We start from the raw sequence: 55,887 nt of genomic DNA, 5'->3' as shown, positions 1-55,887 counted from the left end.
GATCACGGTAAGACGCCCGCCTTCCAGGAGGCCATGACGTTGCAGCCACGCGATCTCTTCGTCTCACCACCACGCTTGGGGGCCTCCGGAGAGGACGAGGAGCTCGTGACGGCCGTTATCGACATCTCCACGCCGATCTTCGATGAACGAGGGCAGCGCATCGGCGTACTGCTGTTCACCCTCGACTGGTCACGCATCACCGCGAACCTGCCGTATGCACAGGAGAATGGCCGTGGCGAGGCCCTGCTGGTAGATTCACAAGGCGGATGGATACTGCCCGGCAGTGACGGTCAGGGAGACCGCTTCGGGCAACCACTGATGAATCAGTGGCCAACTGCTTGGGAGGTCATGTCGACACGCAACCAGGGCATGGTCACATTGGAGGAGAATTTGCTCGGGTTCCGAAGTCATGACATCCGCACCCAGCACTACCGTAGCCAAGCCGGGATGATTCTCAGCCAGCCTGAGACCCAGCCCTGGCGTCTGGGCATCTTGATACCTCGGCCTCGTCTGGTGGGGATACTGAAGGAAAACCCCGTACAGCTGGTAGCCATCGCCCTGGTTTATCTGCTGTCGGTGGCTTTTGGCGTGTTCTGGGTGCTGAGTAACCATCGCCTTCGCGGGCTGCGACAGCGTGCATTGCAGTTCTCCCGTGAAGCCCGCCAGTACGCCGGTGAGGTGCAAGATCTCTACGAGCACGCACCCTGTGGCTACCACTCGCTCGACAGTAATGGCCGGGTAGTCAAGATTAATCGCACCGAGCTCGACTGGCTGGGCTATCGCGCCGCCGAGGTGATCGGCATGCGTCACTACCGTGATTTTGTCACCCCAGAGACCCGCGAGGCCTTCGATGGAGCTTTCCATCAGGTGCTGAATCAAGGACAGGAGGGGTCCGCCGAGTGCGAGTTGCTGTGTCGGGATGGCACACGCTTGCCGGTAGCCATTCAAGCCACCGCCCAGGTCACCGAGGAGGGCTTCCAGTACTCGCGTGCCATGGTTTTCGACCTAAGAGAGCGAAAGCAGTTGGAGGAGCAGCTGGTCAAGTTGGCGCTGACCGATCCGCTCACCGGCTTAGGCAACCGCCGCTACCTTGAGGGCCAGGCAGCCATGGAGATCGCCCGAAACCAGCGCAGCGGAGCACCGCTGACCCTGATTGCCATCGACCTCGATCACTTCAAACGCATCAACGACAACTACGGCCATGACGTCGGCGACTTGGTGCTGCAGGCTTTCGCCAACACGGCCCGCGAGCTGCTGCGCGACGGTGACGTGCTGTGCCGCATGGGAGGTGAGGAGTTTGCGGTGCTCCTGCCCGACACGACTCGTGAGCAGGCCATTCAAGTAGCGGAACGCCTGCGTGAGGCAGTAGCCACCACACCGACCAAGGTCGGGCACGCTGTGACAGCGGATGGAATGTTGGCCTATTCAGCATCCCTCGGTGTGACGTTAGTCAGTGCCGGGGAGGACTCGCTGAAACCGGCGATCAAACGCGCCGATCAGGGGCTCTATGCCGCCAAGGAAGCTGGGCGTAACCGCGTGCATTGGGAGAAGGCTTGAAGCAGCAAGCGCCTGAGGACAAGTCCATACAAAAGTTACCCCCTGGCGATGAGACGGTCACTAAGGGCAAATCGTGCATCATCTAGGAAGCGCTTCTTGGCCCTGGATTCATTTCGTTTGCTCAACATCATCCGAAAAGTCTCCAGATCTCGCGTAGAAGGCCCAAGAAAAAGGCCGGCAGCCGATGACTGGAAGCTTAAAAGATCATTTTACTAAGCGTATCCGCCAGGCCGAGCCTCGATACAACAACACCAAGGACGACACCCGCCGGCAAACTCAGTAGCAGGGATAGCGGCGCGCGCATTCTCTGCCGGCTTGTTTTCGGGCCGGACTCCGATTGAGAAAATCCAGTCAGACATCCTGTCGAACATCCACATCCCGGCTAACATGAGCGGGATGAGCACTGCGAACGGCCAAAGTGCAGTCGTAAAGATTTGCACTACGTAGTCGACGATTGACCCAACAACTGCCCCTAACAAAACATTCAGCGCGGCCATGAACCAGTCGCCAATCTGCATATTTCGTCGTTCGCTCATACTATGATTTTCCGTTCGTTAGTTGAGGTCAACGTTTTCTCACATCCGACCATCGAAGCCGCTGCCGGACCACTTCCATCATGTATCATGCGGTTCTCATTACGGCGAAGTATGCCGATGGCCCACCGAAGCTGACCCCTATGGCCGCTGACATTGCGAGCAAGGCCAACGACCGCCGCCTCCAATAACCAAAAATACAGCAGGCCAATCGAAAACAACGACATTGATTCGGTTACAGCAAAACCCTTACGCGATCAGAAGAAAAGCCGGGCGGACTTGCCGACCGGCCATGGTGGCATTGCCGCAGCCTCACGACACTTCGAGGGCAATCTTGAGCACGCCGTCGCGCTGGTGGGAGAAAAGATCGTAAGCGTCGACGATCTTCTCCAGCGGATAGCGGTGGGTGACCATCGGGCCTAGATCCAGACGGCCGCTGTCGATGATCTGCATTAGCCGTCGCATGCGCTCCTTGCCGCCGGGGCACAGCGAAGTCACGATGCGGTGGTCACCAAGCCCCGCACAGAAAGCGTCCAGGGGGATGGTGAGGTTCTCGGAGTAAACCCCCAGGCTCGACAGGGTACCGCCGGGCTTGAGCACCCGCAGCGCCTGCTCGAAGGTCTGCTGCAGTCCCAGCGCCTCGATGGAAGCATCCACGCCGCGCCCGCCGGTGATCTTGAGGATCTCGGCGACCACGTCTACCTCGCGGAAGTTGAGAGTCACATCGGCGCCCATCTTCTTTGCCATCTCGAGACGCTCGTTGACGCCGTCCACGGCGATGATCAGCCCCGCGCCCCGCAGCCGGGCACCGGCGGTGGCGCAAAGGCCGATGGGTCCCTGGGCAAACACCGTCACGCTGTCGCCGATTTTGATGTTGGCCGATTCGGCGCCGGCGAAGCCGGTGGACATGATGTCCGGGCACATCAGCACCTGGTCGTCGGTGAGCCCGTCAGGCACCGGCGAGAGGTTGGCCTGGGCGTCAGGCACGCACAGGTATTCGGCCTGGGCGCCGTCGATGGTGTTGCCGAAGCGCCAACCGCCCATGGGCTTGTAGCCATGAGCGTGGTGGCCGCCGTCCTGGGAACTGCAGCCGTCCTGGCAGGCGTAGGAGGTGAAGCTCGGGCAGATGGCGCCGGCGATAACCCGCTGGCCCTCCTGATAGCCCTTCACGTTGGCGCCGAGTTTCTCGATCACCCCCACCGGCTCGTGGCCCACGATCAGGCCCTTCTCCACCGGGTACTCGCCCTTGAGGATATGCACGTCGGTACCGCAGATGGTGGTGGTGGTCACCCGGATCAGGGCATCGTTGGGGCCGATATCGGGGATCGGGCGGTCATCAATCTCGATGCGACCGGGCTCGATGAAGATGGCGGCTTTCATCATGGTGGCCATGGCTGGCTCCTGGTGCGTGGACAAAGGGTGTTCTACAGCTATAGCAGGCGTTCGCCATAGCTGCCTTTGATACACGTCCTCTTAATGCTGCAATGCCGCGAAAATGGACGCCACGTTGTTACGCTTCCCATCGTCCCGCGGCCGCCGTAACCTGATCGTTTCCCCGCGAACGATCTCCCCATCCAAGGAACCGGAATGTCACTCGCCGATACCCTGCGCCTGATGCTGCTCTCTTCGATGTGGGGCCTGTCGTTCATTTTTATGCGCGTCGCGGTGCCCGAATTCGGCCCGGTGCCGCTGATCCTCGTGCGCATGGGCGTCGGCGCCCTGATGCTGGTCCCGCTGCTATTCACCCTGCGCTACCTGAAGCTGGTCTGGGCCAACAAGGGCAGCCTCTTCGTTCTGGGGGTGATCAACCACGTGGTCCCCTTTTCTCTGCTGGCGCTTGCCACCACCCGGCTGGAGGCCGGCTTCACCTCGCTGATCAATGCCACCACGCCGATCTTCACCGCCCTGCTCGGGGCGCTGTTCTTCGCCACGCCGGTCATGCGGCAGCAGTACCTGGGCCTGGCCCTGGCGTTCTTCGGCGTCTATGTGCTGTCGGCAGATCGGCTGGACTTCGCCCTGGGGGGCGACGGCTGGTTCATCCTCGCCGTGCTGGGCGCCACTTTTTTCTATGGGGTCTCCAGCAACTACACCCGAAGGCATCTCGCGCACCTGCCGGTGCGCGTGCTGGCGGCGGGCAGTTCGGCCATGTCGGCGCTGGTGCTGCTGGTGCCGGGGCTGCTGCTGTGGCCCGAGGCGCCGATCAGCGGCCTGGCCTGGGCTAACGGCCTGGCGCTGGCGGTGCTCAGCACCACCCTGGCCTTCCTGCTCTACTTCGGGCTGATCGCCAGCGCCGGTGCCACCGCCACCTCCACGGTGACCTTCCTGGTGCCGGTCAGCGCCCTGCTGTGGGGCTACCTGCTGCTCGGCGAACGCCTGAGCCTTCAGATACTGGCCGGCATGGCAATCACCCTGGCCGGCACCGCCGTTGCCACCGGCCTGCTGCGGCTGCGACGGCCCCGACGGGAACCCGCGGCCGACAACACTGTCAAGGTCACCATCGCGTCCAATGACCATGACACTCGATAACGCCGATTCGATTGCAGCGATTCGACAACAACTCACCGTGTCACAGGAGATTCCCCATGAGCCTTTCCCCCTTCCACCTGGCGATTCCCGTTCACGACCTGGCCGCGGCCCGCACCTTTTATAACAAGGTGTTCGGCCTGGCAGAGGGCCGTTCCAGCGAGCAGTGGGTGGACTTCAACTTCTTCGGCCATCAGCTGGTGATCCACGAGCACCCGAAGATGCCCTATCAGGAGCAGGCCAACACCAACGCAGTGGACGGCCACGATGTGCCGGTGCCCCACTTCGGGGTGGTGCTGGGCTGGGACGAATGGGAGACGCTGGCCGAACGCCTGAAGGCCCGCGGCACCGAGTTCGTGATCGAGCCCTACGTGCGCTTCAAGGGCCAGGTAGGCGAACAGGCCACCATGTTCCTGCTCGACCCATGCGGCAACGCCCTGGAGTTCAAGGCCTTCAAGGACATGAGCCAGCTATTCGCCAAGTGAGGGTTCTGACGACCCGCAGCGAACGGCTCACGCACAGAAACGCACGCACCGAAAAGCACGCACCGAAAAAGAGAGCTTCCCATGAGCCAGACCCGCGCCTTTGCCGCCCACGCCGCCGACCAGCCCCTGGCCGCTTTCACCTTCGAACGCCGCCAGCCGCGTCCGGACGACGTCGCCATCGAGATCCTCTACTGCGGCGTCTGCCACAGCGATCTGCACTTCGCCCGCGACGACTGGGGCATGTCCCGCTACCCCGTGGTGCCCGGCCACGAGATCGTCGGTCGCGTCACCGCCGTGGGTGACGAGGTGGGCAAGTTCCAGGTCGGCGATCTCGTGGGGGTGGGCTGCATGGTCGACTCCTGCCGCCACTGCCAGCCCTGCCGTGACGGCGTCGAGCAGTTCTGCCTCGAAGGCTTCACCATGACCTACGGTAGCGACGACCGCCACGACGGCAGCCTCACCCAGGGCGGCTACTCGGACAGCATCGTGGTCAGCGAACACTTCGTGCTGCGCATGCCCGAGGGCATCGACCTCGCCTCCGCCGCGCCCATCCTGTGCGCCGGCATCACCACCTACTCGCCTCTCAGGCACTACGGCGTGAAGGCCGGCCACAAGGTCGGGGTAATCGGCATGGGCGGGCTCGGCCATATGGGCGTCAAGCTCGCCAAGGCACTGGGTGCCGAGGTCACGGTGTTCACCCGCACCGAGGCCAAGGTCGAGGAAGCCAGGCACCACGGCGCCGACCATGTCGTCATCTCCGGCGACCCGGAACAGATGGCGGCGGTCGCCGAGACCTTCGACTTCATGCTGGACACCGTGCCGGTGCAGCACGACCTCAACCCCTACCTGGCCGCGCTAAAGTACGACGGCACCCACATCCTGGTCGGGCTGCTCGACCCCATCGAGCCCGCCATCGAAGGCTTCAACCTGGTGTTCAAGCGCCGTGTGCTGGCCGGCTCGTTGATCGGCGGCGTCCCCGAGACCCAGGAACTGCTCGACCTCTGTGCCGAACAGGGCATCACCTGCGACGTGGAGATGATCGACATCCAGGACATCAACACCGCCTTTGAGCGCATGCAAAAGGGAGACGTGCGCTATCGCTTCGTCATCGACATGCAGTCGCTGAAGAAGACAGACGCGGCCTGATCACCGGGCCTGCTCCCGCTCCATAGCGCAGAAACCAGCACGGCCGTGGCATCAGTGCCACGGCCGTGCTGTGTCAGGCGGGTCGATACGTGATCAGAAGTTCGGCTTGCGCTTCTCGACGAAGGCGCTCATGCCCTCGGTCTGCTCGTCGCCGGCGAAGCAGAAGGAGAACAGCGCGGTCTCGAGTGCCAGGGCGCTGTCAAGGTCCTGCTCCATGCCGTCGTGGATCGCCTGCTTGGTGGCGCGGACCGACTGGGGTCCGTTGCCGCCTAGCTGCTTGGTAAGCTCCTCGGCATAGGCCTCGAGCTCGGCCTGGGGCATCACGCGGTTGACCAGGCCGATGCGCAGGGCCTCGTTGGCGTCGATCTTACGGCCGGTGGTGCACAGGTCCAGCGCCATGGCCGGGCCGACCCGACGCGGCAGGCGCTGGGTGCCGCCGAAGCCGGGAATCACGCCCAGCAGCACCTCGGGCTGGCCGAAGATGGCGTTGTCGCTGGCCACGGCCCAGTCGCAGGCCAGCGCCAGCTCGCAGCCACCGCCAAGGCAGAAGCCGTTGACCAACGCCACGGTGGGCACTGGCAGGGTCTCCAAGCGCTTGAAGGTCGCCAGCGCCTGGCGAGCGAAGGCGCGCGCCTCCTCCGGGGTCTTGCCGCGCATCTCGGCGATGTCGGCGCCGGCGACAAAGGACTTCTCGCCGGCGCCGGTGATCAGCACGGCGCGCAGGTCGTTACGGGTCTCGAGCTCGGCCAGCACGCGCTCGAGCTCACTCAGCACATCGCTGTTCAGGGCATTCAGCGCCTTGGGGCGGCTGATGGTCAGGCGCACGATACCGGCGTTGTCGACCACCTCGATCGGGGTGTCGCTCATGGTGGGGCTCCTTGGCTTGTTGTAGGAAATAACCGTTGTTGAAAGGGGAACACAGCTTAACCCTAGCGAACGCTTGGTTGGGCGGCAATCCCCTCTTCGTCGGGCCAGTCTCAGGCCAGACTCACACCATGCTGACGACGACTCTTCCGCGCACGCGACCGGCAAGAAGCTCTTCTGCCTTGGCGATGGCATCCTCGAGGCCGATGGTCTGCGTGATGGCATCCAGCTGCTCTAGGTCGAGCAACTCACCCAAGCGACGCCACGCCTCGAGCCGTTCCGGCCGCGGCTTCATGACGCTGTCGATACCCGCCAGCGTCACGCCGCGCAGAATGAAGGGCGCGACACTGGAGGGCAGGTCCATGCCTTGGGCCAGACCACAAGCCGCCACGGTGCCGCCGTAGCGTGTTGCTGCCAGAACGTTGGCCAGCGTGTGGCTGCCTACCGAATCAATGGCGCCGACCCAGCGCTCCTTGGCCAGGGGGCGGCCGGGCTCCGACAGCTCACCGCGGTCGATGATTTCCTGGGCGCCCAGCTCTCGCAGGTAGGCCTCCTCCTCGGGGCGACCCGTGGCGGCGATGACGCGATACCCCAGGCGCGACAGCAGGGCAATGGCGTAGCTTCCCACGCCACCGTTGGCGCCGGTCACCAGTACATCGCCGTGCTCGGGTAGAACACCGTTGTTCTCCAGCGCCATGACGGCGAGCATCGCCGTATAGCCTGCGGTGCCGATGGCCATGGCCTGGCGAGCGGAGAAGGCAGTGGGGAGCGGGATCAGCCAGCGACTCTCCAGCCGCGCCTTTTCGGCCAGGCCGCCCCAGTGCCCTTCACCCACACCCCAGCCATTCAGCAGGACGCTGTCGCCCGGTTTGAATTCATCAGACGTCGAGGTTTCGACCGTCCCTGCCAGGTCGATCCCCGGCACCATGGGAAACTTCCTGACCACTGGGCCCTTGCCGGTAATGGCCAGGGCATCCTTGTAGTTGAGGGTGCTGCAGTCGACCTTCACGGTGACGTCACCTTCCGGAAGCTGCGCATCCTCCAAAGTCTGGATTGCGACCCGCTGAGCGTCATCCTGCTTCTCGATCAAGATTGCCTTGAACATCGCGTTTCTCCTCAATATTGAACGGTTCTTTTTTATAGACCGATCGTCTAATTAATGGCGTGCAAAAGAGTTCACCGAGGCAGCCCGTCCAGGTAGCAACGGATAAAGACTTCCATGGGATGGACGCTGCGCTCCAGCCTGGCACGCATGACGGCCCCTTCCCAACCGATCCAGAAGGCTTCGGCGAGCCGGCTACATTCGGCATCCCGAGAAAGCTCACCCGCCGCTTGCGCCTCTTCCAGGCAGCGCGTCAGGCGCTGCTGCCAATCATCCAGGGTGTCTATCAGCCACTGCCGATACCCTTCCGGCAGGCCGCCGACCTCCTGGCCCAGATTGCCCACCAGGCACCCGCGGCGGAAGTCATGACGCGCCATCCCTTCCTTGGCATCGGCAACGAAAGCGTCAATCCGATGCAGCGGTGAAAGCCGCGCATTCAACAAATGACGGTCCAGCTTGTTGGCGAAATAGGCCCCGTAGTGCTCCATGATGGCCCGACCAAAGACTTCCTTGCTGGAAAAATAGTAGTAGAAGGAACCCTTGGGGACACCGACACGCTTGAGAATGCTGTCGATACCCGATGCCGCGAACCCCTGCTCGGTCAGAACCTCGGTGCCGCTGCGAATCAGCTCGGCGCGCGTGTCCTGATCGGCACGCGACGATTTTGGAGGGCGGCCACGGCGTGGCTTGGCGGCAGGTTGATTCATGCCGCACAATATAGACCAATCGTCTATAAAAAGGCAAATACAAGCCGGGTGGCACTTCGCCACCCGGCTTGTATCACGGCATCACATTGCCACTTCAGCTCGCCACTTCAGCTCGCCATTTCAGCTCGGCGCTGTCGACGTGCTCGTGCTACTCGTAGACGTGGAAACCGCGGCCGCTCTTGCGCCCCAAATAGCCGGCGGCCACCATGCGCCGGAGCAGCGGGCAGGGACGGTATTTCGGGTCGCCGAAGCCTTCCTGCAGCACCTCCATGATGGAGAGACAGACGTCCAGGCCGATCAGGTCGGCCAGGGCCAGCGGCCCCAGGGGGTGGGCGGCGCCCAGCTTCATCGACTCGTCGATGTCCTCGGCGCTGGCCACGCCCTCCTGCAGCAGGAAGGCCGCCTCGTTGATCATCGGGACCAGCAGGCGGTTGACCGCGAACCCCGGGGAGTCGGCGATGGCCACGGCAGTCTTGCCCAGCGCCCGGGTCAACGTCTCGATGCGTGCCACGGTGGCATCAGAGGTCTGCTCGGCGCGGATCACCTCGACCAGCTTGAGCACCGGCACCGGATTGAAGAAGTGCATGCCCACGACCCGCTCGGGCTTCTCGCACACCGCGGCGAGCCGGGTCAGCGACAGCGACGAAGTGTTGGAAGCGAGGATCGCATCGTGGCTCAGCCGGCTCAGGTCGCGGAACAGCTTCTCCTTGAGCGCCGGCTGCTCCGGGGCGGCCTCGATAATCACTTCGCAGTCGCGCAGGGCATCCAGGGCGGTGGAGGTGGACAGACGCGCCATAGCGGCGTCCTTGTCGGCATCGGAGAGCTTCTCCTTGGCCACCAGCTTGCCAAGCCCCTTGTCGATGCTGCCGCGGGCCCGCTCGAGCTGCTCGTCGGCGACGTCATAGAGCTGGACATCGAAGCCGCTCTGCACCAGCACCTGGGCGATGCCCTGCCCCATGGTGCCCGCGCCTACTACGCCGATCGGTTGTTGGCTCATTGCACTCTCTCCTCGTGATGGTGGGTCTTGGTGCTATGACAATTACTGGTTGCGCGCTTCTTCGCGCAGCACGAATTTCTGGATCTTGCCGGTGGAGGTCTTGGGCAGATCGGTGAAGATCACCGTCTTCGGCGCCTTGAAACCCGCCAGGCGTTCGCGGCAGTGGGCGATGATATCGGCCTCGGTCACCTCGCCAAAGCCCACCTTGAGCTTGACGAAAGCACAGGGAGTCTCCCCCCACTTCTCGTCGGGCTTGGCCACCACCGCGGCCTCTTCCACCGCGGGGTGCGAGTAGATGGCGTCTTCCACCTCGATGGTGGAGATGTTCTCGCCCCCGGAGATGATGATGTCCTTGGAGCGATCCTTGATTTCGATGTAGCCGTCCGCGTGCCACACGGCCAAGTCGCCGGTATGGTACCAGCCGCCTTCCATGGCCTGCTCGGTAGCCGCGGGGTTCTTCAGATAGCCCTTCATCATGTTGTTGCCGCGCATCAGGATCTCGCCGATGGTCTCGCCGTCCTTGGGTGCCGGCTCCAGGGTGTTGGGGTCGGCCACGCAAAGCGCTTCCAGCATGGGGTAGCGCACGCCCTGGCGGGACTTGAGCTTGGCCCGCTCCTCCATGGGCAGCTCATCCCAGGCCTCACGCCAGGCGCAGGAGGTCACCGGGCCATAGACCTCGGTGAGGCCGTAGACGTGGGTCACGTCGATGCCCAGCGTCTCCACGCCGGCGATCACCGAGGCCGGCGGCGCGGCCCCAGCGGTGGTGACCTTCACCGGATGATCGAACTGGCGCTTCTCCTCGTCCGGCAGGTTGACCAGGCCGTTGAGCACGATGGGCGCGCCGCTGAAGTGGCTGACGCCCTCGTCGGCGATCAGGTCCATGACCTTCTTGGGCTCCACCTTGCGCAGGCAGACATTGGTGCCGGCGGTGGCGGCGATGGTCCAGGGGAAGCACCAGCCGTTGCAGTGGAACATCGGCAGGGTCCAGAGATAGACCGGGTGGTGGGGCATCGCCCACACCAGGATGTTGCTGACGGCGTTGAGATAGGCGCCGCGGTGATGGTAGACCACGCCCTTGGGCTTGCCGGTGGTGCCGGACGTGTAGTTGAGCGAGATTGCCTGCCATTCGTCCTCGGGCAGCCGATAGGGATAGGCCGGGTCGCCCTCGGCCAGCAGCGTCTCGTACTCGAGTTCGCCGATGGCGCGGCCGTCGGCCATGAACTGCTCGTCCGCCACGTCGATGATCAGCGGCTTGTTGTCGAGCTTGGCCACCGCCTCCTCGATGACATCCGCAAACTCCGGGTCGACCAGGATCGCCTTGGCCTCGCCGTGCTCGAGCATGTAGGCGATGGCGTCGGCATCCAGACGAATGTTCAGAGTGTTGAGCACGCAGCCCGCCAGTGGCACCCCGAAGTGGGCCTCGAACATCGCCGGCACGTTGGGCAACATCGCTGCCACCGCCTGGCCGGGCTGGACACCGCGCTTCTCAAGCGCCGAGGCGAGCCGCCGGCAGCGCTCCCAGGTGGTGCCCCAGTCGCGGCGGATCTCGCCGTAGACCATCGCCGGGTAATCCGGATAGACCGAGGCGGTGCGCTCGATGAAGGTCAGCGGCGAGAGCGCCACATGGTTGGCGGGGGTCTTGGGCAGGCCCTGTTCGAAGATGCTCTGGCTCATGGCTGGCTCCGTGGCGTGGCGTGGAATCGGGTTCGGAAAGATCACCGCCGGCACAGGGCCGGCGGCGAATCGATGCGGGGTCAGTGGGCGGCGGCGTCGAAGGCGGACAGGCTCTCCATGCCGGCCTCGATCACCGCACGCTGGGCGCGGCCTACCGGCAGCCACTGGCGAATAGCATAGTCGGCGCTCTGGCACTTGGCCCGATAGAACGGCTCATCGCGGCCCTCGGCGATGGCCGCGCTGGCCTTGAGCGCCGCCTCGCCCATCTGCCAGGCGCACAGAACATGCCCGGCCAGGTTGAGGAAGGGGGTGGCGTAGGCCTGGACGGCATCGGCGCCCTGCTCGGCATCGGCGCCCGCCGCCAGCACTACGGCCATGGCGGCTCGCAGGTCGGCGGCACCCCCGGCAAGGCTCTCGCCCAGCGCGGCGTGCTCAACGCTTTCCTTGAGCGCCGCGGCGGTGGCCTCGACGTCGTCGATCAGACTCTCGATGGCAGCCCCGCCGTCGCGCTGCAACTTGCGCCCGGCCAGGTCCAGGGCCTGGATGCCGTTGGTGCCCTCGTAGATCGGCGCAATGCGGGCATCGCGCAGCAGTTGGGCAGCGCCGGTTTCCTCGATGAAGCCCATGCCGCCGTGCACCTGCACGCCCAGCGAGGCGATCTCCACGGCCTGGTCGGTGGAAAAGCTCTTGACCACCGGAATGAGCACGTCGACCCGTGCCTGGGCGGCGGCGCGATCGCCGTCATCCGAGGCGTGGCGGGCTAGATCGAGTTGGGCAGCGCAGTAGAGGGCCAGCGCACGCAGCGCATCGGTGCGCGCGCGCATGGAAAGCAGCATGCGGCGCACGTCCAGGTGATCGCTAATGGTGCAGTCGCTGCGCCCGGAGCGCGGGCTGCGGCCCTGAACACGTTCAAGGGCGTAGGCGAACGCATGCTGACAGGCGCGCTCGGCCACGCCGATGCCCTGGATGCCCACCTTGTGGCGCGCCTCGTTCATCATGGTGAACATATGATTGAGGCCGCGGCCCTCTTCGCCCACCCGATAACCGATGGCGCCGTCTTTCTCGCCGAAACTCAGGGTGCAGGTAGGAGAGCCGTGGATGCCCAGTTTGTGTTCGATGGAGGCGCAGACCACATCGTTACGCTCACCCAGGGAACCATCGGCATTGACCAGAAACTTGGGGACTAGAAACAGCGAGATGCCCTTGTTGCCCTCGGGGGCATCGGGCTTGCGCGCCAGGACCAGGTGGACGATGTTCTCGGCGGCGTCGTGGTCACCCCAGGTGATATAGATCTTCTGGCCGAAGAGCCGATACTGGCCGGAACCATCCTCGCTAGGCACGGCACGGGTGCGCACCTTGGAGAGGTCTGAGCCCGCCTGGGACTCCGTGAGGTTCATGGTGCCGGTCCAGGTGCCTTCCACCAGCTTCGGCAGATAGATGGCCTGCTGTTCCTCGCTGCCGTGGTGGGCCAAGGCCTCGATGGCGCCGGCGGTGAGCATGGGACACAGGCCCAGCGCCATGTTGGCGCCATGCAGCATCTCTTGCACAGCGCTGGCCACTACCTCGGGCAGTCCCTGGCCGCCCAGCGCCTCTGAGACGCCGATGCCGTTCCAACCGCCCTCGGCGTAGGCCTGATAGGCCCCGATGAAGCCATCGGGCAGAGTGACGCTGCCATCGTCGTGGCGGGTGCAGCCCTGGCGGTCGCCGGTGTCGTTAAGGGGGCCCCATACCTCACCGGCCAACCGGGCGGCCTCCTCCAGCACGGCTTCCACCAGATCGGGGCTGGACTCCTCGAAGCCGGGCAGCGAGAGCGAGCCGAACGCCAGCAGCTCTTCCAGTACGAAGCGGATATCGCGAACGGGGGCAGCATAATAGTTCATGGGAGCACCTTAGGGGAAAATGATAGCGACGATAGTAGATTCACTACTTTTCGCCGGCCATTATCCTAAAGTCTTAGCTGCGTTCGCTAAACCGCTCGAATCCCGGCAGCTCCGCCTGAGCGGACTCCTCTTCCTGCTCCACCTCGTCGAAATAGGCGACGTGCGTTTCGTCGGCCGCCGGCGGGCCAACCATCGGCTCGGCCACCTCCACCTCGGGCACCGCCCCGGAAAGATCTTCCATATGCTCGTGATCGGTTGCCCCCTGCAGTTGCTCCTCCGTGACCGCCAGCTCGGCCCCCGCCGAGGACATGGGCGTGGAGGGCGAGAACGGTGCCACCGGCACCGGAGCAGGGCGTACGCTTCGCCGCCAGCCGAAGAAGGCCACCAGGAACAGGCCCAGGGCGCCGAAGCTCCAGAACAGACCGGCATCACCCAAAACACCCATCACCGGCGAAATCAGCGGCGGGCTGAGCGCCGAGCCGATGGCGTTGATCAGCAGCAGGCCCTGGCTCATGCGCACCAGGGCGCCAGCGGGCGCCCGGTCGGCGGCATGGCCCACGGCCACCGGATAGAGCGAGAAGACCCCACCCCCAAGAAGGAACAGCAAGGCGGCCAGGCTCCACAGATTCAGTGGCAGCCACAGCACCGCCGCGGAGATCAGCGTGCAGAAGGCGCCGATGATAATCAGCACCAGCTGGCGGTCGTGGCGATCCGACCAGCGCCCGACCGGGTACTGCAGCAACATGGCGCCAAGCACCACCATCGCCATCATCTGGCCGATCCGGTCCACCGGCAGGCCGATGCGCTGCAGATAGAGCGGCAGCAGGGAGTAGACACCTGCCACCGCGATGCCGGAGCCGAAGCTGCCCATCACCCCGGTGGGGGTCAGGGTGATCAGGCGCAGTGGCGAGAGTGGCTCGGCTTTTTCGATCAGCGGCGATACCCGCGGGATCATCGCCATGGGCAGCACGGAGAGCGAGGCCAGCATGCCGATCACCATAAAGGAGGCCGCTCCGCCCATGGCCTCGGTGACACCCAAAAGCAGCTGTCCGAGCACGCCGGCGGCGTAGAGCGAAATCATGTAGAGCGCCAGCAGGCGTCCGCGGACCTTCTGGTCGCCGGCAGAAAGCAGCCAGCTCTCGATGACCAGATAAACCCCCACCGTGGCCCAACCGCCGACCAAGCGCAGCGCGAACCAAGCCGATGGGTGATCCACCAGCCCCTGCAGCAGCACGGTGACCGCCACCAGCGATGCGAAACTGCCATAGGCACGGATATGGCCGATCCGCAGCAGCAGCCGATCGTTGAGCATGGCCCCTAGCGCCAGGCCGATGAAGTAGGCCGAGGAGACCCAGCCGATGACCACCGCCGACTCGCCGGCAGCGTCCAGGCGCAGGGTGATCACCGTGGCCAGAAAGCCATTGCCAATGCCGAGAATAAAGAGCCCGAGAAGCGGCGCCAGGGCCATGGTCAGCAGTTGCGGCGACATGGGATGCCTCACATCGAGAGGGAAAACAGAAAGGGTGGCAGAAAGAGGGAACTCTCGCCTGCCCGGCGAACCGGCAACAGTGCCTCGGCTGGCCAGAGAGAAACCGAAGCGCGCGAATCATACGCCCGATTGACGGCGAGTCAATCGCTTTCCCGCGGACACCTCACGAGCCGAGAATGGACTCCCCTATGGCCAGGCATCTCCTCCATATCGTCGGCACCCGAAACAACGGGTCAGTTTTTCTGAAACAGCACCACATCCGCGGCGGGAAACTCAACGGTCATTCCCCACTCGTCGGCCAGCCAGCAGAAGGTGGCCTCGCTAAAGAAGGCCACGTGGGTAGGGTCGAGGATATAGTGCCAGCGTGTGAACGCCTCTCGGTCGGTGACCCGCTTGGTCATCACCCCAAGCCAGCCAGCGGCACGCAGCAGGCCCGTCAGCCGCGCCAGCTCCCGGCCGGGCGCGAACAGATGTTCGACCACCTCGGTGGCGGTGATGAAGTCGTATTCGCCCACCAGCACAGTGTCATCCGGTGCATAGAAGGGATCGTAGATCGCCATGGGGTGCCCCGCCTCCTCGAACATCACAGACAGCGTCGGCCCCGGGCCGGCACCGAAGTCGAGCCCTCGGGCGCCGGGTGCCAGCTTCTCGCCCAACGGCTCGGCGAGCCGCGCCAGGAAGCGGCGATAGCCCTCATCGTCGGGCGAGTTCTCATGCAGATCGTAGACCGCCCGCTCCTCTTCCGGACCCAGCCGGAAGACCGGCGGCACGAACACCAGGGAACAGCAGTGACACTGATGGTACTCACGACGCCTATCGCGGTGATAGAAGTGCGTGTCGCCAGATGCGCATAGCGGGCAAGTCGGCATCGTCGTATCCTCTGTGCCAGAACATTTTTTCCAAGGAGTTGTGAATGCTGTCAGGTCTAGACCATCTGGTCATCACCGTGACCGACATTTCCCGGGCCGTGGACTTCTACTCACGGGTATTGGGGCTGGAAGTGCGCTACCGCGACCGCGAGCGCGTCGACCTGATCCTGGGCGACCTCGCCCTGCGCCTGCACTGGACCGACACCGATATCGAACCTCGTGCCGCCACGCCAACCCCCGGCAGCATCGACATCTGCCTGCGCAGCCTGCTGCCGCTGGAGGAAGTGGCCCGTCACCTGGCAGCGCTGGAGGTGGAGGTCGAACTCGGCCCGGTCCCACGCCAGGGCGCCACCGGCATGCTGGAGTCGCTCTACCTGCGCGACCCGGACGGCAACCTGATCGAGATCAGCCGTCCCCAGCGCCAGGAGAGCCCCACGGAAGACGCCGGCGACTGAGCCGTCCGCCCGGCCGCCGGTGGCAATGTTCCCGGCGGCCGGTATCATGGGTGCCTGACATCTGCCCATCTTCAGGGACGACCCATGAACGACGATTTCCGAAATGACGAGGTCAAGAACGACAACGTCATCATCGAACCCAACAAGACGCCCGATACCACCATGCCCATGGTGGTCTACGCCCTTTACCTGCTCAGCTTCGTGGTGGGTTTCTCCTCGGTGATCGGCGTAGTGATCGCCTACGTCTATCGCGGCAAGGGGCCGGCGTGGCTCGACGAGCACTACCGCTACCAGATTCGCACCTTCTGGATAGGCCTGCTCTACGCCACTATCGCCTCCCTGCTGGTACTGGTGGCCATCGGCGTCCCGCTGCTGATCGCCCTGGCGGTATGGCTGATTGTGCGCTGCGTAAAGGGCTTCCGGAGCCTGCAGGAGAAACGTGCACCAAACAACGTGGATACCTGGTTGTTCTAGGCAAGGACCCATGCGATATGGCCGAGACCCGCTCCCATTCCCATCCCCATCGAGCCCGCGCCATCGCCGCGCTGTGGAAGGCGCTGGCCGGTCGACGGCTGTCCAGCCTGTGGGGGCTATCGCGGATCATTGGCCCGCTGGTCCACCGTTTCAGCCGCCGCGAGCGCCAGGTCACCGAGATCAACCTGCGCGAGGCCTACCCCGAGCAAGATGAGGCCGGGCGCCGCCGGTTGGCGCGGGCGAGCCTGACTCACTCTGCCGCCACCATGCTGGAGCTGGGCTTCGCCTGGATGGGTGACCCGGCGCGGGTCGAGGCGTCAATCCTCGCCGTGCACGGCCGCGAGCTGCTTGACGTAGCTCGCGCCGAGGGCCGCGGAGTCATCGTGCTGGCCCCGCACTTCGGCAACTGGGAGGTGCTCAATTTCTGGCTTTCCGGCCACTTCCCCTTCACCGCCATGTACGAGCCGCCGAAGATCGCCGAGCTCGACGCCGTGACCCGCCAAGGGCGCGAGCGCATGGGTGCAAGCCTGGTTCCCACCAATCCCCGTGGCGTCGCCGCCCTGCTCAAGGCGCTCAAGCGCTGCGAGGCGATTGGCATTCTGCCCGACCAAGAGCCCGACTGGGGCAGCGGGGTCTTTGCGCCCTTCTACGGCCGCCCAGCCTACACCGCCACCCTGCTGCCAAAGCTGGTGGCACGCACCGAGGCCCGGGTGGTCACCGGCGTCGCGCGGCGCGTCTCCGGCCGCGGCTTCGAGCTCCACTTCCTCGCCGCCGACGAGCGCGTCTATGCCACCGACGAGCGCGAGTCCGCCACCGGCGTCAACGCCTGTGTGGAGGCCGCCATCGCACTGGACCCGGCCCAGTACCAGTGGGAGTACAAGCGCTACCGCAAGGTGGTAGAAGAGCAGCAGGGACATCCCCGGCATCCGGAGTTTCGGCTCTACTAGACACGCGACGTCAGACACGCGACGTCACCCGACCTATCGACCAAAGTCCTCATGCAGCCAGCCCCGCAGGGCATCCAGCCCAGCGGACGCCTCGCCCGTTCCGGGCAGCATCCCGGGTACGAAGCCCCGAGCCAGGAAGGGGTCGAGCAGCCTGGCGTCACCGCTGATCACATGCACCGGCACGCCGAAGCCGGCGTCGTCGCCGACAATCAGCGGCGCAGGGGGGTGGTCGCCCAACAGGATCAGCAGGGTGTCGTCATCCACGAACGCTTCGGCCCAGCGGGCGCTGGCGTGTAATGCGTAATCGATGGACAGAGCATAGTGGTCGCGCACGCGCTCCATGTCCTGCCAGAGCACGTCGGGCGGGTCGCCGGCCTCCTCCCAACGATAAAAGATGCTGCCATCCCCTACGTCGTCCCAGTTGTCGAGCACAGGAATGATCGGGGTCCAGGGCGCATGGCTCGAGATCAGGGCGATCTGGGCGAATAGGGGTTCTACCGCCGGTCCACGGATACGCTGTTCGAAGTGGTGCAAGGTGAACTGGTCGGGCATGGTCACCCAGTTGAGGGGCGGCCCGGCGTAGTCGATATCGGCGGCGGCGTGGATCTCGTCGAAACCGTAGGCCACTCCCTCAGGCCAGGCCATGGTAATGGCGGGCATCACGGTCAGGGTGCGGTGGCCGGTGGCGCGGAAGTCGTCCACCAGGGTGGGGCGCCCGCTTTCCAACATCAGCCGGTACCACAGCGAATTGTCGATCTCGAGCCCCCCCAGGGAGCTGGCATGGGCGAGCCAGGACTGCCCGCCCCGGATCGGCGCGTCCAGCATCCCCGTGGCCACCGATAGCCCGGCAGCCTCCAGGCGCTGGGCCATCTCCTCGAGTCGCGGCACCACCACCTCGCTGAAGCGCGGATCGCGCAGGGCCGAGGCCCCGTAGGACTCAACGAACACCAGCAGCACGTCCCGACCGGTGAGCCCCGGCAGCGCGGTGGCTTGGGTGGGTGCGGCCGCCATGCGAGAGGAGAAATCACGGTGGGCACGATGAGTATCGACCAGCTGCTGGCCCTGGAAGCGCAGGGTGTCCATGGCCGGCGCCCGCGCGACGGGCAGCCAGCGGTGATGGTGCCACTGGGCCGCCATCAGGGCAGTGCTGGCCACCACCAGCAAGACCGCGACCAGCGCCACCGCGACGCCAGGCGACTGCTGCTGGCCGATACGCAGTCCGCAGTTCAGCGCCCAGCCGCCAAAGCCGATCACCAAAAGGGCGGTGAGCGAGGCGGCCCAGGCCGCCCAGATCCCGAGGTTGCCCTCCAGCAGGTGGAACACCGAACGCAGCAGCGGCACATCCAGATAGAGATTCAACGAGCGCCCAAAGGCCAGGTGGGTCGCCACATCACCGAAGCCAACAAGCACCGCCACCAGCACGATGAGGGTCAGCAACGGACGCAGCCAGCCCAGCCGGCCGGCCGGCAGCAGCAACACCAGGGCCCCGATCAGCACTGCCTCCAGGGCGACCCAGCGGGTGGATATCTCCCCGAAGCGAAGCCACAGGGGCAACAGCAGCAGCAGGTTGAGCAGGACGGCAACGCCCAGAAGTCGCAGCATCGCGTGAGAATCCTTTAGAGTCAGGTCATCGGAGTGGCGTGTTGGGCTACTTTCACAGGTCAGTCTGCGGAAAAACAGTGTACATATGGCATAGTATGTACAAGCATTGTCTCACAAAGGCCGGCACCTGCCACGCGTGCAGGATGCGCCGTCCGCAACGACACTGAGCCAGCAATCTCGGGAGAGAGACGCGATGCCTCTGAAACGACACCTCTGCCTGGCCGCCTGTTTGCCGATGGCACTGCTGCTGGTGCTGGCCAGTCCGGCCGCCGCCGAGACAGCCCCCCGGCAGGTCGAAGACCTCTTCAACACGGTCGCCGAGCAGGCCGAGGCGTTGTCGCAACACCCCTATGACGCCGGCACCGGTGCACTGCCCGAGGCCCTGCGCGACCTCGACTATGACACCTATCGGCAGATCCGCTTTCGTCCCGAGGCTGCCCTGTGGGGCGACGAGGGGCTCTTCTCGGTGCAGCTCTTCCACACCGGCTTCCTGTTCCAGTCGCCGGTCCATCTGCACACGGTTGAAGATGGCGAGGTAACGTCCCTGGCATTCGACCCAGTCCGCTTTCGCTACGATGACGCGGCCGCCGACTTGCCTCTGCAAGATCTGTCGGGGGCCGGCCACGCCGGCTTCCGTCTGCACTTCCCCCTCAACCGCGCCGAGTATCACGACGAGTTTGCGGTCTTCCTGGGCGCCTCCTACTTTCGCCTGGTGGGTCGCGACCAGGGATATGGCCTCTCAGCGCGCGGCCTGGCCATCGACACCGCCCTGCCCCGCGGCGAGGAGTTCCCGGCTTTCCGCGAGTTCTGGCTGGTCAAGCCGGCCCTGGATGCCAACCGCATGACGGTGCTCGCCCTGCTCGACAGCCCTTCTCTTGCCGGCGCCTATCGCTTCGACATCGTCCCGGGTCGCGACATCCAGATGGAGGTGACGGCCCGGCTGTTCGCCCGCCGCGACGTGGAACGGCTCGGCGTGGCGCCTTTGACCAGCATGTTCGCCCACGGCGATACCACGGCCCGCGCCGTGGATGACCATCGCCCAGCGGTGCATGACTCCGACGGCCTGCTGGTGCATACCGGCCGCGGCGAATGGATCTGGCGGCCGCTCACCAATCCCCGCTCGCTGCGCGTCTCATCACTGCTCGATAGCGATCCCCGCGGTTTCGGTCTGGCCCAGCGAGAACGCAACTTCGATCGCTACCTGGATCTTGAGGCTCGCTACGAGCGCCGCCCCAGCCAGTGGGTGCAACCCCTGAGCCCCTGGGGAGCAGGCCGTGTGCAGCTGGTGGAGATTCCCGCACCGGACGAGACCCACGACAATATCGTCGCCTACTGGGTCAGTGACGCCCCGCTACGCGCCGGCGAAAACCGTGAGCTGCACTACCTTACCCACACCTTCGGCACCGAGCTGACTCAGCCCATGCCGGCCAGGGTCATCCGCACTCGTCAGGGCTGGGGGGGCGTGCCCGGAGATCTCAATCCGCCGCCGCGCAGCAGGCGCCACTTCATGGTCGACTTCGCCGGTGGGGAGCTTCAGGGGCTGGCAGCAGATCAGCCTGTCGAGGCCAAGCTCTCGACCAACCGCGGCGAGATCCACCACCTGCAGGCGCGCGCCCTGCCGGACGGCCGCGGCTGGCGCGCCTCCTTCCGACTCGACCCCGACGGGCGACAGCCCAGCGATCTACGGCTTCAGCTAAGTCTGCGCGGCGAGCCCATCAGCGAGACCTGGAACCATGTCTGGCATCCCGACGAGCAGCGCTAGGCTAGCCGCCCGCCGCGGCAACCGCGCCAGCGACCGGCTTCCCTGGTTGGCTGCGCGCCGGGCGCTGCTGGCCGGCCTGGTATGTCTCACCACGCTGATCGGCGCGGGGCTGATGTGGCGCATCCTTCAGCCGGGCAGCGTCACGCCGCTACAATGGGGCATTCTTGCGCTCTTCACCGCCATCTTTGCCTGGGTGGCCGTGGGCTTCTGGACCGCCGTTGCCGGCTTCCTGCTGCTGCTCACCGACCGTGACCCGCTGACCCTGGCACGCCGCCCGCGGGTAGCCGCCGAGAGAACCCTACCGATTACCCGGGGTACCGTGCTGGCCATGCCGATCCACAACGAGTCGCCCGAGGGGGTGGTCGCCGCACTCTCGGCCACCGCCGAGTCGCTGATCGCCACCGGCGAGGCCCACCACTTCGCGCTTTTTGTGCTCAGCGATACCACCGACCCAGCCATCGCCAAGGCCGAGGCCACCGCCATCGCCGGGCTGCAATGGCACCTCGAGGGCCGCCTGACCGTGCACTATCGACGCCGCGACAACAACGCCGGACGCAAGGCCGGCAACCTGGCGGAGTTCTGTCGCCGCTGGGGGGCGGCCTTCGATTTCATGGTGGTGCTCGACGCCGACAGCCGCATGGACGGCAAGACGCTGCTGGGTCTGGTACGTGCCCTGCAGGCTCGCCCCGGCGTGGGGCTGATCCAGACGGTGCCGCTGCCGGTGCGCCAGGTCACCCTGTTTGGCCGCCTGTCGCAGTTCGCGGCCAGCCTCTACTCCCCCATGCTGGCCGCCGGCCAGAGCGCTTGGCAGGCCGACGCGGCCAACTATTGGGGACACAACGCCATCCTGCGCGTACGCGCCTTCATGGACCATGCCGGCCTGCCCCACCTGCCCGGCCGCCCCCCCCTGGGCGGCGAGATCCTCAGCCATGACTTCGTGGAGGCCGCCCTGCTGCGCCGGGCCGGCTGGGAGGTCCAGCTAGAGACGCGTCTGACGGGTAGCTTCGAGGAGATGCCCGGCAACCTGCTCGACTTTGCGAGACGCGACCGACGCTGGACCCAGGGGAACCTGCAGCATCTCCGCCTGCTGTCGGCACCGGGCCTGCATGGCCTGAGCCGGCTGCACTTCCTGCTCGGCGCCACCGCCTTCATCTCGTCGCTACTGTGGCTCGGCATCGTGCTCGCCGGCAGCCTGGACGCCATGCTGATCGCCCGCAGCGAACCAACCTACTTCGGCAGCGCCGAACAGCTCTTCCCCTTCTGGCCCCAGGCGCAGCCGGAGCTGATCGCCGCCCTGCTGGCCATGACCGCCACCCTGCTGCTTCTGCCCAAGCTGCTGGGCCTGCTGCTGGCCCTGGGGCGGCGCGCCGGCGGCTACGGTGGCCGAGCTCGCCTCGTCGCCAGCGTCGTGCTGGAGGGCCTCGCCGCCATACTGCTCGCCCCGATCATGATGGCCTTCCACAGCGCCTTCGTGATCGGCGTGCTGACCGGCACCAGCGTCGATTGGGGCGCCCAGGATCGTGAAGGTCGCGCCGTGACCTGGCGGCAGGCGCTACGCCACACCGCGCTCTTCGCCATTCTCGGTGGAGTATGGATCGCCCTGGTGCAGTGGCAGGTGCCGATGCTGGTCTGGTGGCTATCGCCGGTCTGGGTGGGCCTGGCGCTGGCACCGATGCTGGTGGTGGCAAGCGGCAGCCGGCGCCCGGCGGCGCTGCTGGCCCGGCTCGGCCTGCTGCGCACCCCGGAGCCCCAGGCCTATGCCGCTCTGCTGGGCGAGAGGCAGGCAAAGATGCTGGAAGAGCGGTCGGATGACATCGCCAGCGACACAGCCGATGCTGAGACGCCGGCCCCCCGGCCACCACCCCCCGAATGCCCGGGTGAAATGCCCAGCCAGCCCCTACACAAGGAATCTTGATGACCGCCAATCTTTCGCTGGCCCGCCTGCGCCAGGGCTACGGCATCGCCCGCTCGCTGGTGATCTACTGGCGACCGGGCCGGCAGCGGTCGCTGCGCCGCCTTTATTCTGGCTTCGTCGGGCCCGGCGACCTGGCCTTCGACGTGGGCGCCCACCTGGGGGATCGTACGGCGGCCTTCCAGGCGCTGGGGGCCCGGGTGGTGGCCCTGGAACCTCAGCCAGGGCTTTATCGCTGCCTGGTGCAGCTGGTGGGTGCTCGCCCCGGGATCACCCTGCTGCCCTGGGCCGCCGGTGCCACCCCCGGCCAGGCAGAGCTGGCCGTCAGCGAAGCCAACCCCACCGTCTCTACCCTGGCCCACGAGTGGCGAGCCACCATCGGGGGGCGCAATCCAGGCTTCAAGGACGTGCGCTGGGAGAGCCGCCGGCACGTGAAGGTGACCACCCTGGACGCGTTGATCGCCGAACACGGCACGCCGCGCTTCTGCAAGATCGACGTGGAGGGGTTCGAGGCGGAGGTGCTGGCGGGGCTCTCTACGCCTCTGGAAGGCGTCTCGGTGGAATTCATGGCCGGCGCCCTGGAGGTCTCCCGGCAGTGCGTGACTCGCCTGGCCGAGCTGGGGGACTATCGCTTCAATGCCATCGAGGGGGAGCGGCGGGCATTTCGCTGGCCCGCCTGGCAGACAGCGGACGCCACCCTCGAGTGGCTCGAACGTGGCGCCGACGGACTCGCCTCCGGCGACCTTTATGCGCGCCTGGCCGCCCCGAATACGATGCCGACCCTCGAGCCATCGACCCCGGAGCCCACCTCATGACCGATTCCCACACCGAGACTCCGCCGGCCTTTCCTCGCTGGCAGGACCTGACTAGCCGGGAGCTTGCCGCCCTGCCCAAGGAGAGTGTAGCGGTGATGGTGCTGGGCGCCATCGAGCAGCACGGCGCCCACCTGCCGCTTTCCACTGACCTGGATATCGGCGAGGGGCTGCTGACCGCCGCCCTCGAGGCTCTGCCGGCGGGCTTCCCGCTGGTGCAGTTGCCCCCCATGGCGGTGGGCGCCAGCGATGAGCACCTGAGTTTTCCCGGCACCCTGAGCCTCTCGCCGGAACTGGCCATCGCCACCCTGGAGGCCCATGGCGACGCCGTGGCCCGGGCCGGCTTCCGGCGTCTGGTGTGGCTCAACAGCCACGGCGGCAACAAGGCGGTGATGGACCTGGCCGCCCTGCGGCTGCGCCGCCGGCACGGCCTGCTGGTGGTCAAGGCCCACTACACCCGCATGCCTTTGCCGGAAGGACTGCCGGAGGCGACACTGCCGGCCGAGGAGCTGCGCCACGGCCTGCATGGCGGGGCACTGGAGACCGCCTTGATGCGCCATCTGGCGCCGGAGAAAGTTCGCCTGGACCACCTGGCCAGCCCGATCTCGCGGGGGCAGGCCATGGCGGACGAAGGTCAGCTACTGGGCCCAGAGGGTGAGGCAGCCTTCGCCTGGCTGGCCGAGGACCTGCATCCCAAAGGCGTGGTGGGCAACGCCGGTCTGGGCACTGCCGAACTGGGCAAACGCCTGGTAACTCACTATGCCCGACGCATCGCCCGAGTGCTGATCGAGACCCGCGCAATGCGCCTCGAACGCATCAGCGGCGGGCCCTGAAGACCTCGTCGAGCAGATGGCCGGCACGCTCGGCCTTGGCACTCAAGTAACGATGGTTGTGATCGTTGAGGGTGCCGTATAGCGCCTGGCGCTCGACCACCTCGATACCGCCCTCGGCCAGTGCCGCCATCTTGAGGGGATTGTTGGTCATCAGCTGAACGCGGCGGATGCCCAGTGCGTCCAGCATGTCCACCGCCACTCCGTAACGCCGTTCGTCCTCGCCGAAGCCGAGGATCTGATCGGCATCCAGGGTGTCGAGGCCGCTGTCTTGAAGGGTGTAGGCGCGCAGTTTGTTGGCCAGACCAATCCCGCGCCCCTCCTGGGCCAGATAGAGCAGCACGCCGCCGCCCACGGCGTCAATTTCGGCCACGGCGGTGCGCAATTGCTCGCCGCAATCGCAGCGCAGGCTGCCGAACAGATCGCCGGTGAGGCAGGCGGAGTGCAATCGCAGCGGCACGGGCACCCCCGGCGCGTCCAGTGCCGGATCGCCGATCACCACCGCCACGTGCTCGCGCAGCCCGTCGGGTTCGCGGAACAGGATGAATCGGCACTCGAAGGCATCGGCCAGAGGGATTCGGGCATCGCTGACCCGTCGTAGCATCCCGCCGGCGCCGTCCAGGCAGCGCGCCGCCTGCTCGGCCTCTACCGCCAGCAGGGTGCCGTCCGTCACCGCCGCCGCCACCGAAGCCCGCCGGGACTCCGCAACCCTTGCCACCAGCGCCGAGGGAATCAGCAGCGCCCGACGCATCAGCGCCAAGGCCGCCAGGTCGGCCGACTCCGCCGGCTCCAGGGCCAAACGGCATTCGGACAGCGCCGCTTCCCCGAGAGTCGCCGCCGGCGCGGCCCCGAAGGCCAGGGCGGCCAGGCGCCCTGAGGCCAGTCCGTCGGGCAGCGGCAGACGGGCCGCCTCTTTGGCGCTTCCCTGGCCGGCGTCTCCCTGGCCGGCGTCTCCCTGGCCGAGAATTGCCAGGCGATGGCGCGTCAGCACCAGCGCCGGCGATGTGCCGGCCAGTTCGCCCAGCCGCGAGGCGGCCGCTTCTGCAGCTCCCTCGATGGCCTGAACCAACACCCTGGACTCACCGGCGATAATCAGCACCGGTAGCCCCCGTCGTAGATCAAAGATGGCCCGTTCAACCTGATGCATCGCTCTCTCCTGGTGGTATCGATGCGCTTTGCGTCGCGCCGGGATACTGCGCATGATGGCAGCCAGCTACCCGACAGGAGGCCCCATGGGCGCCACTGACCCGACGCTGTCCCTGAATGAGGCCTGGCAGGCCCTTCTCCATGCCGCCCACCCCGACGGGGAGGCCACGGCGATAGCCGACCTGAATCTCTCCCCGGCCGGCTGGCAGGCCAAACGTTCTCTCTCGCCGCAGGCACGCGACCTGCTCGACTGTCTCCTCCCGCTGGCCACGTGGAACGGCCGGCTGGCCGTCGCCCAGCTCGGCCAGAGCCTGGACGGACGCATCGCCACCGAGAGCGGGCACTCCCACTTCATCAATGGGCCGGAGAGCCTGGTACACCTGCACCGGCTGCGCGCCCTGGTGGATGCCGTCGTGGTCGGCGCGGGCACCGCCAGCGAGGATGACCCGCGCCTGACCGTGCGCCACGTGGGCGGACCCCAACCGATCAGGGTAATCGTCGATCCTCGCGGCCGGGTGGCGCCTGACCGCCTCCTGCTGTGCGACCCCGAGGCGCCGACGCTGCATCTGCACGGCGAAGGGGCGCAACCGAAGGGGCGGGCGAGCGCGCACGTGCAGCGTCTGGCGCTGCCGCTGGTAGACGGCGCCTTTGCTCCGGCCGGCGTGCTCGATGCCCTGGCCGGCCGAGGCCTTGAGCGCGTGCTGATCGAGGGCGGCGGGATCACGGTGTCGCGCTTCCTCGAAGCCGGCGTGCTCCATCGTCTGCACCTGCTGATAGCGCCACTGCTGATCGGCTCCGGCCGACCGGGGCTCGTCATGACGCCTATCGACACCCTGCATGAAGCGCGCCGTCCCCCGTCGCGGACCTTCCGCTGCGGCGACGACACCCTCTTCGATCTCGCTCTCGAGGCTGCCGCCCCCTGACCCGCCGTGCCTGGTGGCAGCGACGCCCGGTACCGCCCGCGCCCGTCGGCGCAGCAGTACCAGGCCGCCCGGCAGGCTTGCCGCCAGCACAATGACACCGTAGGCCATGGAGACCGCCACGCCCTGGGCCGGCGGCAGGCCCGCCATCCCCCAGACCAGGGCGGCAGCCCCCTCGCGGACGCCCCAGCCGGCCAGTGACAGCGGAATCAGCATCGCCAGCAGCACCGGGGGCACCAGCCCCAGCAGCGTGCCAAGGGGCAGATCGACACCGATCGATCGAGCGGCGCAGACGAAGACCAGGGCGTAACTGACCACCACCAGCAGCGAGCCGGCTAGCTGCTTCGGCCACACCGAAGCGGCCAGCAGGCTGCGCCGCAGATCACCACCAAGACCCACCAGAACCGCGGGAGGATGCCTGATCAGCTGCCAGCCCAGCGGGACCAGCAGCACAACGGCAGCAACCAGCGCCGATGACCAGCCGGACGCCGCCAGTCCCTTGACGGCGCGTGCCATCAGCGCATGCCAGAGCGGGGAGACGGCAAGCACCATGAGCGTCAACAGGGCCATGGCCATCTGACCGGAGGCACGCTCGATGATCACCGCCCGCCAGGCGCCCCCGCGGCGACCGCTGTCACGAGAGTGGCGCCAGGCCCGGGCGGCATCGCCAGCTACGCCACCCGGCAGAACCTGGTTAAGGAACAGTGCCAGGTAGTACTCCCGCAGGGCCTGGCGGAAGCCAAGCGAGAGCCCCAGCAGGCGGGCGGTCAAACGCCAGCGCCAGGCGCTGAGTGCCAGAGGTGGCAGGGTCAGCGTCAGAGCCAGCACGGCCCAACCAGGCGAAAGCCGCTGCACCTGACCCAGGATGGCCTCCGGCTGCAGCCACCAGGCGAGGCAGCCGAGCAGCACGAGTCCGACCATTGGTCGCATCAGTCGCCGGTGCCATTCTCGAGACATCACCATGCTCAGGCGCCCCTGGCCGGCAACGGCGGCAGCGCCAGCAAATCGCGATGCCCCACGGTCAGTCCCAGCTCGCCCGCGGCGAGGCCCGCCAGCCGGCGTGAATGCCAGCGCTCCAGCCGCGACTGTTCCTCCGGCGCCTGTTCCAGGGCGGCATCGTGCCAGCCCTGTAGCAGCTGCTCGGCCAGCGGCAACAGCTCGCGCTCCCCGGCGGCGAGGTGCCAGGGGGTCGCCGCGCTCTCCACGCGATAGCCGGCCGCGGTCATCGCCGCGGTCAGCACGGCGGGCGCTTGGCCACCCAAGGCCGGGCCGAGCCCCTTGTCGCGCCGCTGGTGGGCCTGGAATAGCGCCCGGACCGCGATATCGTCGACGTCCTCCAGGCGCTTGCCCGTGACGTCGAGAAAAGCCCAGTCGCTGTCAACGCTGAGCGTAAACAACAGCGCCTGCTGCCGAGCGGCCGAGGCCGCCACCAACGTCTCGGCCCAGGAACGGGAGACCAGATCGAACAGCGCCGAGGCCACCACCAGGTCAGCCCCTTCGAGCAGGCTGTCATCCACCGGCGAGAGGTCGCGGCAACGCGCTTCGATGGCCAACCGGTCACCGCCCGGATCTCGCAGGGTCGCCGCGTGGCGGCGGGCCAGGGCCAGCAGCGCCGGATCATGGTCGACCAGCCGCCAGCGCTGGGGCCCGGGCAGCCGCGGCGCCAGGAAGCTCAGGTTGCTGCCGGTGCCGCAGCCCAGATCGACGATTCCATAAGGGCTGCCGTGCGTCCCGGGTCGCGCGGCGAGCCAGTCGGCGGCCAAGCCGGTCAGACAGTGGCTGCGCGAACGGCTGTCTAGCCTCTGGCGGAGGGAGAGCCAGTCGGCGCTGAAGTGCTCCTGGGGGGAGGTCGTACCGGCTGGCAACCGGCCGGGGTCGTGCGCGTTCATCGCCGTGGCTCCTCGGAAAGGGCGCCGGCGGTATCCGCCAACGGAAAAGGGTCGTCCAGGGCGGACAGGAAACGGTCGCCGGCCTGCTGCCAGTTGCTCAGGCCATGGCGGGCCTCCCGCGCGCCGCGACGCAGCCGGCGGCGAAGCTCGGCGTCGTCCAGCCAGGCGGCCAGGGCGTCGCCCAGGGCGCGGGCATCGCCGGGCGGCACCGCCAACCCGGCTTGCGCCGGCAGGGTGTCGATCAGGGCGCCGCCGGTGGTGGTGACTACAGGCAATCCGCGGGAGAGCGCTTCGGTGACGACCATGCCGTAGCCCTCGTAACGAGAGGCGAGCACGAAGAGCTCGGCCCGGTGGTAGGCGGCGGCCAAGCCTGCGGCGTCGCGCTCCCCGGCCCAGAGGATGCGCTCTTCCAGGCCGAGGCGGCGTGCGGCAGCGAACAGACCGACGGCGTGATCGGGGTCCCGATCGTGGCTGCCGACGACCTCGAGGCGCCAGTCACGATCCTGCAAGGCGGCCAGCGCCTCCAGGAGGACGTCATGGCCCTTGCGGGGGACCAGGGTAGCGACGCAAAGCAGTCGACGAGGGCCTGACGCCTCGAGGTCCAAGGCGCTGGCCGCCAGCGGTGAGGCTTCGACGCCAGGCTCCACTACCCGCAAGCGCGACGACGCCACGCCAAACCGGTCGAGGCCGCGGGCCGTCCAGCGGCTGGTAACGATGACGCGCCTCGCCAGCGCCAGAGCGCGAGTTTCGCTGTCGAGGAGGTGAAGGCGAGTCGCCTCGTCAAGACCGGTCTCGTCGGCCAACGGGTGGTGCACCAGAGCGATGATCGCCAGGCGATCGGCGTGAGGGGCGATCACCTCGGGCAGGCCGCCCATGGCAAGCCCGTCGATGACGACACGGGCCCCGTCTGGCAGCACCGACAGTGCCCGAGCCATGCTCTCCCGGGCCAGGTCATCGGGGGCGGGAAAGCGGCCCTCGAGCCCCACCACCTCAACGGAGCGGCCACGGTCCCGCAGTGCTGAAACGATACGCGCGTCATAGATGTAGCCGCCGGTGAACTGGCCGGGATCCCCGGCCACGATCAGCGTCAGGGGACTCACCATTACAGCGATCCTTCGAAGCTTGCCCAGGCGATGTGCGACTCGTGGAGGGCGACGGTCATGGCCTCTAGCCCGCCGGCGCCCTCCCCCAGTTGGCCGAGTTGGATCGCCGTGGCCAGGCGCTCGAAGATGACTCGGGCCATGAACTCGGTGGTCGTGTTGCGCCCCTTGAACTCTGGCAGCTCGTCGAGATTCTGGAAGTTGAATTCGCCGAGCACCGCCTTGACCGCTTCGCTGGCCAGACCGATGTCGACCACCAGGCCATCGTCGTCGAGCTCGCGACGCTGGAAAGTGACATCCACCACGTAGGTGGCACCGTGGGTCCGCTGAGCGGGTCCGAAGATCTCGCCGCGAAAGCTATGGGCGATCATGAAGTGGTCGCGAACGGTGAGTCGATACATGGTCAGGGCTCCAATCAGTCGGACGTCGGATAGCGCAGGCGGTGGCAAAGCACCTCGCCCGCGGCGGCGGCGAGCCGGGGCATCACGGCAGGCAGATCACGAAAATCGCTCTCGCCGCTGATCAGCGCGTCGAGGCAGGGGTCGCGCAGCAGGTCCAGCGCCAGCGCCAGGCGGCGTCGATAGTCCCAGCGCGGCGTGCGCTCGGCGGGCAGGCGGCCTACCTGGCTAGCGACCAGACGCAGCCGCCGGGAGTGGAAGGCCTCCCCCAGGGGCAGGCTCACCTCGCGGTCCCCGTACCAGCTCATCTCCACCACCCGTGCCTCGTCGCCGGCCAGCGTCAACGCCAGGCGAAGCCCCTCGGGGTTGCCGCTGGCGTGGACCACCACGTCGTTGTCTGCCGGCGCCTGGTCGGCCAGGCAAAAGTCGACGCCCAGGGCGCGGGCGAGATCGGCCCGCCCCGGGGAAACGTCCACCAGGCAGACCCTAGTGCCTGGGATGGCCGAGCAGAGCCAGGCCACCAGGGCGCCGACCACCCCGGCACCGATCACTGCGATGCGATCGCCCAGGCGCGGCTCGGCGTCCCAGCAGCCGTTTATCGCGGTCTCCATATTGGCAGCGAGCACCGCCCGGGCCGCCGGCAGGCCGGCCGGCAGTGGCGTGACCGCGGCGGCGGGCACCACGTAGCGATCCTGATGGGGGTAAAGACAAAAGACTTCACGCCCCAACAGCTCCTCGGGACCGGCCTCGACCAGACCCACGCTGACATAGCCGTACTTCACCGGCCAGGGGAAGTCACCGGCCTGGAAGGGAGCGCGCATGCGCTGCCTCTCGCTTTCTGGCACCCTTCCGTGGAATACCAGCGACTCGGTGCCGCGGCTGATCCCGCCGAACAGCGCCCTGACTTCCACCTCCCCCTCGCCGGGCACGGGGAGCGGCTCCTCGCGAAGTGCGCCGTGACCCGGCGACAGGGTCCAGTAGGCGGTGGCGATATCGAAGGACATGGGGGCTCCAGCAAGAGGAGGAAAGAAATACTTCTACAATAATGGTACATATACCACAAACTGAACAACATGAGCGATGCCGGTGATCCCCCGGGAAGCAGACTATCAGGGCAACCTTCACGAGCCCTGAGGCTCAGCATAGCGGTAATACCATCGCCACAATCGCGATTCACCCAGCCCCTGGAGCCCTCATGCCCCCCACCGTCTCGAACCAGGATCTCGCCGAAGGTACCACCAGGGTGACTCGACAGAAGCGCATCGGCATGGAGCTGGGCCTGGGCGGCATCGTCCTGCTGGCGATGGTGGTCGCGCTGGGGCTATTGACCACCGAAGCGGATGTGGGTGCCTTCTCCCAGGTGGCACCGCTCGCCGTGGCCACTTACCTGGGCATGGCGGTTCTGCTATGGCGCCCCCTGATGCGCCGACCGCATTCACAGAGCGGGCTGGGCGCGGCCAATCGCGTCACCCTGGCGCGGGGTGTGCTGGTAGCCCTGATGGCCGGCACCCTGGCCGACCCGGCTCTGCTGGCCGCCCATGGGGAGTGGCTCTTCGCCCTGGCCCTGGTTGCCCTGGCCCTGGACGGCGTGGACGGCTGGGTAGCCCGACGCACCGCCAGCGCCAGCGCCGTGGGGGCGCGCTTCGACATGGAACTCGACGCCTTCTTCATCCTGGTGCTCTGCCTCGCACTCCTGGTGCTGGATCGCGTCGGGCCCTGGGTACTGGCCATCGGCATCATGCGCTATGCCTTCGTGGCGGCGAGCTGGCGCTGGCACTGGCTCGCGGACGACCTCCCCGAGAGCTTCCGACGCAAGGCCGTCTGCGTATGGCAGGTCGCGGCGCTGATGCTCGCCCTGCTGCCGGCCACGCCCGACAACCTGCCGAGTTGGCTCGCCGCCACCGCCCTGGCGGGGCTTGCCGGCTCCTTCGCCGTGGATGTCCGTTGGCTCTACCGCCACCGGTGAGTGGTGGCTCGCGCCGACACAGCCCGGAGCGGCATCCGTCGGTAGCAACTTTCTACCGGTATGCTAGGCTTGCCTGACGCTTGACGGGGTGCCGGTAATTCCGGCTGAGATGGCGCAGGGGTCTCTCCAGAAATGGACCGTACCCGAGCACTGGTCCCGTTGAACCTGATCCGGTTAGTACCGGCGTAGGAATCAAGCGGTGGCCAGAACAGCACTTACTCCCCCTCCCGGCCCCTCTTCTCTTCCACGCCCACGCTCCGGATCGTCAACCGACATCGGAGGCAAGATGGGCTACCGCTTCAGCGATCTTACTCACGCCTGCCAGGACGATTGGCGCGCCTACATCGAGCACGAGTTCGTGCGCGGCCTGGGCGATGGCACCCTGGACGAGGGCGCCTTTCGTCACTACCTGAAGCAGGACTACCTGTTCCTGATCCACTTCGCCCGCGCCTACGCGCTGGCCGCCTACAAGAGCCGCACCCTGGCCGACCTGCGCCAGGCCTTTGATGGCCTCAAGGCCATCGTCGACCTGGAGCTCGGCCTTCACGTGGGCTACTGCCAGGAATGGGGCATCTCCGAGGCCGACCTCGTCGCCCTGCCCGAGGCCCGCGCCACCATGGCCTATACACGCTACGTGCTCGACACCGGCAACCGCGGCGACCTGCTCGACCTGCACGTGGCCCTGGCCCCCTGCCTGGTGGGCTACGGCGTGATCGCCGACTGGATCAACGCCCGACCGTCGACCCTGCGCGGCAGCGCCAACTCCTATGACGCCTGGATCGCCATGTACGAAAGCGAGGAGTTCCAGGCCGCCCGGCGCGCCGAGGAGGCCTGGCTCGATGCCCGCTTGGCCGATGTCACCCCGGCGCGCTTTGCGGAGCTCTGCACGGTATTTCGCGATGCCACGCGCCTGGAGATCGACTTCTGGCGGATGGGGCTCGACCGGGCCCTTTAACGCCACACGACTCTCCACAACAAAAGCCATAACAAAAGCCATAACAAAAGCCACAACAAGGAAAGTCCCATGAGCAAGACCGCCCACTTCCTCGCCGAGACCGCCCGGGTCGACGCCGCCGCCATCCAACCGCTGCCCGGCTCACGCAAGGTCTATCTCGAGGGGTCGCGCCCCGATATCCGCGTGCCCTTCCGCGAGATCTCGCTGTCGCCGACGAAGACCTCTGGCATGGGCCCGGATGAGCAGAACCCGCCGCTGCTGGTCTACGACACCTCCGGCCCCTACAGCGACCCGAGTGCCGAGATCGACCTGCGCCGCGGCTTGCCCGAGCTGCGCCGCCACTGGATCGAGGCGCGCGGCGATACCGAATTCCTGGATGGCCCCACCAGCGAGTTCGGCCAGCGCCGCGCCAAGGACCCGACCCTGGCCCAGCTGCGTTTCGATCTGACCCGCACGCCGCGGCGCGCCAGGGAAGGGAAGAACGTCACCCAGCTCCACTACGCCCGCCAGGGAATCATCACCCCGGAGATGGAATTTATCGCCATCCGGGAAAACCAAAAGCGCCAAGCGCTGGGCACAGCAGAGGTAGAGCGCATCCTCGGCCACCAGCACCCGGGCCAGGGCTTCGGCGCCCGGCTGCCGGAGGAGATCACCGCGGAGTTCGTGCGCGCCGAGGTGGCTGCGGGCCGCGCCATCATCCCCTGCAACATCAACCACCCGGAGTCGGAGCCGATGATCATCGGCCGCAACTTCCTGGTGAAGATCAATGGCAACCTGGGCAACTCGGCGGTGACCTCCTCCATCGAGGAGGAGGTGGACAAGATGACCTGGGGCATCCGCTGGGGGGCGGACACCATCATGGACCTCTCCACCGGCCAGAACATCCATGAGACCCGGGAGTGGATCCTGCGCAACTCGCCGGTGCCCATCGGCACCGTGCCGATCTACCAGGCGCTGGAGAAGGTCAACGGCGTCGCCGAGGACCTCACCTGGGAGGTGTTCCGCGACACCCTGATCGAGCAGGCCGAACAGGGCGTGGACTACTTCACCATCCACGCCGGGGTGCTCCTGCGCTTTGTGCCGCTCACCGCCAGGCGGGTCACCGGCATCGTCTCCCGCGGCGGCTCGATCATGGCCAAGTGGTGCCTCTACCATCACCGGGAGAGCTTTCTCTACACCCACTTCGAGGAGATCTGCGAGATCTGCAAGCGCTACGACGTGGCCTTCTCCCTGGGCGACGGCCTGCGGCCGGGCTCGGTGGCCGACGCCAACGACGAGGCACAGATGGCCGAGCTCAAGACCCTGGGCGAGCTGACCCATATCGCCTGGAAGCACGACGTCCAGGTCATGATCGAGGGCCCAGGCCACGTGCCCATGCACCTGGTGAAGGAGAACATGGACAAGCAGCTCGAGGTCTGCGACGAGGCGCCCTTCTACACGCTCGGGCCGCTGGTCACCGACATCGCCCCGGGCTACGACCACATCACCTCCGGCATTGGCGCGGCCATGATCGGCTGGTTCGGCTGCGCCATGCTCTGCTACGTGACCCCCAAGGAGCACCTGGGCCTGCCCAACAAGGACGACGTCAAGACCGGCATCATCACCTACAAGATCGCCGCCCACGCGGCGGATCTGGCCAAGGGTCACCCGGCCGCCCAGCGACGCGACAATGCGCTCTCCAAGGCACGCTTCGAATTCCGCTGGGAGGACCAGTTCAACCTCGGCCTGGACCCGGACACCGCCCGCGATTACCACGACGAGACCCTGCCCAAGGACTCGGCCAAGGTGGCCCACTTCTGCTCTATGTGCGGGCCCAAGTTCTGCTCCATGAAGATCAGCCAGGAAGTGCGTGACTATGCCAACGAACATGGCCTGAACGGCGATCAGGAAGCGGTGATGAAGGGCATGGAAGAGCAGGCGGAGAAATTCCGCGACAAGGGCAGCCAGCTCTATCAGGAGGTGTGACACCAACAGGTGTAACGCCCGCTCCCACAGGAGCGTCCTGCCACATGCATGAACGACTGCGGCCCTGCTTGCCAGGGCCGTGATTCTCGACGAATGTCACGTCGTCGCCATGTAGTGGCGCAGCCAACGGCGGCATTGGCTAGGATGAAGCCAAGTCCCGACTCGATTCCCAGGAGAGCCCCCATGTCAATGATCGAGAGCCGCATGTCAGAGACCGACCGCTACGCCTACCCTCATCGCGTGCTGCACTGGCTGGTGGCTGCCGTTCTACTGTTCTCCTTGGCCAGCGGCCTTGTGCTGGGGTTTCTCGGCTTCGAAGGGGCCACGGCACGCTTCGGCCAGAGCGGCACCGACCTGCTCTATACCGCGCACAAATCGCTCGGCGTGGCGATGTTGGCGCTGATGACGCTGCGCCTGATAACGCGTCTGCTCTTCGTGGTGCCCGACCATGAACCGCCGCTACCCGCCTTTCAACGTGTGCTCAGCTCGACGGTACATCACCTGCTCTACCTGGCCCTGCTGGCGCAGCCACTGCTGGGCTGGGCGGCCACCGCCAGCGGCGACTTTCCGGTGCAGTTCCTGCACTGGCATCTGCCAGGTGTCATCGGAGTGAACGAGGCGCTTTCGGAGCGGCTGTTCCAATGGCACGGCTGGCTAGGCTGGGCGATCCTCGGCCTGGTGGCTCTGCATATCGCCGGCGCCCTCTTTCACTGGCTGATTCGCCGCGACAACGTGATGACGCGCATGAGCCTGTTCTGATACCGGCACCGAAGGCTGGCACGCTCCCTGCATGGTACTGGCAACGCCGGACTCACCAGGTAACTCGACCATGCCAGACCGCCAGACCTTCACCCCTTCCGTCACCACGCCACTGGACGCCGCCGCCTTCCGTCGGCGCGCCCATGACCATCTGACACTTATCTATGGCAAGCGCGCCGACGAGGTGCTGCGCCGGCTGCTGACGCTGCTCGAGCATCAGGCGCCGGCGACATCCTCCCCTGGTGACGTCGCCATGCCACTCTGGAGCGAGCGCGACCAGTGGCTGATCGGCTATGGCGATAGCCTCCTCGACGGCGAGCGAGCCCCCCTCGAGGTGCTGGGCGAGTTTCTCGACAGCCGCCTGCCCGACACCTTCAGCGGCGTGCATGTCCTGCCGTTCTTTCCCTGGAGCAGCGACGATGGCTTTTCAGTGATCCACTACCGGGAAGTCGACCCGACCCTGGGCGACTGGGGACACCTTCGTTCTCTGGCCGAAGGGCGCGACCTGGCAGTGGACCTGGTGCTCAACCACGTCTCACGGGAATCGCTGTGGTTCGTCGACTACCTCTCCGGCAGCCAGCCGGGGCGGGACTATTTCATCGAGATGGACCCGGAGACCGATCTCACCGCGGTAGTCCGCCCACGCAGCTCACCGCTGCTGGTACCGGTGCCGACCCGCCGCGGCACCCGCTACCTCTGGGCGACCTTCTCCGAGGACCAGATCGATCTGAACTTCGCCAATCCCGACGTGCTGCTCGAGTTTGTCGGCATCCTGCTCTTCTACCTTTCTCAGGGCGCCCGGGTGGTTCGTCTGGACGCCATCGCCTACCTGTGGAAAGAGGTAGGCACTCCCTGCATTCACCTGCCCCAGACCCACGAGGTGGTTCGCCTGCTGCGCGCCGTGGTCGACCACGTGGCGCCGGGCACCCTGCTGCTCACCGAGACCAACGTGCCCCATCACGAGAACCTCAGCTACTTGGGTCTTGAGCGGCTCCCCTCTCCCCCCGATGAGGCGCACCTGATCTACCAGTTCTCGCTGCCGCCGCTGCTGCTGCACACCCTGACCGGCGGCGATGCCACCCTGCTGGCCAGCTGGATCGAGAGCCTGCCGGAGCTGCCACCGGGCTGCAGCTATCTCAACTTCACCGCCAGCCACGACGGCATCGGCGTACGCCCCCTTGAAGGGTGGCTGCCCGCCCATGAGATCGAGGCGCTGCTGGAGCTGATGCACCGCTTCGGCGGCTTCGTCAGCATGCGCCGGCGCCCCAACGGCGAGGACACCCCCTACGAGATCAATATCACCTGGTTCGATGCCATGCAGGGCACTCGCCGCGGTCCCGACCCCTGGCAGGTCGAGCGCTTCCTGTGCAGCCAACACCTGATGCTGGCCCTGCAGGGCATCCCGGCGCTCTACCTGCACTGCCTGACTGCCACTCCCAACGACCTGGAGGGCGTCGAGCGCAGCGGCCGCCTTCGCTCCATCAACCGTCGTCGCTGGCAACTGAGTGAACTCGATGAGCTGCTCGACAGCCGCCACACTCCTACCCGAGAGGTGTTCCTGGCGCTGAAGCGTCGCCTGGCGATTCGTCGCGCCGAGCCCTGCTTCCACCCCGACGCCCCCCTTCGGGTGCTGCCCTCGCCGCCGACCCTGCTGGTACTCGAACGCGGCCCGCTGCCCGACGGTCGACGCCTGCTGGCGATTCACAACGTCAGCGACATGCGACAGCTGCTGGAGGTAGCAGCGCTCGCCGAGGGAACCTGGTTCGACCTGCTGGAGGATGCCCCCTGGGCGAGCGAGGAGAGCCTCGCCCCCTACCGCACCCTGTGGCTGGTGCAGAACCCTCCCGGGTCAGACCCTTAAGCAAATTTAAGAACCTGGCTCCGAGGGCAGGCCTCCGGGGGCACGTATCCAGGGACACGCACCAGAGAGGCTAGACGTGCCCGGCGTTGTCGGCCTCCACGGCGTCGTGGAGGCGGCTCAGCAGGTCCGGAATGGCCGAGCGCACCCGATTCCAGCTGGGGATGAAGGGGCGCTCGCCGGGGTTGTCGAGGAAGGCGTTGCCCGCCTCCAGCAGGTTGGCGGCGAACAGCTCCACGGCGCGCTCCTCGGCGTGGCGGTCCAGGGCGAGGCCGTTCATCACGGCGTCGTGGTGGTAGGCCTCGATCAGGTCCAGCGCCAGGCGGTAATAGGTGGCCTTGAGGGTGCGAAATCCCTCCGCGCTGAAGGTCACGCCCTGGGTGGCCAGCTTGCGGTAGAGCGCCTTGGCGATGTCCAGGCTCATACGGTTCAGCCCGGCGGAGGCGTCCTCTTCCGAGACCGGCTGGTGCTTGTGGTCGTAGGCGTCGGCCAGGTCGACTTGGCACAGCCGCTTGGTGGAGTGGTTGCGATGCACCTCGGAGAGCACGCCGATCTCCAGTCCCCAGTCGGCCGGAATGCGGATGCCGTCGAGCACCTCCGCGCGCATGGCGAACTCGCCGGAAAGCGGGTAGCGATAGCTGTCCAGGTACTCGAGGTAGGGCAGCGGACCGTGCATCTGCTTGAGCGCCCGCAGCAGCGGGGTGACCATCAGCCGCGACACCCGGCCGTTAAGCTTGCCCTCGGCGATGCGTGGGTAGTAGCCCTTGCAGAACTCGTAGTTGAAGTGGGGGTGGGCCACGGGATAGAAGAGCCGCGCCAGCAGGCCCCGATCGTAGGTGAGGATGTCGCAATCGTGGAGCCCGACCACGGCGCCGCGCGCCGATGCCTGAACGAAGCCAGCGCAGAACCAGACGTTGCGCCCCTTGCCGGGTTCCCTTGGGGAAAGGCCGTGGGCCTCCAGTTCGGTATCCAGCGCGCTCAGCCGCGGCCCGTCGTTCCAGAGGATGCGGTGTCGCTGGGGCAGGCGCGAAAAGAACTGACGAGCGTGCAGGAACTGCTTGCGATCGGCTCGGTCCAGCCCGATCACCACCTCGGCGAGATAGGGCACCTCGGCCAGCGCCTCGACGATGCGGGAAAGGGCCGGCCCCTCGAGCTCCGAATAGAGCGAGGGCAGGATCAGGCTCATCGGCCGGCGTCGACCGAACTCGCAGAGCTCCGCCTCCAGGGCCGCCACGGGCCGTCGGGTGAGGTTGTGAAAATCGGTGATGATGCCGTTCTGGTGGAAGTCGCTCATGCCAGCGACTCCCCTGCCGCCTCGGCGGCCGCTGCCAGGTCGAGTCTTTGCGCCGCCGGCATTACCCGGCGGTCAGCTCGCCCCCACCAGTAGGCCACCCCCTCGGCCCAGCCGGCGGGGCCCGTGGCCTCGCTGCGATAGAGTGCCGGCTGTTTCGGCGCCACCGTCAGGCCGTGGCAGCCGCGAATCACCACCGCCTGATCCACCACCTCCAGCATGGAGATATCGTTGGGGCCGTCGCCCAGGGCCAGGGTCAGCGGCCGGCGGCCACGCAGCGCCTCGCTGCGCGAGATCAGCCAGCTCACCGCGCTGCCCTTGTGGCAGGTGCCGGTGGCGTGCCAGAAGCGACCGCCACGCACCAGCTGCAGGCCGTCGCCGGCGAGCCCCTCGCGGAAACCCTCGAGGAACGCCTCGTCGTCGTCCCAGATCAGCGGCTCGCTGCCCTCGCGCATCCGTGCCAGGCGCGCCTCCGGCTCTGACAGCCCGGTGAAGGCGACAAGCTCGTCCAGCGTCATCTCGCTCATGGTGGTAAAGCGCACGCCCAGGCGCTCGCGCCATACTGCGAGCCGCTTGCGCACGAATCCGATATCCACCCCCAGGGTACGGATGCCCAGGCCGTCCGGGCCGATACGGTCCAACCGGGCGTGACACCAGGTCGGCGGCAGGCCCACCACGGCACCGTTCTCGGCGATGAAGGGAGTGTCCTCGAGGCCGAGCTCACGACGCAGCGGCACGATCTCGCTGCGCGTCTTGCTGGTCACCGGGATCACCGGCACGCCCAGCTCCCTGAGCCGCGCGAGCCAGGGCACCGCGGGGCTCCAGTCGTAGCTGTAATGGTCGAGCAGCGAACCGTCCAGGTCGGTAAACAGCAGTCGCGGCGTGAGGGCCGCATCGAAGCCGGCATCCGGCGTGGGGCGTGAATCGGTCATGGCAGCTCCCGGGCAGCCTGTCAGGTATCTTCAAAAATCTAAGCACAAGTCGTGCCAGTCATGCCAGGTAGAGTGGCGGCGCTGACAGGAGACAGGGGCTCCAGGAGCGCCTCGAGGCAAGCGGGACGATTGCCGCACCATGTCAGTGCATGGGTGCGCACCATAAAAAAGCAGGCGCCCCGCGGTGGGAAACCGCGGGGCGCCTGGAAGAGCGGGTCGACGTCGACCGTCAGAAGCGGTAGCGCATACCCACGCTGGCCGCATCGAAGGTGGCATCGGACTCGTCGAGGTAGCGCATGTAGTCCGCGCCTACGGCGACGTTGGGGGTTATGTCGAACTCGGCACCGGCCCCATAGGAGAAGCCGCTCTCGCGACCGATGTCGACATCCACCTCGGTGAAGCCGGCCAGGCCAAAGAGGCGAAACTCCGGTGCCACCGGCAGGATACCCTTGGCGTAAGCGCCCACCAGGTAGTCGAGTTCGACGGGGCCATCGGAGCCGCCGCTGCCCAGATGGCTCTCAACAGCGAAGTAGTCGTTGAACTGCATGCCGCCGTTGAGGCGCAGGCCGACGCTATCGCGGCTGGACGCATTGTCGGGATTGACTTCCCAGAACATGGCGTCACCGCCGATATAGGGCTGGGGGTAGAAGGCCTGCTGGGCCTGGGCGGTGGCAGCCGCGCCGGCAACAAACAGAGCGGCAGTGGCCGCGATGAGAGTAAGGCGTTTCATGGCATCCTCCTAATTAAAGAACACTGTTTGATAACACCTGGAGTGTGGTCGCATCACCCGAGTGGCGCAAGCCGATAATGTGCAAATGCACGCCAAGTCGAGTCGCCGAGGGGCGACGTCGCAGCCGTCGAGACGGAGACCGCTTGTCATCAGGCCTGCTTCGACAGCCCCAGAAACACGATGCCCGCCAGCACGATGCCACCGCCCACCAGTTGTACCGGCGAGAGCGTCTGGCCCAGCACCAGGTAACCCAGCATCAGCGCCGCTACCGGCTCCATGTTCATGGCCGGGGCGTTGCGCGCCATGTCGAGCCTGGGCACCGTGATGAACAGCACCGAGAAGGCCACCGCATAGAACAGTGCCAGCAGAAAGAGCCCCACCCAGCCAGGCATCGACTGGGGCAGCGACATGCCGCCCGGCACCAGCCCCAGGGCCCCGGCGATGACCATGGTCACCAGCACGGTCAGCATGGTGAGCAGGCTGCGCAGGGTGCTGCCCACGGCGGCCAGGCGGTGCTCGGTGATCCAAAGGGCGCAGGAAAAGGCGCTGGCGGCGGCCAGGCCGAAGCCCACCCCGGCCAGCCAGCCCGGCCCCATGGCCCCGGGGTCGCCCAGCCAGGCCGGCACGTCCAGCACCACCACCAGCCCCACCAGGATGATGCCCATGATCAGCGCCGCGCGACCGGTGGGACGCGGGCCGCCCAGCGCCCAGGAGAGCAGTGCCAGCTGCAGCGGCAGGGTATTCATCAACAGTAGCGCCACCACCACCGGAATTCGTGCCACTGCCGAATAGAGGCAGAGGCTTTGCACCGCCACCAGCAGGCCCACCAGCAGCTGCCAGCGGCCGGTTCCGGCGGGTAGCCGAAGTGACTTGCGCTGGAAAACCACCAGCGCCGTCAGGGCCAGGGTGGCCGTCCCGGAGCGCAGCAGTATCGCCAGCAGCAGGCCGGCGCCTGCATCGAAGGCGACCCTGGCGGACACGTGGTTGGCGGCAAACAGGGTGGCGAGGCCACACATCAGCATCAGGGCCAGCGGCCGTGGGAAGGGAGCAGGTGCCGTGGATGCTGAGGAAAGTGTCGACATGTCACGGCTTCCGTGCAAAGTGTATGAGATAGATGCAGTGCAGCATGACGGGCGTCAAGTCGGATAGGCGACTACCGCCGACGGCCTCATGTTAGACTAAAGTCAAATTTTTATCCCTCAAGGGGCGTCGATGAACGATCCGGTGCTGGTGATCAACTGTGGTTCCTCCTCTATCAAGTACGCGCTGGTGCCGACGACAGCCAACCAGCCACGACTGACGGGCCTTGTCGAGCGGCTGGGCAGCAGCGACGCCCGTCTGAAGGGCGTCGATAGCCGCGGGGATGTCTTCACCAGCGACCTGGGTGATGTTGGCCACGTCCAGGCGCTTAAGGCAATTCTCGAAGGACTCGAGGGCCACCGGCCGAGCGCCGTCGGTCACCGCATCGTCCACGGCGGAGAGCGCTTCACCCGTGCCACGCTGATCGACGACGACGTGGTGGCTGCCATTGAGCAGACCTCCGCCCTGGCCCCTCTGCACAACCCGGCCAACCTGCAGGGCATCGCCGCTACGCGGTCACTGTTCCCGGCACTGCCACAGGTGGCGGTGTTTGATACCGCCTTCCATCAAAGCCTGCCGCCTCGAGCCTACCGCTACGCGCTGCCCGAGTCGCTCTACCGCGATCATGGCATCCGCCGCTATGGCTTCCACGGTACCAGTCACGCCTGTGTGAGCGCCCGGGCCGATGCCCTCAGCGGTTTGCCCGGCGGTGGCTGGCTGACCGCCCACCTGGGCAACGGCTGCTCCACTGCCGCCGTCTGGGAGGGCCGGAGCCTCGACACCAGCATGGGCCTGACACCGCTGGAAGGCCTTGTCATGGGCACCCGAAGCGGCGATGTCGACCCCGGCCTGCACGCCCATCTGGCCCGCCATCTGGGCTGGAGCCTCGAGCGTATCGATGAGGTACTCAACCGTGAGAGCGGGCTGCTGGGCCTCTCCGGCTTGACCAACGACATGCGGGAGCTAGAAGCCGCCGCCGACAAGGGTCACGCCGGCGCCACGCTGGCCATCGAGGTGTTCTGCTACCGCATCGCCAAGTCGCTGGCCGCCCTCTCCTGCGCCCTGCCCCGCCTGGACGGCATCGTCTTCACCGGCGGCATCGGCGAGAACTCGCCGCGAGTGCGCCGGCAGGTCGTCGATTTGCTGCCCCATTTCGGCGTCGAGCTCGAGCACAACGCCAACCTCGCCACGGTTCGCGGACGCGAGGCCCGCATCGACACCCAGACCCCGAACCGGCCCGTCCTGTGGGTGATCCCCACCGACGAAGAGGGCCGCATCGCCGACGAGACCCGCAAGCTGCTGGGAGACACCCCCCGATGACACCGCAACCTACCCGACCTGCCCCCCAGGCCATCCTGCTGGTGCCCACCGGCGAGGGAGCAGGCCTCACCTCGGCTTGCCTTGGCCTGATCCAGGCGCTGGACACCATCGGCCTCAAGGCCGGTTTCTTCAAGCCGCTGCGCCAGGACGAGCTCAACGGACCGGGACCGGATCGCTCCTGCGCCCTGGTCAGCAGCACCCTGGGGCTCCACCCTCCGGCGCCGATTGCCCAGGCCGAGATGGAGCGCCTGCTGCGCCAGGATCGTCTCGACGTGCTGATGGAGCAGGTAATAGAGCTGCAGGAACTCGCCCTGGAGGCCTCGCCCGACGGCACCCCCGAGCTGCTGGTGATGGAGGGCCTGGTACCGACGCGTCACGCCAGCTACGCCGCCCAGGTCAACGCCCAGCTGGCCCATGCGCTCAATGCCAGGATCATCCTGGTGGGCAGCGGCGACCTGGCCGAGCCCCAGGCGCTGGCCGAACAGCTCGACATGCATGCACGCGCCTTCGGCGGGGTCGGTTCGGCCCGCACGCTGGGCTGCATTCTGATGCGCATGCACAACATGCCCGGCGGCGAGCATCCCAGCGGCCTGGCCCCAGGCACCGCTGCTCCGGCCCTGGGAGAGGCGCTGCTCGCCGAGCTCCACCGCCACTCCCCGGCGCTTGCCACCGAGCGCTTTCACCTGATCGGCATGGTGCCCTTCGCCCCGGCGCTCTCCGCGCCGCGGGTGCTGGACGTGGCGCGCGCCCTGGGCGCCACCTTCCTCAGCGAAGGTGAGCCGGAACGCCGCGTCCTTTCCACCAGTCTTTGCGCGCGCAGCGCCTCCAACGCACTGCACATTTTCAAGCCCGGCAGCCTGGTGGTCGCCTCCGGCGACCGCGACGATGTGGTGCTGGCATCGGCGCTGGCCACCATGAACGGCGTGCCGTTGGCCGGCATATTGCTCACCAATGGCTTTATACCCGGCGACAACATGATCGAGATGTGTCGTCCAGCATTGAAGACTGGCCTGCCGGTGATCAGCGTCGACACCGACAGCTTCACCACCGCCAAGAATCTTGGTCAGATGGGCAACGACATCCCCATCGATGACCTGGAGCGCGCCGAGCGAGTCGCCAACTTCGTGGCTGCCCATATCGACCTGGAGTGGCTCAAGGGCCACCTGAGCCGCGGCTATACCCGCCGTCTCTCCCCCTCGGCCTTCCGCCACCAGCTGGTCAAGCTGTCTCAGCAGGCCAACAAGCGCATCATCCTGCCCGAGGGCGCCGAGCCGCGCACCGTGGAGGCCGCCGCCATCTGCCAGCGTCGCGGCCTGGCCCGCTGCGTGCTGCTCGGGAAACGTGAGGAGATCGAGGAGGTCGCCCGCCATCGCGGTATCGAACTGCCCGAAGGGCTCGAGATCATCGACCCGGACAGTATCCGCGAGCGCTACGTGGACGCCATGGTGGAGCGGCGCAGCGGCAAGGTGAACGCGCTCACTGCCGAGGCTCAGCTCCACGACAACGTGGTGCTCGGCACCATGATGCTGCAGCTCGACGAGGTGGACGGACTGGTCTCCGGTGCCATCCATACCACCGCCAATACCGTGCGTCCCGCCTTCCAACTGATCAAGACCGCACCGGGCTATAACCAGGTGTCGTCGATCTTCTTCATGCTGCTGCCCGAACAGGTGGTGGTTTACGGCGACTGCGCCGTCAATCCCGATCCGGACGCCGACACCCTGGCCGAGATCGCCCTGCAGAGTGCCCGCTCCGCCCTGGCCTTCGGCATCGAGCCGCGGGTGGCGATGATCAGCTACTCTACCGGCGAATCCGGCTCAGGCGCCGACGTGGAGAAGGTTCGCCAGGCTACCCAGCTGGCCCGTGAGAAGGCTCCGGAGCTGCTGATCGACGGCCCGCTGCAGTATGACGCCGCGGCCATCGAGAGCGTCGGCCGCCAGAAAGCGCCAGATTCCCCGGTGGCCGGGCGTGCCACGGTGTTCGTCTTCCCCGATCTCAATACCGGCAACACCACCTATAAGGCGGTGCAACGCAGCGCCCGAGTGGTCAGCGTCGGCCCTATGCTGCAGGGCCTCAACAAGCCGGTAAACGACCTCTCGCGCGGCGCCCTGGTGGACGATATCGTCTACACCATCGCCCTGACCGCCATCCAGGCCGCCCAGGGCAGCTGAGTCGGATACGCCACACACCGGCGCTGGGAGATTGACGCTTACCGACAGGCTCGTGCGACAGGCTCGTGCGAAAGCCGCGTGAGAAAGCCTCGTGCGAAAGCCCGGGGCGGCTGGTTCCGATTGGCGAATGGGCATATCCTCTGGCCATGAACTCCTTCGCTGCCCTGAAGGTCACCCGATTCACAACGGAGACTCACATGCCCGGTTTGCTTCCCGACGTAGACCCCGATGGACTGCTGGAATACTCGGTGGTCTACACCGACCGCGCCCTCAATCATATGTCCGCTCGCTTCCAGGAGGTGATGTGCGACATTTCCGGCCAGCTCAAGCGGGTCTACCACGCCCATAGTGCGGTGATCGTGCCCGGCAGCGGCACCTTCGGCATGGAGGCGGTGGCTCGGCAGTTCGCCAAAAACCGCCATTGCCTGGTGATCCGCAACGGCTGGTTCAGCTATCGCTGGAGCCAGATTCTCGAGATGGGACACATCTCCACCGACATCAACGTGCTGAAGGCACGCCGCCTCGACGAAGACAAGCCGACCTCGCCCTTCGCCCCGGCGCCCGTTGAGGAGGTGATCGAGTCGATCCGCGATCATCAGCCGGACATTATCTTCATGCCCCACGTGGAGACCGCCGCCGGGATCATGCTGCCCGATGACTACATCCGCCAGGTAGCCGACGCGATCCACCAGGAGGGAGGCCTGCTGGTGCTCGACTGCATCGCCTCTGGCGCCATCTGGGTCAACATGCAGGACCTTGGTGTCGATGTGCTGGTCAGCGCGCCCCAGAAAGGCTGGAGCGCCTCGCCCTGCTGCGCCATGGTGATGCTCTCGCGTCAGGCCCGCGAAGCCATCGATGAGACCACCAGTTCGAGTTTCGCCTGCGACCTCAAGAAGTGGCTGCAGATCATGGAGACCTATGAGGCCGGCGGCCACGCCTACCACGCCACCCTGCCCACCGATGGACTGGTCACGCTGCGCGATGTGATGGCCGAGATCGAGGCTTACGGCCTGGAGGCCGTCCGCGACGAACAGCAGGCGCTGGGCGACGGCGTTCGCGAACTGCTGGCGGAGTTTGGTTACAACAGTGTGGCGGCCCCCGGCTTCGAGGCTCCCGGCGTGGTGGTCAGCTACACCGATGATGCCGGTCTGGTCGGCAAGTTCGCCGAGGCGGGGCTGCAGGTCGCTGCCGGCGTGCCATTGATGTGCGACGAAGGCGAGGCTTTCCAGACCTTCCGCATCGGCCTGTTCGGCCTGGAAAAGCTCCATGACCGTGAGCGCAGCCTGGCCAACCTTCGCGCGCCCCTGGAGGCGATCGCCCGGGCAGAAACGGTTCCGCCCAGCGAGGCTTGAGCCAAGGCCTCTGTCTGTCATGTGGACGGCACATTGACGGTCTGAAACTCAAGAGGGGCGACCTGATGGTCGCCCCTCTTGCGTTTACCCCGGTGTGTTTACCCCGGGCGTGTTTAACACCTCTCCGATGCTGAAACGTTGATCAGCCTGCTGTCAGACGGCACCCACGCCACGCGGTACGAAGCCCAGATTGTTCTCGACCTCCTTGACGCCGGGAGTGTTCTCGGCTGCCACCTGCACGGCCATCTTCTGTTGCTGGCTTTCCACCAGCCCCCAAAGCTGTACCTTGCCTTCCGAGACGATGATGTTGAGCCGATCGGATAGCACGCCGGTTTTGTCGTCGACTTCCTTCAGGATGGCCTCGCGGATATCGCGATCGTCCGCCGAAACGCTGGCTTCGGTGGCCGAAACGGAAAAGCCACGCAGCAGGTTGGACCGGCTGACAATACCCACCAGCTGATCATCCTTGATGACCGGCACCCGCTTGATGCGATGCTTCTCGAGCAGCCGAGAGATCTTGTGCAGCGGCATGTCTGCGCCGATGGTGATAAGGTCTCGGGTCATGATCTCGCTGGCACGACGGCCATGAGACTTCACATAGTCGGCGGCATCGTGACCGGCAAACAGTCTCAGCCACCATGATTTCCTGGAGCTGGTATCGTTTTCTACCCGGCGCATCAGATCACCTTCGCTGACGATGCCGAGCACCTTGCCACCGTCGCCCACAACGGGAACGGCGCTGATACCATGCTCCAGCAGCAGGGTGGCGATTTCGCGCACCTCGCTGTCAGGGGACACGGTGATGACGTTCTGGGTCATGACATCTGCAGCTTGCATCGGGCGTTCTCCACGAATTAGTCGTCAATACCTTCTAAAGATAGCAACCTACGGGCGCCGATGCATTGATCCCAGCCATGGTTGCTCGACGTCGTTTCAACTCTGCAGCACCATCCACGACAACCGGGAAGGACCTCCCATGACCGATGATATTCAACGCGCGGCGCGACAGGCCCTCGCTCTGTTGGACCTGACCAGCCTAAACGATGACGACACCGATGCCTCCATCGAGTCACTGTGCCGCCGCGTGAAGACCGCTGCAGGCACCCCGGCGGCGGTGTGCGTCTACCCGTCCTTCGTGACCACTGCCCGGCGCACCCTCAAGGCGCTGGACCTTGAGGGCAAGGTGAAAGTGGCCACGGTGACCAACTTTCCCCATGGCGGCGACGACATCATGATCGCTGCCCGCGCGACCCGTGAAGCGGTAGCCTCGGGCGCCGATGAAGTGGACGTGGTCTTCCCCTGGCGTGCCCTTATCGCCGGCGACGAGGAGACCTGCCGCGAACTGGTCGCTTGCTGCCACCAGGCCTGTGGCAGCGCCATTCTAAAGGTGATCCTGGAGACCGGCGAGCTGAAGGATCCGGCGCTGATCCGCCGTGCCGCCGAACTGGCCCTGGAGGGCGGCGCCGACTTCCTGAAGACGTCCACCGGCAAGGTGGCGGTTAACGCCACCCTCGAGGCCGCCGAGATCCTGCTCACAGTCATCCGCGAGCGTGGCCCGGCCCTCGAGCGGCCCATCGGCTTCAAGGCCGGCGGCGGGGTACACACCACCGAGGCGGCCCAGGCCTACCTGCAGCTGGCCGGTCGGATCATGGGCCCTGGCTGGATTACCCCCGATCACTTCCGCTTCGGTGCATCGGATCTGTTCGATGACCTGCTGATCACAATGGGGATGGCGGGAACGCCGGCAGGGGGAACGGCATAAGCCAGCCGAGTTCCCGCTCCCCAGGACACGGAACACGCATCCACCGCTGAGCACCAGAGCGGGTCACATGCCGTTGGGTCTGGCTTCCTCATGGTCCGGACCCTCAACATGGACTCGCTCCAGATCAACGATCCGCGAGCGGCTCATCACCACCTTCCAGCGCTGCAGGGTCGGGGGCTGATCACCCTGAGCCTCGCGGATCACCAGATTGATCAGGTGACGCTTCTCGACGTCTTCCCGCACTACCTGCCCCTTCTCCAGCCGATAGACCCGGTGACTGCCTTTTTCCATCAGCCGCGCCAGCAGCGAGAGGTCCAGCGTCAGCGTCTCACGGGTATGCTCGTAGCCGCTGAGGAAGCGGGTCGGCGACATTCGTGAGCTCGAGCGATAGCGCAGTATCACCTCCTCGCGCTGGGCCACGCTGCGCTTGCGCACCCGCTGGATCTCCTCATCCAGCTTGAGAAAGCGCGCATAGTCGAACCACTCGAGCTGGCGGCCCACGGGCGCGTTGCGGGTAGGGTCCAGGTACTGCCGGCGCCACTTGGGGCGCCCACGTCGCAGCAGCCGCCATAGGGTATTGCGCAGATCATCCTTGAACAGTTCACGCAGGGCATAAATCACCGCCATGGCCATCACAAAGAGCGCGGTGATATCCGAGAGGGCGTCACGCACTCTGACCAGCCCCAGCGTGACGAACACCATCACCACCGCGGTGACCAACGCCTTGACCGCCTTCTGTTCGCCGCCGCCGAGCTCCTGGGTCTTCTGCTTGAGGGTCACCGGGAACTCGATCAGCCGGCGCAGCAAGCGCATCTTGTTGGACATGCGCGTCGGGTCCAGTGTCACCCGCTCGGAGTTGTACTCCTTGGCCTCTCGGTAGGCGCCTTCCTCCGCACAGATCGCCAGCAGCCGCTCTCGAATGTCGCGGAAGCGAGCCCCTCTGGGCAGGCTGGCAACCAGCGCCAGCAGGCGCTGCTCGGTGAACCAGGAGAGATAGTTGTCGATGGTGACGTAGTAGCGGCTGAGGCTCTCCTCGGTGGGTTCCTGGCGACGCAGCCGCTTGAGAATGCCCGCGGCCAGATCGGCATGCTCCGCGAGCTGTGCCTCCAGGGACAACTCCTCCTTGTCTTTTGTGCTGCCCTGCGTCTGGTTAGCGGCGGTCTCATTCTCCTTGCTGAAGGTCGCCTTATGCTTGCCCGCCGGGGGCATCTCCTTGCTGGCGGCGGTCTTCTCGTCGCGTCGCACGCGGCGGGCGGCCTCCAGTAGCGGCTGGTTCGAGCTCTCCAGTGCTACCACGTACTGGTAGGCATAGAGGCTCATGCCGAGGCGATACTGGTCTGGGTCGAGCCGGCCACTTTCCGCGAGGCGACTGAGCACCATCGGCAGCCGGTAGCGATCGCTGTAGTAGGTCCGCTTGACGTGAATCGCTGCGTGGTAAAACGTCTCTTCGGCGAGCACCCTGGGGCCTAGCCCCAGTTCGCCTGGCACGAAGAGGTAGAAGTCGAGCTGGTGGGATGTCTCTTCCTGGAGCACCCGGGAGATGCGCAGGGAGAGGCTGTCCGGGCGTTCGACGCTGATCATTGGCCCGGATCCGGGGAGCCGCCCGACGCGTTGGTATCACCCTCGGGACCGGCGATCCCGGCCTCGCCGGGTGCGCGCCCGCTGGCATCGCGCCCGCTGGCATCGCGCCCGCTGGCATCGCGGCCGTCGCCACGCTCGTTGCTGCCGTCCAGACGGCCGCCGCCGCGTCCCTCCATGCTGACGCTGAGCCGCGGCACCCCAAGATCGACCTCAAGTTCTTCCATGCGCTGACGCAGCAACAGATTGAAGGCGCGGGCGACGTCCCATTGCATCTCCGGGGCGGTGCGAAACCGCATGCGCAGGATCGGGCAGCCCTCCTCGAAGGCCTGGATACCCTGCATCTCGATCGGCGACCAGATGTGGTGGCGCATCATCGGGTCCTGGCGGAGAGCCTGTGCAGTATCCTGCATCAGGGTAATGGCATCGTCGATCTTCATATCGAAGGGAATGCGGATCTTCATCAGGGCGATACCGAACTGACGAGACATGTTGTGGATCGATTCGATGCGGCTGAAGGTGATGATGTGCACCACCCCGTCCAGATCCCGCAGGCGAACGGTGCGCAGCGTCAGCCCCTCTACCGTGCCTATGTGGCCGTTGATCTGCACGAAATCATCCACGGCCATGGAATCCTCGATGAGGATAAAGATGCCGGTGATCAGGTCCTGCACCAGGGTCTGGGCGCCGAAGCCGATGGCCAGGCCGATCACACCGGCACCCGCCAGCAGCGGTGTGACGTTAACGCCCAGGTTGGCCAGCCCGACGATGGTGGCGATGATCACGATGGTGGCGAAGATGACGTTGCGGATCATCGGAGTAATGGTCTGCGCGCGAGCCTGGTTGACCCGGCGCCCGCGAGAGCGGGCCGAACTGGTCATGGCCCGTTGAATGGCGGTATCGGCAAAGATCCACGCCAACCAGGCGAGCAGCATGGTCAGGGCAATGGCCAGCAGCGCCTGGCCGATGCGTGCGCTGGCCACGCTCTGCTGGCCAAGGCCCATCAGCGAGCCGCTCCACACCTGCAGCGAGAGCTCGGCGAAAGCCAGCCAGGCCGCGGCATGAGCCAACACATAGCCGAAGCGCTCAAGACGCTGGCGATACTGACTGCCCCGCCGGCGCCCCTGATGCCTCTTGCGCTGTTCACCGTGGCGACGAATCAGCCCGGTCACCACCAGCGCCAACACCAGCAACGAGGCGGAGATGATAGAGCGGGCCAGGGCGGTGCCCACGTCGCCGCCGGTGACAAAAATCGCCACCAGCGAGCCCCCCACCAGCAGCAGGGCCGGCACGTGCCACAGACGACCCAGCACATGTATCACGCTGGCGCTGCCTCTGCTTTCGCGACGCTCGGGCCAGGGCCGATTTCGGATGATGTGCTTGATCGGCCGCTTGAAGCGCAGAATAAAGCGCACGCTGATCATCGCCGCCAGCATATTGGCCAGCACCGAGAACAGCCCCGCCAGCTCGTCGCCAAGCAATCCGGAGAGCCGTGTTGAGTTGAAGGCATCCCCCAGAGCCACCAGTGCGCCAATCATGAACAGCGGGCGCAGCGCGCGCTGTTGCATGATCTGTACCGCCCAAAAGCGGTGGCCACGGGTGAACACCGAAACGAAGGTTTCCACCACCACCGAAAGGGTACGCCCACATAGCGCCACGTAGGCCACCACCAGCGCCATGGTGCGCCCGGCGCTCTCCGGAATCAGCTGCGCCATGCCCAGCACCAGGAAGAAGGCCAGCGCCCAGGGCAACATGCGGCGCAGGAAATGCACGGTGAGCAGCCAGGCACCCGGGTCGCGAGGCAGATCCAGGGGCCATTCTCGGTGACGCGCCAGCAGCCGACCCAGGGCGACCATTATCACCAGCAGCCCGACCCAGATGCCCAGCAGCACCGTGGCCTCGATCAGGAAGCGCATCAGCTCGGCATTGCCGGTACTGGTCACCAGGCCGCTGAGGTCTACCCAGCCCTGCTCGAGCTGGTTGCGCCATCCATCGATAGGTGACTGACCCGACTCGGCCTGCTCGCCAAGATCGCTGAGGGTCTCGGCCAGGGCACCGAGCAGCCCCTGTCGGGGAGCGATACTGCTACCGTCCACGGCTTCGCCTTGCACCCGCTGCAGCTCGCGCAGGTCCTCTAACAGGGCCCCTCGCTGTTCGGCATTCTCCAGGGTACCGATCACCTGCTCGAGGGATTCCTGAAACGCCTGGGGATCATGCTCGGCGGCCGGCTGCTCTCCCCCCCCCACCAGCCCCGACAAACCAATCTGCTGAGCCTGGACAGGCAGCGCTAGCAGAAGCAGCAACCAGAGCAGACAGGTGTAAAGGCTTAGGCGCAGTGATAACGACATCGTTTCTCCGTCTTCGCTCGGCGACGCTGGTCGCCAATATGTTAGGCTCTTCGCGAGTCTGCAGGTCACGCACAGGATGCCGCCATGACGCCGCTATCGCCACCCGAACCCCACAATCCCGACGGAGAGACACGTCGCGTCGGTGTCGAGATCGAGTTCGCCGGGCTGCCGCCCCGCGACACGGCCGAGCTGGTGCGCGACCTGTTCGGCGGTGAGATGGTGGTCGTCAGCGCCCATCGTCTCAAGGTCCAGGGGACCCGCTGGGGCGAGTTTGTTATCGAGCTGGACACCCAGTATGCCCATCCCGACAGCGAGGTGCTCGATGCCAAGCCAAAGGACGACACCGAGTGGACGCGTCAGCGCCACCAAATGCGGGTCGACTTCCATACCCGCACCCGGGAACTGATCGGCGACGTGGTGACCGGCCTGGTACCCACCGAGATCGTCTGTCCCCCGGTGCCTTGGGACGAGCTCGGGGAACTCGATGCCCTGTTTGTCGGGCTTCGCGAGCATGGCGCCAAGGGCACTGACGCCAGCCTCCTCTATGGCTTTGGTCTGCACCTCAACCCGGAGGTGCCGAGCCTCGAGGTAGAGAGCCTGCTCGACCACTTGCGCGCCTATCTGCTGACCGCCGAGTGGCTGCGCGAGCAAATCGACGTGGACATCACTCGGGAGGTGCTGCCCCACGCCAACCCCTTCGCCAAGCCCTACGCGTTAAAGGTACTGGCGCCCAACTATGCGCCGGACCTGGATACCCTGATCGGTGACTATCTGGAGGATAACCCGACCCGCAATCGCGAGCTGGACATGACACCGCTGTTTGCCCACCTGCGGCCGGACTATCCCCACGAGCTGTTTCACAACAAGCTGGTCAAGGCTCGCCCCACCTTCCACTACCGACTGCCGGACGCCCGTCTCTCCGAGCCCGGCTGGGGCTCCGTCACGGAATGGAACCGCTGGCTCGAGGTAGAGAAGCTGGCCGCCGACAAGGAGCTGCTGCATAAGCGCAGCGCTAGCTACGTGGCCAAGCATACCCGCTCGCCACTCGCCCGACTTTGGCTGCGCATGCGCGGCTGGGTAGGCAACGCGTGAGCAAGCATCGCCCCCTGATCGGCATTACCACTTCCGACCGCAAGAGCCAGATCGCCTGGCTCTTCGACTGGTTCGCCGTGTGGCGACACGGCGGCCGTCCGCTGCGCCTGTCGCCTTCCCGCCCCACGCCCATGTATCTCGATGGTCTGGTCATCGGCGGTGGCGACGATATCCAGGCGCATCTCTACAACGCCGAGGTGCAGCTCGACGTGCGTGTGGATCCCCAGCGCGACGAGCTCGAGCTCGAACTGCTGGAGCGCTTCATCCCCGCAGACACCCCGGTACTGGGCATCTGCCGCGGGGCCCAACTGATTAACATCTATCTGGGCGGCACCCTGGACCCTGACATCTACACCACCCACGAGGGGCTCAAGCGGCGGCGCACGGTATTGCCGCGCAAGACGGTAGACATTGTCGGCGCCAGCAAGCTGCACCGAATCCTGCGGGTCAGCTGGTGTCGCATCAACAGCCTGCACCATCAGGCGGTCCATCGGGCCGGCCGCGGCATCGAGATCGTCGCTCGGGATCGCGACGGTCTGGTGCAGGGCATCGAGTCTCGGGATCACGAGTTTCTGATCGGCGTGCAATGGCACCCCGAGTGGCTGATCTTCAATCGCCCCCAGCAGCGGCTGATCCGTGCCCTGGTCAAGGCCGCCGCCCGCCATCGCGACCGGCCGGTGGACGATCCGGCCCCCTGACACGCCGACGGCCACCCGAAGGTGGCCGCCGCAGGTCGTGCCAGGTGCGTGTCAGCTTTCCAACGTCGCCTCGAGAGTGATCTCGGCATTGAACAGCTTGGACACAGGACAGCCGGCCTTCGCCTTCTCGGCGCACTCTTCGAACGCCGCCTGATCGGCTCCCGGGATCTTCACCCGACTCACCAGATGAATGCTCGGAATATGGAAGCCTCCTTCCGGATCCTCGGCCAGCGTTACGGTGGCTTGAGTATCGATGCTTTCGGCCTCCATGCCGGCATCGCCCAGAATCAGCGACAGCGCCATGGAGAAGCAGCCAGCATGGGCGGCACCGATCAGCTCTTCCGGATTGGAGCCCGCCTCACCCTCGAAGCGCTGGCGAAAGTCATAGGGCGTTTCCTTCAGCACGCCGCTCTCGGTGGACACCGTGCCCTTGCCGTTCTTGATGCCGCCCTGCCAGTGGGCGGAAGCCGTCTTGGTAATGCTCATAGGTTACTCTCCCGAGTGAATGGCGTTAATGAAATGAATGGCGTTAATCACGTGAATGGAAACCCCAGTGTAGACGCCGATCAAGCCGACACATCTGGCGACAGTGACTTTAGCGCCGCCTCATAGTCTGGCTCATCCTTGATCTCGTCCACCAGCTGGCTGTGGATTACCTTGTCGTTCTCGTCCACCACCACCACGGCGCGGGCGCAGAGCCCGGTCATGGGGCCGCTGCACAGATCCACGCCCCACGCCTGGTGGAACTCGGGGTGACGAAAGGTCGAGAGTGTCTCCACGTTGTCCAGGCCCTCGGCGCCGCAGAAGCGCTTGGCCGCGAACGGCAGGTCGGCGGAGACCACCAACACCACGGTGTTATCCATTTTCGAGGCCAGCTCGTTGAAACGGCGCGTGGAGGTGGCACAGGTCGGGGTGTCGACGCTGGGAATGATATTGAGCACCTTGCGCTTCCCGGCAAAGTCGGCAAGGGTCACGTCGGCCAAGTCGGTGTTGGTCAGGGTCAGGGCGGGGGCTGCCTGGCCCACGTCCGGGAAAGCGCCGGCCACATCTACCGGGGTTCCAGCGCGATTTACCTGTTTCATGCGCACACTCCTCGATCATGTTGAAGAAAACGAGCCTAACGGTCCCACGACCAGGCAGCCAATGCCAGCATCAACGCTTGCCGTCACGCAGCGCCAGCAGGGCATCGTCCAGTGCCGCGGAGCCCAGCTCGCGCATGGCGGCGACGTTGCGCTCGGGGATCGCCTCGGGGTTCGGGTACTGCTCGAGCGCCTCCTCGAGCCCTGCCTCTCGCAGCAGATGCAGCATCGGGAAGGGTGAGCGGTTCGTGAAGTTGGCCGCATCGTTCTGCTCCGCCCCCTCGAAGCAGTAGTCGGGATGGAAGCTGGCCAGCTGGTAGGTGCCTTCGAAGCCCTGCTGGGCCAGCAGGGCTTCGGCGATGGCCAGAAAGTCGAGGTAGTCGTCGAACTCCTCGAGCCCCTCGGTCAACACCAGCAGGGTGGTCTCGATCGTCGGGGTCTCGTCAAGCCGTTCGCATTCCGCCACCAACGCCAGCAGGGCGCGCTCCCAGTCGGTAGCGTCCACCGTCACGTAGCGGATGGTGTCGCGGGCCACCTCGCGGCCTGCGAAGGGGCAGACGTTGTGGGCCACCACAAAGGTCTCGACCCAGGCGCGGGTGGCGGTCAGGGCCTGATCCTGGGAGGGCATGGAATATTCGGACATGGCGACTCTCGCGGCAGCAGGAAAAAAGGGGCTGCTAGTGTGGCAGAAACCCAGCCTCTCTGCGCCCAGCGCCCCCGGGGTCAGACCCTTAAATCCCCTTAAGGGTCTGACCCTGAGGCCTCCCCACGAATAGAATAAGAAAATCAGTATATTAGGATTGAAAAAAGTCTGCATGGGCAGGCATGTTGTTAATCGCCAAACCAACAATATGCCGAGGAGCCCATGCAGACGCGCC

At 66.1% G+C, this 55,887-nt stretch carries 49 protein-coding genes, 1 pseudogene and 1 riboswitch (1 of these 51 only partly in view); of the genes and pseudogenes, 23 read left to right on the top strand and 27 right to left on the bottom strand.

The genetic code is table 11. The features are described from left to right. Window positions 1-1,557, top strand: the 3' portion of a protein-coding gene (locus ACFODV_RS10660) for a sensor domain-containing diguanylate cyclase (RefSeq protein ID WP_379758861.1). Its footprint begins 429 nt before the window's first position; only the last 1,557 of its 1,986 coding nucleotides appear in the window; its start codon lies beyond the left edge, outside the window; it ends in the stop codon at window positions 1,555-1,557. A 212-nt stretch (window positions 1,558-1,769) separates the two neighbouring features. Here the strand turns inward: ACFODV_RS10660 and ACFODV_RS10655 are convergent, their stop codons facing one another. Beyond that, entirely contained in the window at window positions 1,770-2,093 is a 324-nt protein-coding gene (locus tag ACFODV_RS10655; RefSeq protein ID WP_379758858.1) for a hypothetical protein, read from the bottom strand. A 309-nt stretch (window positions 2,094-2,402) separates the two neighbouring features. Further along, window positions 2,403-3,482, bottom strand: coding sequence for an NAD(P)-dependent alcohol dehydrogenase (locus tag ACFODV_RS10650; RefSeq protein ID WP_379758855.1), 1,080 nt, complete (start codon window positions 3,480-3,482; stop codon window positions 2,403-2,405). A 195-nt stretch (window positions 3,483-3,677) separates the two neighbouring features. On the opposite strand from ACFODV_RS10650, the gene ACFODV_RS10645 reads away from it, so the two are divergent. The 3 genes from ACFODV_RS10645 to ACFODV_RS10635 all read left to right on the top strand — a co-directional run bounded on the left by ACFODV_RS10645 (window position 3,678) and on the right by ACFODV_RS10635 (window position 6,244). After that, the gene (locus tag ACFODV_RS10645; RefSeq protein ID WP_379758852.1) at window positions 3,678-4,616 is read left to right on the top strand and encodes a DMT family transporter; all 939 of its coding nucleotides are present in this window, start codon (window positions 3,678-3,680) and stop codon (window positions 4,614-4,616) included. Between the two features lie 56 nt (window positions 4,617-4,672). Beyond that, the gene (locus ACFODV_RS10640) at window positions 4,673-5,098 is read left to right on the top strand and encodes a VOC family protein (RefSeq protein WP_379758849.1); all 426 of its coding nucleotides are present in this window, start codon (window positions 4,673-4,675) and stop codon (window positions 5,096-5,098) included. 81 nt (window positions 5,099-5,179) lie between these two features. Then, window positions 5,180-6,244, top strand: coding sequence for an NAD(P)-dependent alcohol dehydrogenase (locus ACFODV_RS10635; RefSeq protein ID WP_379758846.1), 1,065 nt, complete (start codon window positions 5,180-5,182; stop codon window positions 6,242-6,244). 93 nt (window positions 6,245-6,337) lie between these two features. Here ACFODV_RS10635 and ACFODV_RS10630 read toward each other — a convergent pair whose 3' ends face one another. From ACFODV_RS10630 to ACFODV_RS10595, 8 genes are all read right to left on the bottom strand, one after another. After that, window positions 6,338-7,111, bottom strand: coding sequence for an enoyl-CoA hydratase-related protein (locus ACFODV_RS10630; RefSeq protein ID WP_379758843.1), 774 nt, complete (start codon window positions 7,109-7,111; stop codon window positions 6,338-6,340). Between the two features lie 121 nt (window positions 7,112-7,232). Beyond that, window positions 7,233-8,213 carry an acrylyl-CoA reductase (NADPH) gene (acuI, locus tag ACFODV_RS10625; protein WP_379758840.1) on the bottom strand — a complete coding sequence of 327 codons (981 nt, stop codon included), beginning with the start codon at window positions 8,211-8,213 and terminating at the stop codon, window positions 7,233-7,235. Window positions 8,214-8,284: 71 nt separating this feature from the next. Beyond that, entirely contained in the window at window positions 8,285-8,917 is a 633-nt protein-coding gene (acuR, locus tag ACFODV_RS10620) for an acrylate utilization transcriptional regulator AcuR (RefSeq protein WP_379758836.1), read from the bottom strand. Window positions 8,918-9,065: 148 nt separating this feature from the next. Further along, the gene (locus ACFODV_RS10615; RefSeq protein WP_379758833.1) at window positions 9,066-9,914 is read right to left on the bottom strand and encodes a 3-hydroxybutyryl-CoA dehydrogenase; all 849 of its coding nucleotides are present in this window, start codon (window positions 9,912-9,914) and stop codon (window positions 9,066-9,068) included. Between the two features lie 42 nt (window positions 9,915-9,956). Then, entirely contained in the window at window positions 9,957-11,588 is a 1,632-nt protein-coding gene (locus ACFODV_RS10610; protein WP_379758830.1) for an acyl-CoA synthetase, read from the bottom strand. An 80-nt stretch (window positions 11,589-11,668) separates the two neighbouring features. Further along, entirely contained in the window at window positions 11,669-13,468 is a 1,800-nt protein-coding gene (locus tag ACFODV_RS10605) for an acyl-CoA dehydrogenase (RefSeq protein ID WP_379758827.1), read from the bottom strand. A gap of 73 nt (window positions 13,469-13,541) precedes the next feature. After that, window positions 13,542-14,957, bottom strand: coding sequence for an MFS transporter (locus ACFODV_RS10600; RefSeq protein WP_379758824.1), 1,416 nt, complete (start codon window positions 14,955-14,957; stop codon window positions 13,542-13,544). 233 nt (window positions 14,958-15,190) lie between these two features. Then, the gene (locus tag ACFODV_RS10595; protein ID WP_379758821.1) at window positions 15,191-15,826 is read right to left on the bottom strand and encodes a class I SAM-dependent methyltransferase; all 636 of its coding nucleotides are present in this window, start codon (window positions 15,824-15,826) and stop codon (window positions 15,191-15,193) included. Between the two features lie 44 nt (window positions 15,827-15,870). Here ACFODV_RS10595 and ACFODV_RS10590 point away from each other — a divergent pair, with 44 nt between their 5' ends. The 3 genes from ACFODV_RS10590 (at window position 15,871) to ACFODV_RS10580 (ending at window position 17,702) form a co-directional block, all read left to right on the top strand. Next, a complete protein-coding gene (locus ACFODV_RS10590; RefSeq protein WP_379758818.1) occupies window positions 15,871-16,281 on the top strand; it encodes a VOC family protein in 411 nt (136 codons plus the stop codon). Window positions 16,282-16,365: 84 nt separating this feature from the next. After that, complete coding sequence (locus ACFODV_RS10585; RefSeq protein ID WP_379758815.1) at window positions 16,366-16,755, top strand: DUF4870 family protein; 390 nt, start codon at window positions 16,366-16,368, stop codon at window positions 16,753-16,755. 17 nt (window positions 16,756-16,772) lie between these two features. Beyond that, the gene (locus ACFODV_RS10580; RefSeq protein ID WP_379758812.1) at window positions 16,773-17,702 is read left to right on the top strand and encodes a lysophospholipid acyltransferase family protein; all 930 of its coding nucleotides are present in this window, start codon (window positions 16,773-16,775) and stop codon (window positions 17,700-17,702) included. A gap of 33 nt (window positions 17,703-17,735) precedes the next feature. On the opposite strand, the gene ACFODV_RS10575 is transcribed toward ACFODV_RS10580, so the two are convergent. After that, window positions 17,736-19,304 carry an alkaline phosphatase gene (locus ACFODV_RS10575; RefSeq protein WP_379758809.1) on the bottom strand — a complete coding sequence of 523 codons (1,569 nt, stop codon included), beginning with the start codon at window positions 19,302-19,304 and terminating at the stop codon, window positions 17,736-17,738. Between the two features lie 193 nt (window positions 19,305-19,497). Between ACFODV_RS10575 and ACFODV_RS10570 the strand changes: the two genes are divergently transcribed. The 4 genes from ACFODV_RS10570 to ACFODV_RS10555 are packed head-to-tail and all read left to right on the top strand — an operon-like array spanning window position 19,498 to window position 24,623. Then, window positions 19,498-21,066 (top strand): glucan biosynthesis protein, encoded by a 1,569-nt coding sequence (locus tag ACFODV_RS10570; RefSeq protein WP_379758806.1) that lies wholly within the window; start codon window positions 19,498-19,500, stop codon window positions 21,064-21,066. Continuing rightward, window positions 21,038-22,981 carry a glucans biosynthesis glucosyltransferase MdoH gene (mdoH, locus tag ACFODV_RS10565; protein WP_379758803.1) on the top strand — a complete coding sequence of 648 codons (1,944 nt, stop codon included), beginning with the start codon at window positions 21,038-21,040 and terminating at the stop codon, window positions 22,979-22,981. Before ACFODV_RS10570 ends, mdoH begins: the two co-directional genes overlap by 29 nt. Further along, complete coding sequence (locus ACFODV_RS10560) at window positions 22,981-23,793, top strand: FkbM family methyltransferase (RefSeq protein ID WP_379758800.1); 813 nt, start codon at window positions 22,981-22,983, stop codon at window positions 23,791-23,793. Before mdoH ends, ACFODV_RS10560 begins: the two co-directional genes overlap by 1 nt. Continuing rightward, window positions 23,790-24,623, top strand: a complete 834-nt coding sequence (locus tag ACFODV_RS10555; protein WP_379758797.1) for a creatininase family protein — start codon at window positions 23,790-23,792, stop codon at window positions 24,621-24,623. Before ACFODV_RS10560 ends, ACFODV_RS10555 begins: the two co-directional genes overlap by 4 nt. On the opposite strand, the gene ACFODV_RS10550 is transcribed toward ACFODV_RS10555, so the two are convergent. After that, window positions 24,607-25,767, bottom strand: coding sequence for a GTP cyclohydrolase II (locus ACFODV_RS10550; RefSeq protein WP_379758794.1), 1,161 nt, complete (start codon window positions 25,765-25,767; stop codon window positions 24,607-24,609). The genes ACFODV_RS10555 and ACFODV_RS10550 overlap by 17 nt on opposite strands. A 52-nt stretch (window positions 25,768-25,819) precedes the next feature. Between ACFODV_RS10550 and ACFODV_RS10545 the strand changes: the two genes are divergently transcribed. After that, window positions 25,820-26,689: a RibD family protein gene (locus tag ACFODV_RS10545; protein ID WP_379758878.1), complete on the top strand. Its 870-nt coding sequence runs from the start codon at window positions 25,820-25,822 to the stop codon at window positions 26,687-26,689. 93 nt (window positions 26,690-26,782) lie between these two features. Here the strand turns inward: ACFODV_RS10545 and ACFODV_RS10540 are convergent. The 5 genes and pseudogenes from ACFODV_RS10540 to ACFODV_RS10520 all read right to left on the bottom strand — a co-directional run. Then, window positions 26,783-27,607: pseudogene (locus tag ACFODV_RS10540) on the bottom strand (lysylphosphatidylglycerol synthase transmembrane domain-containing protein); the annotation flags it as partial. A gap of 44 nt (window positions 27,608-27,651) precedes the next feature. After that, window positions 27,652-28,575, bottom strand: coding sequence for a class I SAM-dependent methyltransferase (locus ACFODV_RS10535; protein ID WP_379758791.1), 924 nt, complete (start codon window positions 28,573-28,575; stop codon window positions 27,652-27,654). Beyond that, window positions 28,572-29,678, bottom strand: coding sequence for a glycosyltransferase family 4 protein (locus ACFODV_RS10530; protein WP_379758788.1), 1,107 nt, complete (start codon window positions 29,676-29,678; stop codon window positions 28,572-28,574). Before ACFODV_RS10530 ends, ACFODV_RS10535 begins: the two co-directional genes overlap by 4 nt. Continuing rightward, window positions 29,678-30,076, bottom strand: a complete 399-nt coding sequence (locus ACFODV_RS10525; protein WP_379758785.1) for a 6-pyruvoyl trahydropterin synthase family protein — start codon at window positions 30,074-30,076, stop codon at window positions 29,678-29,680. The genes ACFODV_RS10530 and ACFODV_RS10525 overlap by 1 nt, the downstream gene beginning before the upstream one ends. A 14-nt stretch (window positions 30,077-30,090) precedes the next feature. Next, a complete protein-coding gene (locus ACFODV_RS10520; protein WP_379758782.1) occupies window positions 30,091-31,077 on the bottom strand; it encodes a zinc-dependent alcohol dehydrogenase in 987 nt (328 codons plus the stop codon). A 191-nt stretch (window positions 31,078-31,268) separates the two neighbouring features. Between ACFODV_RS10520 and ACFODV_RS10515 the strand changes: the two genes are divergently transcribed. The 5 genes from ACFODV_RS10515 to ACFODV_RS10495 all read left to right on the top strand — a co-directional run bounded on the left by ACFODV_RS10515 (window position 31,269) and on the right by ACFODV_RS10495 (window position 37,579). Continuing rightward, on the top strand, window positions 31,269-32,039 hold the full coding sequence (locus ACFODV_RS10515; protein ID WP_379758779.1) for a CDP-alcohol phosphatidyltransferase family protein: 771 nt from the start codon (window positions 31,269-31,271) through the stop codon (window positions 32,037-32,039). Window positions 32,040-32,113: 74 nt separating this feature from the next. Then, window positions 32,114-32,248, top strand: a riboswitch (TPP riboswitch). 77 nt (window positions 32,249-32,325) lie between these two features. Then, window positions 32,326-32,994, top strand: a complete 669-nt coding sequence (tenA, locus tag ACFODV_RS10510) for a thiaminase II (protein WP_379758776.1) — start codon at window positions 32,326-32,328, stop codon at window positions 32,992-32,994. Between the two features lie 69 nt (window positions 32,995-33,063). Continuing rightward, window positions 33,064-34,959 carry a phosphomethylpyrimidine synthase ThiC gene (gene thiC / locus ACFODV_RS10505; RefSeq protein ID WP_379758773.1) on the top strand — a complete coding sequence of 632 codons (1,896 nt, stop codon included), beginning with the start codon at window positions 33,064-33,066 and terminating at the stop codon, window positions 34,957-34,959. A gap of 183 nt (window positions 34,960-35,142) precedes the next feature. Continuing rightward, window positions 35,143-35,718, top strand: a complete 576-nt coding sequence (locus ACFODV_RS10500) for a cytochrome b (protein WP_379758770.1) — start codon at window positions 35,143-35,145, stop codon at window positions 35,716-35,718. A gap of 70 nt (window positions 35,719-35,788) precedes the next feature. Continuing rightward, window positions 35,789-37,579, top strand: coding sequence for a sugar phosphorylase (locus ACFODV_RS10495; protein WP_379758767.1), 1,791 nt, complete (start codon window positions 35,789-35,791; stop codon window positions 37,577-37,579). Window positions 37,580-37,649: 70 nt separating this feature from the next. Here the strand turns inward: ACFODV_RS10495 and ACFODV_RS10490 are convergent, their stop codons facing one another. From ACFODV_RS10490 to ACFODV_RS10475, 4 genes are all read right to left on the bottom strand, one after another. Continuing rightward, a complete protein-coding gene (locus ACFODV_RS10490; RefSeq protein WP_379758763.1) occupies window positions 37,650-38,870 on the bottom strand; it encodes a glycosyl transferase in 1,221 nt (406 codons plus the stop codon). Then, the gene (locus ACFODV_RS10485; RefSeq protein WP_379758760.1) at window positions 38,867-39,799 is read right to left on the bottom strand and encodes an HAD-IIB family hydrolase; all 933 of its coding nucleotides are present in this window, start codon (window positions 39,797-39,799) and stop codon (window positions 38,867-38,869) included. The genes ACFODV_RS10490 and ACFODV_RS10485 overlap by 4 nt, the downstream gene beginning before the upstream one ends. Window positions 39,800-40,028: 229 nt before the next feature. Beyond that, window positions 40,029-40,529: a porin family protein gene (locus ACFODV_RS10480; RefSeq protein ID WP_379758757.1), complete on the bottom strand. Its 501-nt coding sequence runs from the start codon at window positions 40,527-40,529 to the stop codon at window positions 40,029-40,031. 149 nt (window positions 40,530-40,678) lie between these two features. Beyond that, complete coding sequence (locus ACFODV_RS10475) at window positions 40,679-41,611, bottom strand: EamA family transporter (protein ID WP_379758754.1); 933 nt, start codon at window positions 41,609-41,611, stop codon at window positions 40,679-40,681. 130 nt (window positions 41,612-41,741) lie between these two features. Here ACFODV_RS10475 and ACFODV_RS10470 point away from each other — a divergent pair, with 130 nt between their 5' ends. The 3 genes from ACFODV_RS10470 to ACFODV_RS10460 all read left to right on the top strand — a co-directional run bounded on the left by ACFODV_RS10470 (window position 41,742) and on the right by ACFODV_RS10460 (window position 46,452). After that, window positions 41,742-42,929: an acetate/propionate family kinase gene (locus ACFODV_RS10470; protein ID WP_379758751.1), complete on the top strand. Its 1,188-nt coding sequence runs from the start codon at window positions 41,742-41,744 to the stop codon at window positions 42,927-42,929. Next, window positions 42,926-45,100: a phosphate acetyltransferase gene (gene pta, locus ACFODV_RS10465; protein ID WP_379758748.1), complete on the top strand. Its 2,175-nt coding sequence runs from the start codon at window positions 42,926-42,928 to the stop codon at window positions 45,098-45,100. The genes ACFODV_RS10470 and pta overlap by 4 nt, the downstream gene beginning before the upstream one ends. 197 nt (window positions 45,101-45,297) lie before the next feature. After that, window positions 45,298-46,452 carry an aminotransferase class V-fold PLP-dependent enzyme gene (locus tag ACFODV_RS10460; protein WP_379758745.1) on the top strand — a complete coding sequence of 385 codons (1,155 nt, stop codon included), beginning with the start codon at window positions 45,298-45,300 and terminating at the stop codon, window positions 46,450-46,452. A 153-nt stretch (window positions 46,453-46,605) separates the two neighbouring features. On the opposite strand, the gene ACFODV_RS10455 is transcribed toward ACFODV_RS10460, so the two are convergent. Continuing rightward, window positions 46,606-47,289, bottom strand: coding sequence for a CBS domain-containing protein (locus ACFODV_RS10455; protein ID WP_379758742.1), 684 nt, complete (start codon window positions 47,287-47,289; stop codon window positions 46,606-46,608). Between the two features lie 139 nt (window positions 47,290-47,428). Here ACFODV_RS10455 and deoC point away from each other — a divergent pair, with 139 nt between their 5' ends. After that, window positions 47,429-48,214 (top strand): deoxyribose-phosphate aldolase, encoded by a 786-nt coding sequence (gene deoC, locus ACFODV_RS10450; RefSeq protein ID WP_379758738.1) that lies wholly within the window; start codon window positions 47,429-47,431, stop codon window positions 48,212-48,214. 63 nt (window positions 48,215-48,277) lie between these two features. Here the strand turns inward: deoC and ACFODV_RS10445 are convergent, their stop codons facing one another. Together ACFODV_RS10445 and ACFODV_RS10440 are read right to left on the bottom strand one after the other, a co-directional pair. Then, on the bottom strand, window positions 48,278-49,795 hold the full coding sequence (locus ACFODV_RS10445) for a hypothetical protein (protein WP_379758735.1): 1,518 nt from the start codon (window positions 49,793-49,795) through the stop codon (window positions 48,278-48,280). Next, window positions 49,792-52,140: a mechanosensitive ion channel family protein gene (locus ACFODV_RS10440; protein ID WP_379758732.1), complete on the bottom strand. Its 2,349-nt coding sequence runs from the start codon at window positions 52,138-52,140 to the stop codon at window positions 49,792-49,794. Before ACFODV_RS10440 ends, ACFODV_RS10445 begins: the two co-directional genes overlap by 4 nt. A gap of 84 nt (window positions 52,141-52,224) precedes the next feature. Here ACFODV_RS10440 and ACFODV_RS10435 point away from each other — a divergent pair, with 84 nt between their 5' ends. Together ACFODV_RS10435 and ACFODV_RS10430 are read left to right on the top strand one after the other, a co-directional pair. Continuing rightward, the gene (locus tag ACFODV_RS10435) at window positions 52,225-53,232 is read left to right on the top strand and encodes an amidoligase family protein (protein WP_379758729.1); all 1,008 of its coding nucleotides are present in this window, start codon (window positions 52,225-52,227) and stop codon (window positions 53,230-53,232) included. Beyond that, on the top strand, window positions 53,229-53,930 hold the full coding sequence (locus ACFODV_RS10430) for a gamma-glutamyl-gamma-aminobutyrate hydrolase family protein (protein ID WP_379758726.1): 702 nt from the start codon (window positions 53,229-53,231) through the stop codon (window positions 53,928-53,930). The genes ACFODV_RS10435 and ACFODV_RS10430 overlap by 4 nt, the downstream gene beginning before the upstream one ends. Before the next feature lie 51 nt (window positions 53,931-53,981). Here ACFODV_RS10430 and ACFODV_RS10425 read toward each other — a convergent pair whose 3' ends face one another. The 3 genes from ACFODV_RS10425 to ACFODV_RS10415 form a co-directional block, all read right to left on the bottom strand. Next, window positions 53,982-54,416, bottom strand: a complete 435-nt coding sequence (locus ACFODV_RS10425) for an OsmC family protein (protein WP_379758723.1) — start codon at window positions 54,414-54,416, stop codon at window positions 53,982-53,984. Between the two features lie 80 nt (window positions 54,417-54,496). Further along, entirely contained in the window at window positions 54,497-55,012 is a 516-nt protein-coding gene (gene tpx / locus ACFODV_RS10420) for a thiol peroxidase (RefSeq protein WP_379758720.1), read from the bottom strand. A 70-nt stretch (window positions 55,013-55,082) separates the two neighbouring features. Next, window positions 55,083-55,652 (bottom strand): DUF1415 domain-containing protein, encoded by a 570-nt coding sequence (locus tag ACFODV_RS10415; protein WP_379758718.1) that lies wholly within the window; start codon window positions 55,650-55,652, stop codon window positions 55,083-55,085. Window positions 55,653-55,887 lie beyond the last annotated feature (235 nt).

The organism is Halomonas tibetensis, assembly GCF_042643535.1.
Classification (GTDB): domain Bacteria; phylum Pseudomonadota; class Gammaproteobacteria; order Pseudomonadales; family Halomonadaceae; genus Halomonas; species Halomonas tibetensis.
The sequence above is the reverse complement of the archived record's forward strand: the minus strand, read 5'-3'. Positions and strand labels throughout refer to the sequence as shown.

What these genes read in the sequence shown, in the direction of transcription:
- ACFODV_RS10545 (WP_379758878.1), top strand. Translation starts at nt 25,820, where the DNA reads ATGATGGCAGCCAGCTACCCGACAGGAGGCCCCATGGGCGCCACTGAC.
- acuR (WP_379758836.1), bottom strand. Translation starts at nt 8,917, where the DNA reads ATGAATCAACCTGCCGCCAAGCCACGCCGTGGCCGCCCTCCAAAATCG.
- ACFODV_RS10530 (WP_379758788.1), bottom strand. Translation starts at nt 29,678, where the DNA reads ATGGTGAGTCCCCTGACGCTGATCGTGGCCGGGGATCCCGGCCAGTTC.
- ACFODV_RS10590 (WP_379758818.1), top strand. Translation starts at nt 15,871, where the DNA reads ATGCTGTCAGGTCTAGACCATCTGGTCATCACCGTGACCGACATTTCC.
- tenA (WP_379758776.1), top strand. Translation starts at nt 32,326, where the DNA reads ATGGGCTACCGCTTCAGCGATCTTACTCACGCCTGCCAGGACGATTGG.
- ACFODV_RS10550 (WP_379758794.1), bottom strand. Translation starts at nt 25,767, where the DNA reads ATGCATCAGGTTGAACGGGCCATCTTTGATCTACGACGGGGGCTACCG.
- ACFODV_RS10630 (WP_379758843.1), bottom strand. Translation starts at nt 7,111, where the DNA reads ATGAGCGACACCCCGATCGAGGTGGTCGACAACGCCGGTATCGTGCGC.
- ACFODV_RS10515 (WP_379758779.1), top strand. Translation starts at nt 31,269, where the DNA reads ATGCCCCCCACCGTCTCGAACCAGGATCTCGCCGAAGGTACCACCAGG.
- ACFODV_RS10650 (WP_379758855.1), bottom strand. Translation starts at nt 3,482, where the DNA reads ATGGCCACCATGATGAAAGCCGCCATCTTCATCGAGCCCGGTCGCATC.
- ACFODV_RS10445 (WP_379758735.1), bottom strand. Translation starts at nt 49,795, where the DNA reads ATGATCAGCGTCGAACGCCCGGACAGCCTCTCCCTGCGCATCTCCCGG.
- ACFODV_RS10655 (WP_379758858.1), bottom strand. Translation starts at nt 2,093, where the DNA reads ATGAGCGAACGACGAAATATGCAGATTGGCGACTGGTTCATGGCCGCG.
- ACFODV_RS10645 (WP_379758852.1), top strand. Translation starts at nt 3,678, where the DNA reads ATGTCACTCGCCGATACCCTGCGCCTGATGCTGCTCTCTTCGATGTGG.
- ACFODV_RS10600 (WP_379758824.1), bottom strand. Translation starts at nt 14,957, where the DNA reads ATGTCGCCGCAACTGCTGACCATGGCCCTGGCGCCGCTTCTCGGGCTC.
- ACFODV_RS10635 (WP_379758846.1), top strand. Translation starts at nt 5,180, where the DNA reads ATGAGCCAGACCCGCGCCTTTGCCGCCCACGCCGCCGACCAGCCCCTG.
- ACFODV_RS10560 (WP_379758800.1), top strand. Translation starts at nt 22,981, where the DNA reads ATGACCGCCAATCTTTCGCTGGCCCGCCTGCGCCAGGGCTACGGCATC.
- acuI (WP_379758840.1), bottom strand. Translation starts at nt 8,213, where the DNA reads ATGTTCAAGGCAATCTTGATCGAGAAGCAGGATGACGCTCAGCGGGTC.
- ACFODV_RS10605 (WP_379758827.1), bottom strand. Translation starts at nt 13,468, where the DNA reads ATGAACTATTATGCTGCCCCCGTTCGCGATATCCGCTTCGTACTGGAA.
- ACFODV_RS10425 (WP_379758723.1), bottom strand. Translation starts at nt 54,416, where the DNA reads ATGAGCATTACCAAGACGGCTTCCGCCCACTGGCAGGGCGGCATCAAG.
- ACFODV_RS10520 (WP_379758782.1), bottom strand. Translation starts at nt 31,077, where the DNA reads ATGTCCTTCGATATCGCCACCGCCTACTGGACCCTGTCGCCGGGTCAC.
- ACFODV_RS10415 (WP_379758718.1), bottom strand. Translation starts at nt 55,652, where the DNA reads ATGTCCGAATATTCCATGCCCTCCCAGGATCAGGCCCTGACCGCCACC.
- mdoH (WP_379758803.1), top strand. Translation starts at nt 21,038, where the DNA reads ATGTCTGGCATCCCGACGAGCAGCGCTAGGCTAGCCGCCCGCCGCGGC.
- pta (WP_379758748.1), top strand. Translation starts at nt 42,926, where the DNA reads ATGACACCGCAACCTACCCGACCTGCCCCCCAGGCCATCCTGCTGGTG.
- ACFODV_RS10525 (WP_379758785.1), bottom strand. Translation starts at nt 30,076, where the DNA reads ATGTATCGACTCACCGTTCGCGACCACTTCATGATCGCCCATAGCTTT.
- ACFODV_RS10615 (WP_379758833.1), bottom strand. Translation starts at nt 9,914, where the DNA reads ATGAGCCAACAACCGATCGGCGTAGTAGGCGCGGGCACCATGGGGCAG.
- ACFODV_RS10610 (WP_379758830.1), bottom strand. Translation starts at nt 11,588, where the DNA reads ATGAGCCAGAGCATCTTCGAACAGGGCCTGCCCAAGACCCCCGCCAAC.
- ACFODV_RS10570 (WP_379758806.1), top strand. Translation starts at nt 19,498, where the DNA reads ATGCCTCTGAAACGACACCTCTGCCTGGCCGCCTGTTTGCCGATGGCA.
- ACFODV_RS10555 (WP_379758797.1), top strand. Translation starts at nt 23,790, where the DNA reads ATGACCGATTCCCACACCGAGACTCCGCCGGCCTTTCCTCGCTGGCAG.
- ACFODV_RS10580 (WP_379758812.1), top strand. Translation starts at nt 16,773, where the DNA reads ATGGCCGAGACCCGCTCCCATTCCCATCCCCATCGAGCCCGCGCCATC.
- tpx (WP_379758720.1), bottom strand. Translation starts at nt 55,012, where the DNA reads ATGAAACAGGTAAATCGCGCTGGAACCCCGGTAGATGTGGCCGGCGCT.
- ACFODV_RS10460 (WP_379758745.1), top strand. Translation starts at nt 45,298, where the DNA reads ATGCCCGGTTTGCTTCCCGACGTAGACCCCGATGGACTGCTGGAATAC.
- ACFODV_RS10585 (WP_379758815.1), top strand. Translation starts at nt 16,366, where the DNA reads ATGAACGACGATTTCCGAAATGACGAGGTCAAGAACGACAACGTCATC.
- ACFODV_RS10470 (WP_379758751.1), top strand. Translation starts at nt 41,742, where the DNA reads ATGAACGATCCGGTGCTGGTGATCAACTGTGGTTCCTCCTCTATCAAG.
- ACFODV_RS10485 (WP_379758760.1), bottom strand. Translation starts at nt 39,799, where the DNA reads ATGACCGATTCACGCCCCACGCCGGATGCCGGCTTCGATGCGGCCCTC.
- ACFODV_RS10490 (WP_379758763.1), bottom strand. Translation starts at nt 38,870, where the DNA reads ATGAGCGACTTCCACCAGAACGGCATCATCACCGATTTTCACAACCTC.
- ACFODV_RS10435 (WP_379758729.1), top strand. Translation starts at nt 52,225, where the DNA reads ATGACGCCGCTATCGCCACCCGAACCCCACAATCCCGACGGAGAGACA.
- ACFODV_RS10475 (WP_379758754.1), bottom strand. Translation starts at nt 41,611, where the DNA reads ATGTCGACACTTTCCTCAGCATCCACGGCACCTGCTCCCTTCCCACGG.
- ACFODV_RS10595 (WP_379758821.1), bottom strand. Translation starts at nt 15,826, where the DNA reads ATGCCGACTTGCCCGCTATGCGCATCTGGCGACACGCACTTCTATCAC.
- ACFODV_RS10500 (WP_379758770.1), top strand. Translation starts at nt 35,143, where the DNA reads ATGTCAATGATCGAGAGCCGCATGTCAGAGACCGACCGCTACGCCTAC.
- ACFODV_RS10575 (WP_379758809.1), bottom strand. Translation starts at nt 19,304, where the DNA reads ATGCTGCGACTTCTGGGCGTTGCCGTCCTGCTCAACCTGCTGCTGCTG.
- ACFODV_RS10640 (WP_379758849.1), top strand. Translation starts at nt 4,673, where the DNA reads ATGAGCCTTTCCCCCTTCCACCTGGCGATTCCCGTTCACGACCTGGCC.
- ACFODV_RS10480 (WP_379758757.1), bottom strand. Translation starts at nt 40,529, where the DNA reads ATGAAACGCCTTACTCTCATCGCGGCCACTGCCGCTCTGTTTGTTGCC.
- ACFODV_RS10495 (WP_379758767.1), top strand. Translation starts at nt 35,789, where the DNA reads ATGCCAGACCGCCAGACCTTCACCCCTTCCGTCACCACGCCACTGGAC.
- deoC (WP_379758738.1), top strand. Translation starts at nt 47,429, where the DNA reads ATGACCGATGATATTCAACGCGCGGCGCGACAGGCCCTCGCTCTGTTG.
- ACFODV_RS10535 (WP_379758791.1), bottom strand. Translation starts at nt 28,575, where the DNA reads ATGAACGCGCACGACCCCGGCCGGTTGCCAGCCGGTACGACCTCCCCC.
- ACFODV_RS10455 (WP_379758742.1), bottom strand. Translation starts at nt 47,289, where the DNA reads ATGCAAGCTGCAGATGTCATGACCCAGAACGTCATCACCGTGTCCCCT.
- thiC (WP_379758773.1), top strand. Translation starts at nt 33,064, where the DNA reads ATGAGCAAGACCGCCCACTTCCTCGCCGAGACCGCCCGGGTCGACGCC.
- ACFODV_RS10440 (WP_379758732.1), bottom strand. Translation starts at nt 52,140, where the DNA reads ATGTCGTTATCACTGCGCCTAAGCCTTTACACCTGTCTGCTCTGGTTG.